Origin of the sequence: Escherichia sp. MOD1-EC6098 (genome assembly GCF_002965865.1) — a bacterium.
GTDB classification, from domain to species: domain Bacteria; phylum Pseudomonadota; class Gammaproteobacteria; order Enterobacterales; family Enterobacteriaceae; genus Escherichia; species Escherichia marmotae.
Genome location: NZ_PTSN01000026.1, coordinates 1 through 56482, shown reverse-complemented (window position 1 = coordinate 56482; position 56482 = coordinate 1). Strand labels below are relative to the sequence as shown.

The window sequence follows — 56482 nt, the reverse complement described above, 5'->3', positions numbered from 1 at the left end:
AGAGTCAAGCATTTTTTCGCTTTTCTCTGTCGAAGTTCTCAGGAGAACCCCGCTGACCCGGCGGCTTATTTGCCGTTGTTCCGTGTCAGTGGTGGCGCATTATAGGGAGTTATTCCGGCCTGACAAGCGAAAAATATAAAAACTTTATCGTTCGCTCAATTTTCAGGCAAAACACCCCGAGCATGGTCTTTTCCGTCTAACTTATAGACAGAAACGAGCCCCGAAGGACTCGTTTTATCATTTACTGGACGGCGACAATGCGGTCTTCATTAACTTCCAGGCGAATGACTTTGCCAGGAACCAATTCACCAGACAGTATTTGCTGCGCCAGCGGGTTTTCGATCTGTTGCTGGATAGCACGTTTCAGAGGACGTGCACCATAAACCGGATCGTAACCATTCTCGCTCAGCAGTTTCAGTGCCTCGTCAGAAATGTGGATTTCATAACCACGTTCTTCCAGACGTTTGTACAGACGTTTCAACTGGATCTGGGCAATCGAAGCGATATGTTGTTCACCCAACGGGTGGAAGACCACAACTTCATCAATACGGTTTATGAATTCCGGACGGAAGTTATGGCTAACCACGCCGAGCACCAGCTCTTTCATGCGCGCATAATCCAGTTCACCGAAACGTTCCTGGATCAGATCGGAGCCGAGGTTAGAGGTCATAATGACCACCGTATTACGGAAATCGACCGTTCTCCCCTGCCCATCAGTCAGACGTCCGTCATCCAGAACCTGCAACAGAATGTTGAATACATCCGGATGCGCTTTTTCCACTTCATCCAGCAGAATGACGGAATAAGGACGACGACGCACCGCTTCAGTCAGGTAGCCACCTTCTTCATAACCCACATATCCCGGAGGTGCACCAACCAGACGAGACACCGAGTGTTTCTCCATAAACTCGGACATATCGATACGAACCATCGCCTCGTCACTGTCGAACATAAAATTCGCCAGCGCCTTACAGAGTTCGGTTTTACCTACACCCGTTGGACCGAGGAACAAGAACGAACCAATCGGGCGATTAGGATCCGCAAGCCCCGCACGGCTACGACGAATGGCGTTAGATACCGCATCAACGGCTTCGTTTTGGCCAATAACACGATGGTGCAGTTCTTGCTCCATACGCAGCAGTTTTTCGCGCTCACTTTCCATCATGCGAGAAACAGGAATGCCCGTCCAACGCGCCAACACTTCAGCAATTTCTGCGTCAGTCACTTTATTACGCAACAGACGCATGGTTTTGCCTTCGAGCTGTGTAGCCGCTTCCAGTTGTTTTTCGAGCTCCGGAATTTTGCCGTATTGCAGTTCGGACATCCGCGCCAGATCACCTACACGGCGCGCCTGTTCAATGGCGATTTTCGCCTGTTCCAGTTCGGCTTTAATGGTCTGGGTGCCAGAGAGTGACGCTTTCTCTGCTTTCCACTCCTCTTCTAACTCAGAGTACTGGCGTTCTTTGTCACTCAGTTCTTCATTGAGCATATCCAGACGTTTTTTACTGGCTTCATCAGACTCTTTCATTAACGCCTGTTGTTCCAGCTTAAGCTGGATAATTCGACGATCGAGTCGGTCAAGCTCTTCCGGTTTTGAGTCAATCTGCATACGGATACTGGATGCCGCTTCATCGATCAGGTCGATGGCTTTATCTGGCAACTGACGGTCAGCAATGTAGCGATGAGACAACGTCGCCGCTGCAACAATTGCCGGGTCAGTAATTTGCACATGGTGGTGCAGCTCGTAACGTTCTTTCAGGCCACGCAGAATAGCAATGGTGTCTTCCACCGTTGGCTCGGCAACAAACACTTTCTGGAAACGACGCTCCAGCGCCGCATCTTTTTCAATGTACTGGCGATATTCATCAAGGGTGGTCGCGCCCACGCAGTGCAGTTCACCACGGGCCAGTGCCGGTTTCAGCATATTCCCGGCGTCCATTGCGCCATCGGCTTTACCTGCGCCCACCATGGTGTGCAGCTCATCGATAAACAGAATGACGTTGCCTTCCTGTTTCGACAGATCGTTCAGCACGCCTTTCAGACGTTCTTCAAACTCACCACGATATTTCGCCCCAGCCACCAGCGCGCCCATATCCAGCGCCAGTACGCGGCGGCCTTTCAGCCCTTCCGGTACTTCGCCATTGATAATACGCTGCGCCAAACCTTCAACGATGGCGGTTTTACCGACACCAGGTTCACCGATCAGTACCGGGTTATTTTTAGTACGGCGTTGCAGTACCTGAATGGTACGACGAATTTCTTCATCACGACCAATTACCGGATCGAGTTTACCTTGTTCGGCACGTTCGGTAAGGTCAATGGTATATTTTTTCAAAGCCTGACGTTGGTCTTCGGCTCCTTGATCATTCACGCTTTCACCTCCACGCATTTGTTCAATCGCTTGAGTAATGTTGGCGGTGGTCGCCCCTGCTGCTTTCAGGATGTCGGCCAGCGTGCCGCGAGACTCAAGTGCCGCCAGAACAAACAGTTCTGACGAGATAAAGTTATCACCACGTTTTTGCGCCAGCTTGTCGCAAAGATTAAGAACGCGCACCAGATCCTGTGAAGGCTGGACATCGCCCCCTGTACCTTCAACCTGCGGTAAACGATTTAATGCCTGATTGATATCTGTGCGCAATTGGCCAGCATTAATGCCAGCGGATGTTAATAAAGGACTAACCGAACCCCCTTCCTGATTCAGCAGGGCGCTCATTAAATGAAGTGGTTCGATGAATTGGTTGTCGTGCCCGAGTGCAAGTGATTGGGCATCGGCAAGAGCAAGCTGGAATTTGTTAGTAAGACGATCCAGACGCATAACTCCTCCCATAACGGATCAAAGTTGCTACTGGAGATTAAATGAGGTCATCCCTCAATTATTCAAGGTTATTGACCAGATTAATGTGAAAAGAAAATCACGCGTACCGGATCGTCTTGATTCTTTAGGTTATATCAGCCAAATGAAACTTGCCATACGACCCGTGCACTTGTCGCGACGATAAGAGAAGAAAGTCTCATTTTCAGTGTATGTACAGCGATTACCACCGAAAATTTGTTCAACACCGACGTTCGCCAGACGCTGCCGGGCAAGCAGATAAATATCCGCCAGATATTTATCACCACGCTGAATGAAAGCCTCGCTCGCTTTGGCATCTACTGCCATAAATGCCTCGCGAACCTCCGGCCCCACTTCAAAGGCGCGCGAACCAATTGCGGGTCCCAGCCAGGCAAGAATGTTTTCTGGCTTATCAGCAAAACAAGAAACTGTCTCCTCCAGCACACCAGCGCAAAGTCCACGCCAGCCAGCATGAGCAGCGGCGACTTCCGTTCCCGCACGGTTGCAAAACAGCACAGGCAGGCAGTCGGCAGTCATCACAGCGCAAACCGTGCCAGGTGTGTTGCTATAAGATGCATCCGCCCGTTTAGAGGCATAAGGTTCGCCAGTAAGCCTTAGAACATCTTTCCCATGTACCTGCTCAAGCCACACCGGTTTTGAAGGCAAATTGCCCGCAGCAAAAAGTCGCCTGCGATTCTCCTCAACGTGTTCCGGGTTATCACCACAATGGGCCCCCAGATTGAGAGAATCGTAAGGCGGTAAGCTAATGCCGCCAATACGGGTAGAGCTACAGGCCGCAACACCTTTTGGCAACGGCCACTGCGGGACAATCAACTTACTCATAACCAGTCCACTTCATCCTTATGCTCTTCGAAATCGGCGCGCATCACCTCAATCAGTTCAACCATATCTTGTGGGATAGGCGCGTGCCATTCCATTTCGATACCGGAAATCGGGTGATAGAGACGTAGCATCGTTGCGTGAAGCGCCTGACGATCAAACTTACGCAGCGTGGAGATAAACGCTTCCGACGCCCCCTTCGGCGGACGCGGGCGACCACCATAAACCGGATCACCCACCAGCGGATGAGTGATATGCGCCATATGCACGCGGATCTGATGCGTACGTCCGGTTTCGAGACGCAACCGCAGACGCGTGTGCACACGGAAGTGTTCCATGATGCGATAGTGAGTGACCGCTGGTTTGCCCATCGGATGCACCGCCATATGGGTGCGTTTGGTGGGATGGCGGCTGATTGGCTCGTCCACCGTGCCACCCGCAGTCATATGACCAATCGCTACGGCTTCGTACTCACGGGTAATTTCACGCCGTTGCAGAGACTCCACCAAACGCGTCTGAGCTGGAACCGTTTTTGCCACAACCATCAAACCCGTCGTGTCTTTATCCAGACGATGGACAATGCCCGCACGCGGAACATCTGCAATTGGCGGATAGTAATGAAGCAACGCATTCAACACCGTGCCATCAGGGTTACCCGCGCCAGGATGTACAACCAGGTCGCGCGGTTTATTAATAACAATGATGTCTTCATCTTCATAGACGATATCCAGTGGGATATCCTGCGGTTCAAAACGCGCTTCTTCTTCAATTTCGGCGTTGATGGCAACCTGCTCGCCACCCAATACTTTTTCTTTCGGCTTATCACAAACTTTGCCGTTAACCAGCACGCGCTGGTCGAGGATCCATTCTTTTATCCGCGAACGTGAATAATCCGGGAACATTTCGGCCAAAGCTTGATCTAAGCGTTGACCGAGTTGGTTTTCGGACACTGTTGCAGTGAGTTGTACTCGTTGTGCCATATATACTGCTTCTTCGTTTATCGTTGGGGTTTTACGGCTTTGCCGTTTAATATAGTGTGCTATTGTAGCTGGTCTTAACCGGGAGCAGGAACAGAGAATCTCCCGTAATACATTTTGAGGAAAGTCAAAACGTCATGACGCGCATGAAATATCTGGTGGCAGCCGCCACATTAAGCCTGTTTTTGGCGGGTTGCTCGGGTTCAAAGGAAGAAGTACCTGATAATCCGCCAAATGAAATTTACGCGACTGCACAACAAAAGCTGCAGGACGGTAACTGGAGACAGGCAATAACGCAACTGGAAGCGTTAGATAATCGCTATCCGTTTGGTCCGTATTCACAGCAGGTGCAGTTGGATCTCATCTACGCCTATTATAAAAACGCCGATCTACCGTTAGCACAGGCTGCCATCGATCGTTTTATTCGCCTGAACCCGACCCATCCGAATATCGATTATGTCATGTATATGCGTGGCCTGACCAATATGGCACTGGATGACAGTGCGCTACAAGGATTCTTTGGCGTTGACCGTAGCGATCGCGATCCTCAACATGCTCGAGCTGCGTTTAGTGACTTTTCCAAATTAGTTCGCGGCTATCCGAACAGTCAGTACACCACCGATGCCACCAAACGTCTGGTGTTCCTGAAAGATCGCCTGGCGAAATATGAATACTCTGTTGCCGAGTACTATACAGAACGCGGCGCATGGGTTGCTGTCGTTAACCGTGTAGAAGGCATGCTGCGCGATTTCCCGGATACTCAGGCTACACGTGATGCTCTGCCACTAATGGAAAATGCTTACCGTCAGATGCAGATGAATGCACAAGCTGAAAAAGTCGCGAAAATCATCGCCGCAAACAGCAGCAATACATAACAGAATTCTGAAACGCAAAACGGCAGCCCTTGAGCTGTAATGCCGATCAGTTAAGGATCAGTTGACCGATCCAGTGGCTGTGTAAGAATCCGGAAACGCTCACTCGTTTCCGGATTTTTTTATGCACATTGGACAGGCCCTTGATCTGGTATCCCGTTACGATTCTCTGCGTAACCCACTGACTTCTCTGGGGGATTACCTCGACCCCGAACTCATCTCTCGTTGCCTTGCCGAATCAGGTACTGTAACGCTACGCAAGCGCCGTCTTCCCCTCGAAATGATGGTCTGGTGTATTGTTGGCATGGCGCTTGAGCGTAAAGAACCTCTTCACCAGATTGTGAATCGCCTGGACATCATGCTACCGGGCAATCGCCCCTTCGTTGCCCCCAGTGCCGTTATTCAGGCCCGCCAGCGCCTGGGAAGTGAGGCTGTCCGCCGCGTGTTCACGAAAACAGCGCAGCTCTGGCATAACGCCACGCCGCATCCGCACTGGTGCGACCTGACCCTGCTGGCCATCGATGGTGTGTTCTGGCGCACACCGGATACACCAGAGAACGATGCAGCCTTCCCCCGCCAGACACATGCCGGGAACCCGGCGCTCTACCCGCAGGTCAAAATGGTCTGCCAGATGGAACTGACCAGCCATCTGCTGACGGCTGCAGCCTTCGGCACGATGAAGAACAGCGAAAATGAGCTTGCTGAGCAACTTATAGAACAAACCGGCGATAACACCCTGACGTTAATGGATAAAGGTTATTACTCACTGGGACTGTTAAATGCCTGGAGCCTGGCGGGAGAACACCGCCACTGGATGATCCCTCTCAGAAAGGGAGCGCAATATGAAGAGCTCAGAAAACTGGGTAAAGGCGATCATCTGGTGAAGCTGAAAACCAGCCCGCAGGCACGAAAAAAGTGGCCGGGACTGGGAAATGAGGTGACAGCCCGCCTGCTGACCGTGACGCGCAAAGGAAAAGTCAGCCATCTGCTGACGTCGATGACGGACGCCATGCGCTTCCCCGGAGGAGAAATGGCGGATCTGTACAGTCATCGCTGGGAAATCGAACTGGGATACAGGGAGATAAAACAGACGATGCAACTGAGCAGGCTGACGCTGAGAAGTAAAAAGCCGGAGCTTGTGGAGCAAGAGCTGTGGGGTGTCTTACTGGCTTATAATCTGGTGAGATATCAGATGATTAAAATGGCGGAACATCTGAAAGGTTACTGGCCGAATCAACTGAGTTTCTCAGAATCATGCGGAATGGTGATGAGAATGCTGATGACATTGCAGGGCGCTTCACCGGGACGTATACCGGAGCTGATGCGCGATCTTGCAAGTATGGGACAACTTGTGAAATTACCGACAAGAAGGGAAAGGGCCTTCCCGAGAGTGGTAAAGGAGAGGCCCTGGAAATACCCCACAGCCCCGAAAAAGAGCCAGTCAGTTGCTTAACTGACTGGCATTACAGCCCTTGAGCTGCCGTTTTTTTATTCTGTAACGCGTGTAACTGAAGCGATTTAGTCGCGATCGATCTCATCAAATATGGCTCGCTTTGAGACATTCCTCAAGTAAAAAAACACTTCTTCCTGCGATTTCTCACAAAAAAACTTCGTTGACAAAAAGTGACAAAATTATGAGATTTCCATCACACATTTTGACATCAGGAACGGTATGCTGAATTCACCAAGACGGGAAGACAAGAGGTAAAATTTATGACAATGAACATTACCAGTAAACAAATGGAAATTACTCCGGCCATCCGCCAACATGTCGAAGACCGTCTCGCCAAACTGGAAAAATGGCAAACACATCTGATTAATCCACATATCATTCTGTCCAAAGAGCCACAAGGGTTCGTTGCTGACGCCACTATCAATACACCTAACGGCGTTCTTGTTGCCAGTGGTAAACATGAAGATATGTACACCGCAATTAACGAATTGATCAACAAGCTGGAACGGCAGCTCAATAAACTGCAGCACAAAGGCGAAGCACGTCGTGCCGCAACATCGGTGAAAGACGCCAACTTTGTCGAAGAAGTTGAAGAAAAGTAGTCCTTTATATTGAGTGTATCGCCAACGCGCCTTCGGGCGCGTTTTTTGTTGACAGCGTGAAAACAGTGCGGGTACTGTACTGAAGTCGCTTAAGGAAACAAATATGAAACACACTCTGTTCTTCTTCGCATTCTTTTTTACCTTCCCCTGAATGGGAGGCGTTTCGTCGTGTGAAACAGAATGCGAAGACGAACAATAAGGCCTCCCAAACCGGGGGGCCTTTTTTATTGATAACAAAAAAGGCAACACTATGACATCGGAAAACCCGTTACTGGCGCTGCGTGAGAAAATCAGCTCGCTGGATGAAAAATTACTGGCGCTACTGGCAGAGCGGCGCGAACTTGCTGTCGAGGTGGGAAAAGCCAAACTGCTCTCTCATCGCCCGGTACGTGATATCGATCGTGAACGCGATTTACTGGAAAAACTGATTACACTCGGTAAAACGCACCATCTGGATGCGCACTACATTACCCGTCTGTTCCAGCTTATCATTGAAGATTCCGTATTGACCCAGCAGGCACTGCTCCAGCAGCATCTCAATAAAATTAATCCGCACTCTGCCCGCATTGCTTTTCTTGGCCCGAAAGGTTCCTACTCACACCTTGCCGCCCGTCAGTATGCTGCCCGTCACTTCGAGCAATTTATTGAAAGTGGTTGTGCCAAATTTGCTGATATTTTTAATCAGGTGGAAACAGGTCAGGCCGACTATGCCGTCGTACCGATTGAAAATACCAGCTCCGGTGCCATTAACGATGTCTACGATCTGCTGCAACATACCAGCTTATCGATTGTTGGCGAGATGACGCTGACCATTGACCACTGCCTGCTGGTTTCTGGTACTACAGATTTATCCACCATCAACACGGTCTACAGCCATCCGCAGCCATTCCAGCAATGCAGTAAATTCCTTAATCGCTATCCGCACTGGAAGATTGAATATACCGAAAGTACGTCCGCGGCGATGGAAAAGGTTGCACAGGCAAAATCACCGCATGTTGCTGCATTGGGGAGCGAGGCAGGCGGCACTTTGTACGGCTTACAGGTGTTGGAGCGCATTGAGGCAAATCAGCGACAAAACTTCACCCGATTTGTCGTGCTGGCGCGTAAAGCCATTAACGTTTCAGACCAGATTCCGGCAAAAACCACGCTGTTAATGGCCACCGGACAACAAGCCGGTGCACTGGTTGAAGCACTGCTGGTGCTGCGCAATCATAATCTGATCATGACCCGTCTGGAATCACGTCCGATTCACGGTAATCCGTGGGAAGAGATGTTTTATCTGGATATTCAGGCCAACCTTGAATCAGCAGAAATGCAAAAAGCATTGAAAGAGTTAGGTGAAATCACCCGTTCGATGAAGGTGTTGGGCTGTTACCCAAGCGAGAATGTGGTGCCTGTCGATCCTGCATGATGAAGCCGTGCCGGATGTGATACGTATCACCCGGCACAAAATTATTACTGCCGGTTGTCATTTGCCTGACGCAATAACACACGGCTTTCACTCTGGAAGCGTTGCGCGTAATCACCGAACCAGTGCTCAACCTTGCGGAAACTGTCAATAAACGCCTGCTTATCGCCCTGCTCCAGCAACTCAATCGCCTCGCCAAAACGTTTATAGTAACGTTTGATCAGCGCCAGATTACGTTCTGACGACATGATGATGTCGGCATAAAGCTGCGGATCCTGGGCAAACAGTCGCCCGACCATCGCCAGTTCAAGGCGATAAATGGGCGAAGAGAGCGCCAGAAGTTGCTCAAGCTGAACATTTTCTTCTGCCAGATGCAGGCCATAAGCAAAAGTAGCAAAGTGGCGCAACGCCTGGATAAACGCCATATTCTGATCGTGCTCCACGGCGCTAATGCGATGTAACCGTGCGCCCCAGACCTGAATTTGCTCCAGAAACCATTGATACGCTTCCGGCTGGCGGCCATCACACCAGACAACGACCTGTTTCGCCAGGCTACCGCTGTCCGGGCCGAACATCGGGTGTAGCCCCAGCACCGGACCATCATGCGCCGCCAGCATGGCCTGCAACGGTCCATTTTTCACCGATGCCAGATCAACCAGAATACAGTCTTGCGGTAAACGCGGCAATTTTCCTATGACCTGCTCAGTAACATGAATCGGCACACTAACAATCACCATTCCGGCATCGGCAACAATCTCAGCCGCACGTTCCCAATCATGTTGTTCAAGGATCCGCACCTGATAACCCGAGAGTGTCAGCATCTTCTCGAACAATCGCCCCATCTGACCGCCACCGCCGACGATAACCACCGGGCGTAACGTAGGACAAAGCGTTTTAAAGCCTTTGTCGTTCTCGCTGGAGTAAGATTCACGCATCACCCGACGCAGGATGTCTTCAATGAGATCCGGCGGCACTCCGAGAGCTTCAGCCTCGGCGCGCCGCGAGGCCAGCATGGATGCCTCACGCTCCGGAACATAAATAGGCAACCCAAAACGGCTCTTCACCTCACCGACTTCGGCAACCAGTTCCAGACGCTTCGCTAATAAATTCAGCAACTCTTTATCGACTTCATCAATTTGATCACGTAATGCGGTCAACTCAGCAACCATAATAAACCTCTTAAGCCACGCGTGCCGTCAACTGTCCGTTGAGATCATGATGAATCTCACGCAGCAAGGCATCTGTCATTTCCCAGCTAATGCAGGCATCGGTAACGGATACACCGTATTTCATTGCGCTGCGCGGTTGCTCGGAAGACTGATTGCCTTCGTGGATATTACTTTCGATCATCAGACCAATAATTGAGCGATTGCCATCTTTGATTTGGGCAACCACGGACTCTGCTACCGCAGGTTGGCGGCGATAATCTTTATTGGAATTACCGTGGCTGCAATCTACCATCAGTGAGGGACGCAGTCCCGCCTGTTCCATCTCTTTTTCACATTGCGCAATATCCGCAGGGCTATAATTCGGTGCTTTGCCGCCTCGCAGGATCACATGTCCGTCCGGATTACCTTGCGTTTGTAGCAACGCAACCTGCCCTGCCTGGTTAATACCGACAAAACGGTGTGGCTGGGCGGCAGCTCGCATGGCGTTAATTGCCGTTGCCAGACTGCCATCGGTGCCGTTTTTAAAACCAACCGGCATAGACAGGCCAGATGCCATTTCACGGTGTGTTTGCGATTCTGTGGTGCGAGCACCAATTGCAGACCAGCTAAACAGATCACCAAGATATTGCGGGCTGTTTGGATCTAACGCCTCCGTCGCCAACGGCAGCCCCATGTTCACCAGTTCAAGCAGCAACTTACGCGCAATTTGCAGCCCGGCTTCTACGTCAAAAGAGCCATCCATATGTGGATCGTTAATTAACCCTTTCCAGCCGACAGTAGTACGGGGTTTTTCAAAATAGACGCGCATCACCAGATAGAGGTTATCGCTGACCTCTTCGGCAAGAGCTTTAAATCGACGAGCATATTCCAGAGCCGTTTCAGGATCATGAATGGAACAAGGACCACACACTACCAGCAGACGAGGATCGCGCCCGGCGATAATATCTGAAATGGTTTTACGCGAATCGGCAATCTTGGCTTCTTGTTGCAGGCTTAATGGAAAAGCGGCCTTCAATTGTTCCGGGGTCATCAGAACCTGTTCATCGGTAATGTGTACGTTATTCAGCGCGTCTTTTTGCATGATGGTGATCCTGTTTATGCTCGTTTGCGATAGTTGATCCTCAGCGAGGATGACGTAACGATAACATAACAAGTAAAGATTTCAATCCAAATTTCGTAAATAATAGTTTACACATGCAGTTTTAATGCTTCTTAGACAATTAATTTCGTAAAAACAAATTTACACCACTATCAAAAACAATCCGCTATGCTTTGAAAAAGGAGAAAAAATGATGAAAAAATTTATCGGTCCCCTGTTGGCCTTAGTGATTAGCGGTTGCCAGATTGATCCTTATACTCACGCGCCAACCTTGACCAGTACCGACTGGTATGACGTTGGTATGGAAGATGCTATATCAGGCGTTGCCATAAAAGACGACGATACATTTAACGATTCACCAACAGATCGGGTGGTATACCTTAAAGGATATGCCGAAGGACAAAAGAAAACCTGCCAGCCTGATTTTACTTACGCCAGAGGGCTATCTGGTAAAAGCTTTCCCGCCAGTTGTGACACGGTGGAAAATGCCAGTCAACTGCATGAAGTATGGCAAAAAGGAGCCGATGAAAATGCCAGCACGATACGATTGAATTAATTTAAACCTCATCAATAAATTAATCATAAGATTTAACTTATTTGAATTTTAATTCTCGTTTTGATGACGAGTGCATAAAATAATGATATTTTAATGAGCATCCTAAAGAAAATTTTCGATGCGTTTCGAGCAACGGTGGTGAGGATCCCTGAATGCGCTTTTCTCACCGACCGATTTTACTACTGCTCTTTCTCCTGGCAGGATCGCCATTACTCGCTCAGGGTGCTTCTGACGTTACAAAAAATATACGTTTGATGGTTTCCGGTATCGTCAGCTACACTCGCTGGCCTGCATTGACTGGCCCACCAAGGCTATGTATTTTTTCATCTTCACGTTTTAGCGCAGCCCTACAAGAGAACAACGCAACTTCTTTGCCTTATCTCCCCATCATCATTAACTCTAAACAAGAGGCACTGATTTCAAGCTGCGATGGCTTTTATTTTGGCAGCGAGTCACCGACATTCCAGATAGAATTAATCGATGAATATCCGTCTAAGGCGTTATTATTAATAGCCGAACAAAATACCGAGTGCATTATTGGCAGCGCATTTTGCCTGATCATCAACAATAATAACGTCAGATTTGCCGTAAACCTGGATGCCTTATCGCGTAGTGGTGTAAAGGTCAACCCGGATGTCTTAATGCTCGCACGGAAGAAAAATGATGGGTAACGATAATTCTCTTAATAAGCGCCCCACGTTTAAAAGAGCATTACGCAATATCAGCATGACCAGCGTATTTATCACTATGACGCTGATCTGGCTGCTGCTTTCCGTGACATCGGTGCTGACCCTGAAACAATACGCGCAAAAAAACCTGGCACTCACCGCAGCGACAATGACTTACAGTCTGGAAGCTGCTGTCGTTTTTGCCGATGGTCCGGCAGCCACAGAAACGTTAGCCGCGCTGGGTCAGCAGGGCCAATTTTCAACCGCAGAAGTGCGAGATAACCAGCAAAACATTCTGGCATCCTGGCATTACACCAGTAAGGCTCCGGGCGAGACATTCAGTAATTTCATTAGCCACTGGCTCTTCCCCGCTCCCGTCATTCAGCCGATTCGCCATAATGGCAAAATCATTGGAGAAGTACAGTTAACCGCTCGCGACAACTCAATCAGTCATTTTATCTGGTTATCGCTGGCTGTTCTGACGGGTTGCATTCTGCTGGCATCAGGCATTGCAATCACCCTTACCCGCCATTTGCATAACGGACTGGTGGAAGCGCTAAAAAACATCACTGACGTCGTTCATGATGTGCGCTCCAACCGCAATTTTTCCCGCCGTGTTTCGGAAGAACGAATCGCAGAATTTCACCGCTTTGCTCTCGACTTCAATAGCTTGCTGGATGAAATGGAAGAGTGGCAGCTCCGTTTGCAGGCAAAAAATGCCCAGCTTCTACGTACCGCGCTACATGACCCATTAACCGGGCTGGCGAACCGCGCTGCATTCCGCAACTGCATCAATACGTTAATGAGTGATTCTGCTGCACGAGAAACCTCAGCTTTACTTTTTCTTGATGGCGATAATTTCAAATATATCAATGACACATGGGGGCACGCGACGGGCGATCAGGTCTTGATCGAGATAGCCATACGGTTAATGGAATTTAGCGGAAAACGACATCAGTCATACCGCATAGGAGGCGACGAGTTCGCCATGGTTCTGTCTGGCGTACTGTCAGAATATGAAGTGCAGCGCATCTGTGCAGATCTCACACAAACCTTTCATCGCCCATTCAATCTCCATAACGGTCATCAGACCAGCATGACCTTAAGTATTGGATACGCCCTGACTCGTGAACACGATTCTGCCGAAAAATTACAAGAGCTGGCCGATCGTAATATGTATCAGGCCAAGCACCAGCGCGCCGAAACGCGGGTGAAATAACAAGGAAATATCTACATGATAAAGCAACTGGTAGCACCTCTGGTTTTCTCTTCTCTGATACTGGCAGGTTGCCAGGCTCCACAAGGCAAGTTTACCCCAGAGCAAGTCGCTGCTATGCAGTCTTATGGTTTTACTGAATCCGCCGGTGACTGGTCACTTGGCTTATCAGACACGATTCTGTTTGCTAAAAATGACTACAAACTACTTCCGGAAAGTCAGCAACAGATCCAAACCATGGCGGCGAAACTGGCTTCTACCGGGCTAACACATGCCCGTATGGATGGTCATACCGATAACTACGGTGAAGATAGCTACAATGAAGCCTTATCACTGAAGAGAGCGAATGTCGTCGCAGATGCCTGGGCTGAAGGTGGGCAAATTCCTCGCAGCAATCTCTCTACTCAAGGCTTAGGGAAAAAATACCCCATCGCCAGCAACCAGACATCTCAGGGTCGGGCCGAGAACCGCCGCGTCGCTGTGGTGATAAGTGCGCCTTAAACTCAATTTCAGTAGATAAAAAAAGGGCCAGCCAATTGGCCAGCCCTTCTTAACAGGATGTCGCTTAAGCGAAATCTTAGTTAAGACGCTCTTTGATACGAGCAGCCTTACCAGTACGCTCACGCAGGTAGTACAGTTTAGCTTTACGAACAGCACCACGACGTTTGACAGAAATGCTGTCAACTACCGGAGAGTGAGTCTGGAAGACACGCTCAACGCCTTCGCCGTTGGAAATTTTACGAACAGTGAATGCAGAGTGCAGACCGCGGTTACGAATAGCGATAACCACGCCCTCGAATGCCTGCAGACGTTTTTTGGAACCTTCAACAACCCATACTTTCACTTCCACGGTATCACCCGGACGGAAGGAAGGTACGTCCTGCTTCATCTGCTCTTGTTCAAGTTGCTTAATAATGTTGCTCATAATTTAATCTCTTATCCTGGGTAAACTGATATCTCGGGGGCTTACGCCATCCCATCATGTTTATGTTGCTGTTGCGCGTGTTCGGTTTTGAACTCCGCCAGCAACCTTGCTTGCTCTTCAGTCAGAGCCAGGTTTTCCAGAAGTTCAGGTCTTCTAAGCCAGGTACGGCCCAGCGACTGTTTCAAACGCCAGCGACGTATCTCGGCATGGTTGCCCGACAGTAACACTGACGGAACTTCCATCCCTTCTAACACCTCAGGCCGCGTATAGTGCGGGCAATCCAGCAATCCTTCAGCAAAGGAATCTTCCGTTGCTGAGGCTTCATGTCCCAGTACCCCCGGAATAAACCGGGAGACAGAGTCAATCAACGTCATTGCTGGTAACTCACCACCACTCAGAACGTAATCCCCGATTGACCATTCTTCGTCAATTTCGGTTTGGATCACGCGCTCATCTATACCTTCGTAGCGACCGCACACCAGAATCAATTTTTGATTCGTTGCCAGTTCGCTGACGCCTGCTTGATCAAGCTTGCGCCCCTGCGGTGACAGATAGATCACCTTAGCGCCTTCACCCGCCGCGCTTTTTGCTGCATGAATGGCATCCCGTAAAGGTTGCACCATCATTAACATCCCCGGTCCGCCGCCGTAAGGACGATCGTCCACGGTACGGTGCCGGTCATGCGTGAAGTCACGAGGACTCCAGCTCTGGATGCTCAGCAGGCCATTTTTAACTGCCCGGCCAGTTACCCCGTAATCGGTAATTGCGCGGAACATTTCAGGAAACAGGCTAATTATGCCAATCCACATAGCGCCGTCTTTTACCGTTTATCCGGTGGTTTAAAAACCAGGATCCCAATCTACTTCGATTGAACGAGTAGTGAGATCGACTTTCTTGATAACCTGCCCATCGAGGAACGGTACGAGACGTTCCTTGATACCAAACGCATCTTTCAGGTTTGCCTTAATGACGAGAACGTCATTAGATCCGGTTTCCATCATGTCGACGACTTTACCGAGATCGTAGCCTTCAGTGGTCACTACCTGGCAGCCCATCAGGTCTTTCCAGTAGTAGTCACCCTCTTCAAGCTGAGGCAACTGCGAAGAATCTACGACAATTTCACAATTCGTCAGCAGGTTCGCCGCATCACGATCGTCAACGCCTTTCAGCTTGATGATCATGTCCTGATTGTGGTGCTTCCAGCTTTCCAACTGGACTTGCTGCCACTGACCCGCCTTCTGGATAAACCAGGGCTGATAGTCAAAAATGCTTTCGGCGTCTTCGGTGGAAGAAAACACTCTGAGCCACCCACGAATACCGTAAGACGAACCCATTTTTCCCAAAACGATGGGATCAACAGGTGCTTGCGCGGTGAGTTGTTTGCTCATCATGACCACCGTGACAGATTAAGCTGCTTTGTTTACTTCTTTGATCAGCGCAGCAACGCGATCAGAAATAGTTGCGCCCTGGCCAACCCAGTGAGCAATGCGATCCAGATCCAGGCGGGCGCCTTCTTCTTTTTCGCTAGCGATTGGGTTGAAGAAACCAACGCGCTCAATGAAGCGACCGTTGCGTGCATTACGGCTGTCAGCGACAACAACCTGGTAGAACGGACGCTTTTTAGCGCCGTGACGTGCTAAACGAATAGTTACCATAACATCCTCTTGTGTGAATAAAACAACCGGACCCCATCGAGGAACGGAGTCCGGTGTCATATTAAAAGCCCGAAAATTTTACTGATTTCTGGAGAAAATGCAATCAACAGTTAATAACTCTGTCGCATAAGGTCATTTAGCGACCAGGAAATCCCGGCGGCATCATCCCTTTCATGCTTCTCATCATCTTCGCCATTCCGCCCTTCTTCATCTTCTTCATCATGCGCTGCATGTCGTCGAACTGCTTCAGAAGACGGTTAACATCCTGTACCTGCATACCGCAACCGGCAGCGATACGACGTTTACGCGAACCTTTGATGATTTCTGGCTTAGCGCGCTCTTTCAGCGTCATCGAGTTGATGATGGCTTCCATACGCACCAGCACTTTATCGTCCATCTGCGACTTCACGTTCTCCGGGATCTGCCCCATACCCGGCAGTTTGCCCATCAGGCTGGCCATGCCGCCCATGTTTTTCATCTGGCGCAACTGTTCAAGGAAATCGTTGAGATCGAAGCCGTCGCCTTTTTTCAGCTTGCTGGCTAATTTCTCAGCCTGCGCGCGGTCAACTTTGCTTTCGATATCTTCGATCAGCGACAGAACATCGCCCATACCGAGAATACGGGAAGCGATGCGGTCCGGATGGAACGGTTCCAGCGCCTCTGTTTTCTCACCAACACCGAGGAATTTGATCGGTTTGCCAGTGATGTGACGAATCGAGAGCGCCGCACCGCCGCGGGCATCGCCGTCTACTTTGGTCAACACTACGCCGGTAAGCGGTAACGCTTCATTGAACGCTTTTGCCGTATTGGCGGCATCCTGACCGGTCATGGCGTCAACCACAAACAAGGTTTCAACCGGGTTAATCGAAGCGTGGACTTGTTTGATCTCGTCCATCATCGCTTCATCAACGTGCAAACGACCGGCAGTATCCACCAGCAACACGTCGTAGAATTTCAGTTTGGCTTCTTTCAGCGCCGCATTAACGATATCGACCGGCTTCTGGCCAACATCTGAAGGGAAGAAATCGACGCCTACCTGTTCGGCCAGCGTCTCAAGCTGTTTGATTGCCGCCGGACGATAAACGTCGGCAGAAACCACCAGCACTTTCTTTTTGTGCTTCTCGCGCAGGAACTTACCGAGTTTACCAACGCTGGTTGTTTTACCGGCACCTTGCAGGCCCGCCATCAGCACCACCGCAGGCGGCTGCGCAGCCAGATTCAGGGTCTGGTTCTCTTCGCCCATCGCCGCAACCAGTTCGTTACGGACGATTTTGACGAACTCCTGCCCCGGCGTCAGGCTCTTGTTAACTTCATGACCAACCGCTTTCTCTTTTACGCGATTGATAAACTCACGCACTACCGGCAGAGCGACGTCCGCCTCCAGCAGCGCCATGCGCACTTCGCGCAGCGTATCTTTAACGTTGTCTTCAGTAAGGCGTCCACGGCCACTGATATTGCGCAGCGTGCGCGACAAACGATCGGTTAAATTATCAAACATTGTCTCTCGCCTGGGGTGGAAACGGTTGGCCGCAATCGCGACACATCATCAGTATCTTGCCGCAGTATAACATGAAGGCGTCTTTGTTGTTATGCAACGGTTGGAGCCGCGTTCACCTGACGCTATACTGCTTTTCTTTCTCATTGCTCAAACTGTCGACATTACTATGCCCGTTTTTGCTCTGCTCGCGCTCGTCGCCTACTCTGTCAGTCTCGCACTGATTATTCCCGGTCTGCTGCAAAAAAACGGCGGCTGGCGGCGAATGGCTATTATTTCTGCGGTCATCGCGCTGGTTTGCCACGCTATTGCTCTTGAAGCCCGCATACTGCCCGGCGGTGATAGCGGACAAAACCTTAGCCTGTTGAATGTCGGTTCGTTGGTCAGCCTGATGATCTGTACGGTGATGACCATTGTGGCCTCACGTAACCGTGGCTGGCTGCTGCTGCCGATTGTTTACGCCTTTGCGCTCATCAACCTGGCGCTGGCGACCTTCATGCCCAATGAATACATCACCCACCTGGAAGCAACACCCGGGATGCTGATGCACATTGGCTTATCGCTCTTTTCCTACGCCACGCTGATTATCGCTGCCCTGTACGCGCTGCAACTGGCATGGATTGATTACCAACTGAAGAACAAGAAGTTGGCGTTTAATCAGGAAATGCCTCCACTGATGAGTATTGAACGTAAAATGTTCCACATCACGCAAATTGGTGTGGTGCTATTGACGCTCACTCTCTGTACAGGCCTGTTCTACATGCACAACTTATTTAGCATGGAAAATATCGACAAGGCCGTGCTCTCTATTGTGGCGTGGTTTGTCTATATTGTGCTGCTGTGGGGGCATTATCATGAAGGATGGCGTGGACGCCGCGTTGTCTGGTTTAACGTCGCCGGCGCAGTCATTCTGACACTGGCCTATTTTGGCAGCCGAATTGTCCAGCAGTTAATCAGCTAAACCAGAAAAGGAGCTTCCCCTGGAACATATCTCTACTACCACGTTGATCATAATTTTGATCATCATGGTGGTCATTTCAGCCTATTTTTCCGGCTCCGAAACCGGAATGATGACACTCAACCGCTATCGCCTGCGACATATGGCGAAGCAGGGTAATCGCTCGGCTAAACGGGTCGAAAAATTACTGCGCAAACCTGACCGCCTGATAAGCCTGGTGTTAATCGGCAATAACCTGGTCAATATTCTCGCTTCCGCACTGGGCACCATTGTCGGAATGCGCTTGTACGGTGATGCAGGCGTGGCGATTGCGACCGGCGTGCTGACCTTCGTGGTGCTGGTTTTTGCCGAAGTATTGCCGAAAACCATTGCCGCGCTGTACCCGGAAAAAGTCGCCTATCCGAGTAGTTTTCTGCTGGCTCCGCTGCAAATTTTGATGATGCCACTGGTCTGGCTACTGAACGCCATCACCCGTATGCTGATGCGTATGATGGGTATCAAAACCGATATCGTAGTCAGCGGCTCTTTAAGCAAAGAGGAGTTGCGCACCATTGTGCACGAATCACGCTCACAAATTTCCCGCCGCAATCAGGATATGCTGCTATCGGTGCTCGATCTGGAAAAAATGACCGTTGATGACATCATGGTGCCGCGCAGTGAAATCATCGGCATCGATATCAACGACGACTGGAAATCGATTCTCCGTCAACTCTCCCACTCTCCTCACGGGCGCATCGTGCTGTACCGCGACTCTCTGGACGACGCCATTAGTATGCTGCGAGTACGTGAAGCCTGGCGGCTGATGTCGGAGAAAAAAGAGTTCACTAAAGAAACCATGCTGCGCGCTGCGGACGAAATTTATTTTGTTCCGGAAGGCACGCCGCTCAGTACACAATTAGTTAAATTTCAACGCAATAAAAAGAAAGTTGGTCTGGTCGTCAACGAATACGGAGATATTCAGGGGCTGGTCACAGTTGAAGATATTCTTGAAGAGATTGTCGGTGATTTCACCACGTCGATGTCACCAACGCTTGCCGAAGAGGTCACACCGCAAAACGACGGTTCGGTGATTATCGATGGCACCGCCAACGTGCGAGAAATTAACAAAGCCTTTAACTGGCATCTACCGGAAGATGATGCCCGCACGGTTAATGGCGTTATTCTGGAGGCGCTGGAAGAGATCCCTGTCGCAGGCACCCGCGTGCGTATTGGCGAGTACGATATCGATATCCTCGACGTTCAGGACAATATGATTAAGCAGGTAAAAGTTTTTCCTGTAAAACCGCTACGTGAAAGCGTGGCGGAGTAACGAAAACGGCCCGGCATTCATATGCAGGGCCGTAACTCATTACGAAGGCAGAAATTAAGCTTTCGCTTTCGCGACAGTAACCATCGCCGCACGAATCGTACGACCGTTCAGCGTATAACCCTTCTGCATGATGCCCAGTACGTTACCCGGCGCAACGTCATCAGATTCCACCATTGCGATGGCCTGATGCACGTTTGGATCCAGCGGTACGTTCGTTTCGGCAATGACATCAACGCCAAATTTACGTACTACATCCAGCATCGACTTCAGCGTCAGCTCAATACCTTCAACCATCGCAGACATATCCGGGTTAGCTTTATCAGCCACTTCCAGCGCACGATCCAGACTATCAATCACCGGCAGCAATTCGTTGATGAATTTCTCCAGCGCAAATTTATGCGCTTTTTCGATATCCAGTTCAGTACGACGACGCAGATTTTCCATTTCCGCTTTTACGCGCAAAATACCGTCCCGTTCACGGGTCTGGGCTTCAGCCAGCTGAGCTTCGAGATTCGCAATTTTTTCATCGCGCGGATCCACCTGCTCAGCAGAAGCTTCTGGCTCAACTGCCTCAATCTCTTCGTGCTGATCCATGATAATTTCTTCCGGGGCTTGCCCCTCAGGCGTTTTCTGTTCTTTACTACTCATGAATTTCTCCGCGTTTTTTTCGCATTCATCTCGCTAACTTGGCTTATTATGGGGATCAGTTTCAGGGTTTCAAGGGAAGCACTCACATTGTCATCAATCTTCACAACAAGGACCTCGGAAAAATGAATAATCATTTCAAGTGTATTGGCATTGTGGGACACCCACGGCACCCTACTGCACTGACAACACATGAAATGCTCTACCGCTGGTTGTGCACAAAAGGTTACGAGGTCATCGTTGAGCAGCAAATCGCTCATGAACTGCAACTGAAGAATGTGAAAACTGGCACACTCGCGGAGATTGGACAACTGGCTGATCTCGCGGTAGTTGTTGGTGGCGACGGTAATATGCTGGGCGCGGCGCGCACGCTCGCCCGCTACGACATTAAAGTCATTGGCATCAACCGTGGCAACCTGGGTTTCCTGACTGACCTTGACCCCGATAACGCCCAACAACAGTTAGCCGATGTGCTGGAAGGCCACTACATCAGCGAAAAACGTTTTTTGCTGGAAGCACAAGTCTGCCAGCAAGATTGCCAGAAGCGCATCAGCACAGCGATTAACGAAGTAGTGCTTCACCCAGGTAAAGTAGCGCATATGATTGAGTTCGAAGTGTATATCGACGAGATCTTTGCGTTTTCTCAGCGCTCCGATGGACTGATTATTTCTACGCCTACAGGTTCTACCGCCTATTCCCTCTCGGCGGGCGGCCCGATTCTGACACCATCACTGGATGCAATTACCCTGGTGCCAATGTTCCCGCATACACTCTCGGCGCGCCCGCTGGTCATTAACAGCAGCAGCACAATTCGCCTGCGCTTTTCGCACCGCCGTAGCGATCTGGAAATTAGCTGCGACAGCCAGATAGCGCTACCGATTCAGGAAGGTGAAGATGTCCTGATTCGTCGTTGTGATTACCATCTGAATCTGATTCATCCAAAAGATTACAGCTATTTCAATACATTAAGCACTAAGCTCGGCTGGTCAAAAAAATTATTTTAATTTTACACCAGCCTCTTTACTGTATATAAAACCAGTTTATACTGTACACAATAACAGTAATGGTTTTTCATACAGGAAAACGACTATGTTGGCACAACTGACCATCAGCAACTTTGCTATTGTTCGTGAGCTTGAGATTGATTTTCACAGCGGTATGACCGTAATAACCGGTGAGACCGGCGCAGGCAAATCTATTGCAATAGATGCGCTCGGCCTTTGTCTCGGTGGTCGCGCTGAAGCCGACATGGTGCGTACCGGCGCTGCTCGCGCAGACCTGTGCGCTCGTTTTTCTCTTAAAGATACGCCAGCGGCTCTGCGCTGGCTGGAAGAAAACCAACTGGAAGATGGCCGCGAATGCCTGCTTCGTCGCGTGATCAGTAGCGATGGCCGCTCCCGTGGTTTCATCAACGGCACGGCCGTTCCTCTGTCACAACTGCGCGAACTGGGTCAGCTGCTCATCCAGATCCACGGTCAGCATGCTCATCAGTTACTTACCAAGGCCGAGCACCAAAAATTCCTGCTTGATGGCTACGCCAATGAAACTTCTCTGCTCCAGGAAATGACCGCTCGTTATCAGTTGTGGCATCAAAGCTGCCGCGACCTGGCGCATCATCAACAGTTAAGTCAGGAACGCGCCGCTCGCGCGGAACTGCTGCAATATCAGTTAAAAGAACTGAACGAATTTAATCCGCAGCCCGGTGAGTTTGAACAAATCGACGAAGAGTACAAGCGTCTGGCTAACAGCGGTCAATTGCTGACTACAAGCCAGAATGCACTAGCATTAATGGCCGACGGCGAAGATGCAAACCTGCAAAGTCAGCTTTATACAGCAAAACAATTGGTTAGCGAACTGATTGGTATGGACAGCAAACTGTCCGGTGTACTTGATATGCTGGAAGAGGCCACAATCCAGATAGCTGAAGCCAGTGACGAATTACGCCACTACTGCGATCGTCTGGATCTCGACCCTAACCGGTTGTTCGAACTTGAACAACGTATCTCAAAACAGATTTCACTGGCACGTAAACACCACGTCAGCCCGGAAGCATTGCCACAATATTATCAATCACTGCTGGAAGAACAACAGCAACTCGACGATCAGGCCGACTCGCAAGAAACTCTCGCGCTGGCCGTAACTAAACACCATCAGCAGGCGCTGGAAACGGCACGCGCGTTACACCAACAACGCCAGCACTATGCAGCAGAACTTGCGCACCTGATCACCGACAGTATGCACGCACTCTCCATGCCGCATGGGCAATTTACGATTGATGTGAAATTTGATGAGCATCACCTGAGCGCTGACGGTGCCGACCGCATTGAGTTTCGGGTTACCACCAACCCTGGTCAGCCAATGCAGCCTATCGCCAAAGTCGCATCCGGTGGTGAATTGTCGCGTATCGCCCTGGCGATTCAGGTTATTACAGCGCGTAAAATGGAAACGCCAGCGCTCATTTTCGATGAAGTGGATGTGGGGATCAGCGGCCCGACTGCAGCAGTCGTCGGCAAACTGCTACGTCAGCTTGGCGAATCAACCCAGGTAATGTGTGTTACCCACCTGCCACAAGTCGCAGGATGCGGTCATCAACACTATTTTGTCAGCAAAGAAACAGATGGCGCGATGACAGAAACACATATGCAATCACTGGATAAAAAGGCGCGGTTACAGGAGTTGGCGCGCTTACTTGGTGGTAGCGAAGTTACCCGCAACACCCTGGCGAACGCGAAAGAACTGCTTGCGGCGTAAACTTTTTTACTGCTTCACGGTCAGAGTAGACAGCAAAACGCCGTAAGACCCGACAGCAAAAGGTTTTAAAGTGACGAAAGGTCTATTATCATCGGCATATTACAGATGAGCCACGTACTGCTCGGGCCCGAAAAGGAATCAAATCACTATGCGCTGTAAAACGCTGACTGCTGCCGCAGCAGTACTATTGATGTTGACCGCAGGCTGTTCCACTCTGGAGCGAGTGGTTTACCGTCCTGACATCAACCAGGGGAACTATCTGACCGCTAACGACGTATCCAAAATACGCGTTGGCATGACGCAACAACAAGTTGCGTACGCATTGGGTACACCGCTGATGTCCGATCCATTTGGTACGAATACCTGGTTCTATGTCTTCCGCCAACAACCAGGTCATGAAGGTGTAACGCAGCAAACGCTGACGCTGACCTTTAACAGCAGCGGTGTGTTGACCAATATTGATAACAAACCCGCACTGAGTGGCAACGAATAAAATTTGCTGTTTATAGCGATCAAAAAGGTGCTCGCTGAGCACCTTTTTTCTGCCTGCTATTTATTCGCTGACTTCTCTGCCCGCTGCCTGCGAAGCTCTTTCGGATCGGCAATCAATGGTCGATAAATCTCTACACGATCGCCATCGCGCACGATATCACTCAGTTTTGCCGGACGACTGTAAATGCCGACTTTATTTTTAGTTAAATCGATATCTGTACGCAATTCCAGCAAACCGCTGGCGCGAATCGCCTCTTCAACCGTCGCTCCCTCCTGCAACATCACACGTTGCAGGTACTGCTTCTCTGGTAACGCGTAAGCTACCTCAACGGCAATTTTACCTGGCACTATAAACCTCTTTTGCTCGCACAGTGAAAGCTTGCACCATATTAGTCGCCAGCTCTTTAAACACGCGACCAAAGGCGAGTTCAATCAGCTTATTAGTAAACTCAAAATCGAGATGAAACTCGATACGGCACGCCTCCTGGCTCAGCGGCGTAAACTTCCAACCGCCGATCAACTTCTTGAACGGCCCATCAACCAGATTCATGAGGATACTTTGGTTACTGGTCAACTGATTCCGGGTAGTAAACGTTTTGCTGATCCCAGCCTTAGAGACATCTACCGCAGCGGTCATCTGCCCAGGAGTGGACTCCAGAATCCGACTTCCGGTACAACCCGGCAAAAACTGAGGATAAGACTGAACGTCATTCACTAACTGATACATTTGCTCCGCGCTGTAGGGTACGAGTGCGGTCCGGCTAATTTGAGGCATAACAAATTCCATCAACAAAAAACCAACAAATAATATCATTTATCCTGCTGTAAAAAAAACGCTATCCCGGCACTGGGTAACATCGGGTTCATGCTAAGATAGAGCCTTGTCCCCCGCAGGATTAATATGGGGTGTTTTCGATTTCAGATTACCGATGATTCACGACGCTTATGACGAAGAAAAAAGCACATAAACCTGGTTCAGCAACCATAGCGCTCAACAAGCGCGCCCGTCACGAATACTTTATTGAAGAAGAGTTTGAAGCGGGACTCGCCCTGCAAGGCTGGGAAGTTAAATCCCTGCGCGCAGGAAAAGCCAATATTAGCGACAGCTATGTTCTTCTGCGCGACGGAGAAGCATTCCTGTTTGGCGCAAATATCACGCCGATGGCTGTGGCTTCCACGCATGTGGTGTGCGATCCTACTCGTACTCGCAAGCTACTTCTCAACCAGCGCGAACTGGACTCATTGTACGGTCGCGTAAATCGTGAAGGCTATACCGTAGTGGCGCTCTCCCTGTACTGGAAAAATGCCTGGTGCAAAGTAAAAATTGGTGTCGCGAAAGGTAAGAAACAACACGATAAACGTTCTGACATCAAAGAACGTGAATGGCAGGTGGATAAAGCACGTATCATGAAAAACGCTCACCGTTAAACCTACATAACATATACTGATCAGCCCCTCACCGCGCCTCCCCTCTCCGGTGGCGCGAATGAACATCTTGTTGATAATCATATTTAGCACAGATGTAGTCATCCCCATGCTTAATCGAATAAAAATCATGCTACGCAGGCGCTAAATCCTTGACGATGTCGCCATTGGGGCTGGTCATGGCGCTCACAAATCTGGTATACTCACCGTTACACATTGGGGCTGATTCTGGATTCGACGGGATTTGCGAAACCCAAGGTGCATGCCGAGGGGCGGTTGGCCTCGTAAAAAGCCGCAAAAAATAGTCGCAAACGACGAAAACTACGCTTTAGCAGCTTAATAACCTGCTTAGAGCCCTCTCTCCCTAGCCTCCGCTCTTAGGACGGGGATCAAGAGAGGTCAAACCCAAAAGAGATCGCGTGGAAGCCCTGCCTGGGGTTGAAGCGTTAAAACTTAATCAGGCTAGTTTGTTAGTGGCGTGTCTGTCCGCAGCTGGCAAGCGAATGTAAAGACTGACTAAGCATGTAGTACCGAGGATGTAGGAATTTCGGACGCGGGTTCAACTCCCGCCAGCTCCACCAATCATGATTAGACGGCGTAAGAACAACACCAACAAAAACAGGAAGTTAGCAGTCTCAGCAGGACACCGACCAGACGGTGAGGAGACAAAAAAGGATACGCAAAGGAGCCGCGGCTCTTTAGTGACATAGAAGTCCGCTTATGCGGGCTTTTTTATTTTTTCATCTGCTTAATTTGGCTGTGCTTCATCTATCCCCTCAACAAGCACCATTCTTTTCGTTCACAGCTTCCATATATCAACCAGCCACGAATGCCTTTCAGCCATAAAAAATGAATGTCTGTTATGAGCTCTGAGTTCAACGGGTCGATGCAACGCTATCCTTAATCAAGGAGGACGTTGCTCTTCTGAAATGCAAAAGGGGCTCTAAATGTGAATGGCACGATTATGCGGGATACTTACATAATGTATGGAGACTACGCATTATTCTCTCCCCTGCCAAACAGGTGAAGAACTAAAACTCACCTGTTTACAACAGGTTATTTCAAATTAACTCAATCGTGTATTAAATCGCAGGACACGTTTGTTTTGAAGTTTGAAATCACACCCAATACTCACCTCCTATAACCATCACTAACTTATTATTTTAAATAATTATTTCTCTAAAAAAGCATCTATAACTCACCTCACCATATGTTAATAAAATATTGTTTTTGATCACAATAAGAAAACAATATGTCTCTTTTGTGCGCATTTTTCAGAAATGTAGATATTTTTAGATTATGGCTACGAAGTGAGCATCGCCATGTCACCCTACATCTCATAAGAGGATTGCTTCTGATGAATGCACTGACCGCCGTACAAACCAATACTGTCGATTCAGGCCAGGACTATAGCGGATTCACCCTCATACCGTCGGCGCAATCCCCGCGTCTGCTGGAACTCACCTTCACCGAACAGACGACCAAACAGTTTCTCGAACAGGTTGCCGAGTGGCCCGTGCAGGCGCTGGAGTACAAATCGTTTCTGCGTTTTCGGGTGGGCAAAATTCTCGACGATCTGTGTGCAAACCAACTACAGCCGCTGCTGTTGAAGACGTTGCTAAACCGCGCTGAAGGTGCGCTGTTGATCAATGCGGTAGGTGTCGATGATGTGAAGCAGGCGGATGAGATGGTGAAGCTGGCGACGGCGGTGGCGCATCTGATTGGTCGCTCAAATTTCGATGCGATGAGCGGTCAGTATTATGCGCGTTTTGTGGTGAAAAATGTCGATAACTCAGACAGCTATCTGCGCCAGCCGCACCGCGTGATGGAGTTGCATAACGACGGCACCTATGTCGAAGAGATCACTGATTACGTGCTGATGATGAAAATCGACGAACAAAACATGCAGGGCGGAAATTCGCTGCTGCTGCATCTCGATGACTGGGAACATCTGGACCACTTTTTCAGCCACCCGCTGGCGCGCCGTCCGATGCGTTTTGCCGCACCGCCAAGTAAAAACGTCAGCAAAGATGTCTTCCATCCGGTGTTCGACATCGATCAGCAGGGGCGCCCGGTGATGCGCTATATCGACCAGTTCGTCCAGCCGAAAGACTTCGAAGAAGGCGTATGGTTGAGCGAGCTTTCCGACGCCATTGAAACCAGCAAAGGCATTCTGTCTGTCCCCGTTCCCGTTGGCAAATTCCTGTTGATTAACAACCTGTTCTGGCTGCACGGTCGCGACCGCTTTACCGCGCATCCGGATCTGCGTCGCGAACTGATGCGCCAGCGTGGCTATTTCGCTTACGCCACTAACCACTACCAGACGCATCAGTAAGCGCAAAGGAATTGAGCGGATGTATGATTTTGTGATTATTGGCGGCGGCATCATCGGCATGTCGACCGCCATGCAACTGATTGATGTCTATCCGGACGCCCGCATTGCGTTGCTGGAAAAAGAGTCCGGCCCGGCCTGTCACCAGACGGGCCACAACAGCGGTGTGATCCATGCCGGGGTCTATTACACGCCCGGCAGCCTGAAGGCGAAATTTTGCCTGGCGGGAAACCACGCCACCAAAGCCTTTTGCGATCAAAACGGCATTCGCTACGACAACTGCGGCAAGATGCTGGTCGCCACGTCCGCTCTCGAAATGGAACGGATGCGCGCGTTGTGGAAACGCACGGCGGCGAACGGGATCGAGCGCGAATGGTTAAACGCCGACGAACTGCGCGAGCGCGAACCGAATATCACCGGGCTTGGCGGTATTTTTGTGCCGTCCAGCGGCATTGTCAGCTATCGCGAAGTGACGGCGGCGATGGCGAAAATCTTCCAGGCCAGAGGCGGTGAGATTATCTATAACGCCGAAGTCAGCGCGCTCAGTGAGCATAAAAACGGCGTGGTGATACGTCCCCGTCAGGGCGACGAATATGAAGCATCGACGCTGATTAGCTGTTCCGGACTAATGGCTGACCGGCTGGTGAAAATGCTCGGCCTCGAACCGGGCTTTATCATCTGCCCGTTCCGTGGCGAGTATTTCCGCCTTGCGCCGGAGCATAACCAGATTGTTAACCATCTGATTTACCCCATCCCCGACCCGGCGATGCCATTTTTGGGCGTTCATCTCACCCGGATGATCGACGGCAGCGTGACCGTCGGGCCAAACGCGGTGCTGGCTTTCAAACGCGAAGGCTATCGCAAGCGCGACTTCTCATTTAGCGACACGCTGGAGATTTTGGGCTCTTCGGGGATTCGCCGGGTGCTACAAAACCACCTACGCTCAGGACTGGGCGAGATGAAAAACTCGCTGTGCAAAAGCGGCTATTTGCGGCTGGTGCAAAAGTATTGTCCCCGGCTTTCGTTAAGCGATCTCCAGCCCTGGCCCGCCGGTGTGCGGGCGCAGGCGGTATCGCCGGACGGCAAGCTGATTGACGATTTTCTGTTTGTCACCACCCCGCGCACGATCCACACCTGCAATGCGCCCTCCCCGGCAGCGACATCAGCAATTCCTATTGGTGCGCATATTGTCAGCAAGGTACAAACGCTGCTGGCAAGCCAGAGTAACCCCGGACGCACGCTGCGAGCGGCACGTAGTGTGGATGCCTTACACGCCGCATTTAATCAATAACCTTTGAAAACAGGATGTAGCGATGAAACTTAACGACAGTAACTTATTCCGCCAGCAGGCGTTGATTAACGGGGAATGGCTGGACGCCAACAATGGCGAGGTCATCGATGTCACCAATCCGGCGAACGGCGACAAGCTGGGTAGCGTGCCGAAAATGGGTGCTGATGAAACCCGTGCCGCTATCGACGCCGCCAACCGCGCCCTGCCCGCCTGGCGTGCGCTCACCGCCAAAGAACGTGCCACCATTCTGCGCAACTGGTTCAATTTGATGATGGAGCATCAGGACGATTTAGCGCGCCTGATGACCCTCGAACAGGGCAAACCGCTGGCTGAAGCGAAAGGCGAAATCAGCTACGCCGCCTCCTTTATTGAGTGGTTTGCCGAAGAAGGCAAACGTATTTATGGCGACACTATTCCCGGTCATCAGGCCGATAAGCGCCTGATTGTGATCAAGCAGCCGATTGGCGTTACTGCGGCCATCACGCCGTGGAACTTCCCGGCGGCGATGATTACCCGCAAAGCCGGTCCGGCACTGGCGGCAGGCTGCACGATGGTGCTGAAGCCCGCCAGTCAGACGCCGTTCTCTGCGCTAGCGCTGGCAGAGCTGGCGATCCGCGCGGGCATTCCGGCTGGCGTGTTTAACGTGGTCACCGGTTCGGCGGGCGCGGTCGGTAACGAACTGACCAGCAACCCGCTGGTGCGCAAGCTGTCGTTTACCGGCTCGACCGAAATTGGCCGCCAGTTAATGGAACAGTGCGCGAAAGATATCAAAAAAGTGTCGCTGGAGCTCGGCGGCAACGCGCCGTTTATCGTCTTTGACGATGCCGATCTCGACAAAGCCGTGGAAGGCGCGCTGGCCTCAAAATTCCGCAACGCCGGGCAAACCTGCGTCTGCGCCAACCGTTTATACGTGCAGGACGGCGTGTATGACCGCTTTGCCGAAAAATTGCAGCAGGCGGTGAGCAAACTGCAAATCGGTGATGGACTGGAAAAAGGCGTCACCATCGGACCGCTGATCGATGAAAAAGCGGTAGCAAAAGTGGAAGAGCATATTGCCGATGCGCTGGAGAAAGGCGCGCGCGTGGTTTGCGGCGGTAAAGCACACGAACGCGGCGGCAACTTCTTCCAGCCGACCATACTGGTGGACGTTCCGGCCAACGCCAAAGTGTCGAAAGAAGAGACGTTCGGCCCCCTCGCCCCGCTATTCCGCTTTAAAGACGAAGCCGATGTGATTGCGCAGGCCAATGACACCGAGTTTGGCCTTGCCGCCTACTTCTACGCTCGTGATTTAAGCCGCGTCTTCCGCGTGGGCGAGGCGCTGGAGTACGGCATCGTCGGCATCAATACCGGCATTATTTCCAATGAAGTGGCCCCGTTCGGCGGCATTAAAGCCTCGGGTCTGGGTCGTGAAGGTTCGAAGTATGGCATCGAAGATTACTTAGAAATCAAATACATGTGCATCGGTCTTTAACTGGAGAACGCGAATGAGCAGCAATAAAGAGTTAATGCAGCGCCGCAGTCAGGCGATCCCCCGTGGCGTCGGGCAAATTCACCCGATTTTCGCTGACCGGGCGGAAAACTGCCGGGTGTGGGACGTTGAAGGCCGTGAGTATCTTGATTTCGCGGGCGGGATTGCAGTGCTCAACACCGGGCACCTGCATCCAAAAGTGGTTGCAGCGGTGGAAGCGCAGTTGAAAAAACTGTCGCATACCTGCTTCCAGGTGCTGGCTTACGAGCCGTATCTGGAGTTGTGCGAGATTATGAATCAGAAGGTGCCGGGCGATTTCGCCAAAAAAACGCTGTTGGTCACCACGGGTTCGGAAGCGGTGGAAAACGCGGTAAAAATCGCCCGCGCCGCCACCAAACGCAGCGGCACCATCGCCTTTAGCGGTGCGTATCACGGGCGCACGCACTACACGCTGGCGCTGACCGGCAAGGTGAATCCGTACTCTGCGGGTATGGGGCTGATGCCGGGCCATGTTTATCGCGCGCTTTACCCTTGCCCACTGCATGGCATCAGTGAAGATGACGCTATCGCCAGTATCCACCGAATCTTCAAAAATGACGCTGCGCCGGAAGATATCGCCGCCATCGTGATTGAGCCGGTTCAGGGCGAAGGCGGTTTCTACGCCGCGACGCCAGCCTTTATGCAACGTTTACGCGCGCTGTGTGACGAGCATGGGATCATGCTGATTGCCGATGAAGTCCAGAGCGGCGCGGGACGTACCGGTACGCTGTTTGCGATGGAGCAAATGGGCGTTGCACCGGATCTCACCACCTTTGCGAAATCGATCGCGGGCGGCTTCCCGCTGGCGGGCGTCACCGGACGTGCCGAAGTGATGGACGCCGTCGCACCAGGTGGTCTGGGCGGCACTTATGCGGGTAACCCGATTGCCTGCGTGGCGGCGCTGGAAGTATTGAAGGTGTTCGAGCAGGAAAATCTGCTGCAAAAAGCCAACGATCTGGGGCAGAAACTGAAAGACGGGTTGTTGGCAATAGCCGAAAAACACCCTGAGATCAGCGATGTGCGCGGGCTGGGGGCGATGATTGCGATCGAGTTGTTTGAAAATGGCGATCACGACAAACCGGATGCGAAACTCACCGCCGAGATCGTAGCGCGTGCCCGCGATAAAGGTCTGATTCTTCTCTCCTGCGGCCCTTATTACAACGTACTGCGCATCCTTGTCCCCCTCACCATTGAAGATGCTCAGATCCGTCAGGGTCTGGAGATCATCAGCCAGTGTTTTGCTGAGGCGAAGCAGTAGCACCGCACCATGCCGGAGGCGACGCTTTGCGTCTTGTCCGGCCTACGGGAATCCAGGTCGGATAAGGCGTTTACGCCGCATCCGACATTCGGCGCACCATGCCGGAGGCGACGCTTCGCGTCTTGTCCGGCCTACGGGAATCCAGGTCGGATAAGGCGTTTACGCCGCATCCGACATTCGGCGCACCATGCCGGAGGCGACGCTTCGCGTCTTGTCCGGCCTACGGGAATCCAGGCCGGATAAGGCGGAGCCGCTCTCCGGCAAAAAGAGTTAATAACAATTAAACGCGTGACCCGACGCGGGAAATGTCGGGGCGCTCTCCCAAGTGACACACTTTCGAGAGGATTCAGGATGGGGCAATCATCGCAACCACATGAGTTAGGCGGCGGGCTGAAATCACGCCACGTCACCATGTTGTCTATTGCCGGTGTTATCGGCGCAAGTCTGTTTGTCGGTTCCAGCGTCGCTATAGCCGAAGCGGGTCCGGCGGTATTGCTGGCCTATCTGTTCGCCGGATTACTGGTGGTTATGATTATGCGAATGCTGGCGGAAATGGCGGTTGCTACGCCCGACACCGGCTCCTTTTCCACCTATGCCGATAAAGCCATTGGCCGCTGGGCGGGCTATACCATCGGCTGGCTGTACTGGTGGTTTTGGGTACTGGTTATCCCGCTAGAAGCCAACATTGCCGCCATGATCCTGCATTCATGGGTTCCCGGTATTCCCATCTGGTTATTTTCCCTCGTTATTACCCTCGCCTTAACCGGAAGTAATTTATTAAGCGTCAAAAACTACGGCGAATTTGAGTTCTGGTTAGCGATATGCAAAGTGATTGCTATCCTGGCGTTTATTTTCCTCGGTGCAGTGGCGATTAGCGGTTTTTATCCTTATGCCGAAGTGAGTGGTATCTCAAGATTATGGGATAGCGGCGGCTTTATGCCGAATGGTTTTGGTGCGGTATTAAGCGCGATGCTTATCACCATGTTCTCGTTTATGGGCGCGGAAATTGTCACCATCGCGGCAGCAGAATCCGACACGCCGGATAAACATATTGTTCGCGCCACCAACTCGGTTATCTGGCGTATCTCTATTTTCTATTTGTGTTCTATTTTTGTCGTCGTGGCTCTCATCCCGTGGAATATGCCAGGACTGAAAACCGTGGGTTCCTACCGTTCCGTGCTGGAGCTGCTGAATATTCCGCACGCAAAATTCATTATGGATTGCGTTATTTTGCTATCAGTGACCAGTTGCCTGAACTCAGCGCTGTATACCGCCTCGCGAATGCTTTACTCACTGAGCCGTCGCGGTGATGCACCTGCAGTAATGGGCAAAATCAACCGCAGTAAAACACCTTACGTGGCTGTATTACTCTCGACCGGTGCGGCGTTTTTAACGGTGGTGGTGAACTATTACGCGCCTGCGAAAGTGTTTAAATTCCTGATCGACAGCTCCGGCGCCATCGCCCTGCTGGTTTATTTAGTCATCGCCGTTTCACAATTGCGGATGCGTAAAATTCTGCTGGCAGAAGGCGGCGAAATTCGCCTGCGCATGTGGCTTTATCCGTGGCTTACCTGGCTGGTGATTAGCTTTATTACCTTTGTATTGGTGGTGATGTTATTCCGTCCGGCACAGCAACTCGAGGTCATTTCCACCGGCTTATTAGCAATAGGGATTATCTGTACCGTGCCAATTATGGCGCGCTGGAAAAAGCTAATAATGTGGCAAAAATTACCCGCGCATAATACGCATTAACGTTGAGCTGGAGTCACACCATGACCATTACGTCTCTGGATGGCTATCGCTGGCTGAAGAACGATATTATTCGCGGTCATTTTCAGCCGGATGAAAAACTGCGAATGAGTTTGCTGACGTCGCGCTATTCACTCGGCGTCGGGCCGTTGCGGGAAGCCCTTTCGCAACTGGTAGCGGAACGACTGGTCACGGTGGTGAATCAAAAAGGATATCGGGTGGCGTCTATGTCAGGGCAGGAACTGCTCGATATTTTCGATGCCCGCGCCAATATGGAAGCGATGCTGGTGAGTCTGGCGATTGCCCGTGGCAGTGATGAATGGGAAGCTGACATTCTCGCGAAAGCACATTTGCTTGGTAAACTGGAAGCCTCTGACGCCAGCGAGCAAATGCTTGATGAGTGGGACCAGCGCCATCAGGCATTTCATACTGCGATTGTGGCTGGCTGCGGTTCCCACTATTTACTACAAATGCGCGAGCGTTTGTTTGATCTGGCGGCACGCTACAGATTCATCTGGCTGCGGCAAACAGTGCTTTCAGTAGAAATGCTGGAAGATAAACGCGATCAGCATCAAATTTTAACCGACGCTGTGCTGGCGCGAGATACTGCGCGCGCCAGTGAGTTAATGCGTCAACATTTGCTGACGCCGATTCCAATTATCCAGCAGGCGATGGCGGGATAACGATCACTCTTCAGGAATACGCAAAACCTGCCCTGGATAAATTTTATCCGGGCTTTTTAGCATCGGTTTATTCGCTTCGAAGATTTTATTGTAGAGATTGGCGTTGCCGTAAACCTGTTTGGAAATGGCACTCAGGGTGTCGCCAGACTTAACGGTATAAAACTGGCTGGCAGTTGCTGGCGTCGCCGTTTTTACCTGATCGTCCACGCTGGCAATACCGGAAATATTCCCCACTGCAACAAGGATTTTTTCCTTCGCTTCCTGACTTAAGCCGTCACCTGTGACTGTCGCTTTACCATCGACAATCTGAATATTCACTTTATCGGCATCGGGAATACCGGTTTTGTTCAGATGCTCTTGCACCTTCTTCGCCTGATCGTCTTTATCATGCTGACCGGTGACGGTATCCCAGAGCTTTTCTCCTGCCTCTTTCACAAAATTGAACAGACCCATAGCTACCTCATTCGTTAATGGAAACACTCAGAAAGTGTAGCAGAGGAACGCGGCGCGTTTACGCCGCGTGGGTGAGCAGAGGATTAATCGCGGGTTTGCACCCAAAAAGCATGAATTAAACCAGGAATATAACCAAGCAACGTCAGCAGGATATTAATGATGAACGCCCAACCAAATCCTTTACCTAACAGCACGCCGAGCGGTGGCAAAATGATGGTGATGACGATTCTCCAGAAACCCATATTTACTCCCTATAAGAAAATTAATCATTGTTTAAAAAGAGATTTCACCTCTTAAGCGTAGTGATTTTAGCGGAGCCTGGCCGTTTCAGCCTACGCTTTTACCCTCATTTACGCTGCTTACGCTGGTATACGTTGCATTTTTAGTTTAGAGTTTACTTAATTTAGCAAATACTTAAATAACTATGACTGAACTAGCCCAACTACAGGCCAGTGCCGAACAGGCCGCGGCCTTGCTGAAAGCGATGAGTCACCCCAAACGGCTGCTGATTCTATGCATGCTTTGTGGTTCACCCGGCACCAGCGCCGGTGAACTGGCTCGCATTACCGGACTTAGCGCCTCTGCAACGTCACAGCATCTCGCTCGTATGCGTGACGAAGGGCTTATCGACAGCCAACGGGATGCGCAGCGCGTTCTTTATTCGATAAAAAATGAGGCGGTAAATGCCATTATCGCCACCCTGAAAAATGTCTATTGTCCGTAAGGAGTGACCATGGCTTTGACAACAATTTCGCCGCATGACGCACAAGAATTAATCGCACACGGTGCAAAGTTAATCGATATTCGCGATGCCGACGAATACCTTCGTGAACATATTCCAGAAGCCTCTCTGGCACCGATATCTGTGCTGGAACAGTCTGGTCTCCCGGCAAAATTACGTAGCGAGCAAATTATATTCCACTGTCAGGCGGGAAAACGAACCAGTAATAATGCGCAAAAATTAGAAGCGATTGCCTCCCCCGCAGATATTTTTTTACTGGAAGGCGGAATTGATGGCTGGAAAAAAGCAGGATTTCCAGTAGCTGAAAATAAATCCCAGCCTTTGCCATTAATGCGTCAGGTGCAGATCGCTGCTGGTGGTTTAATATTAATCGGCGTCGTACTGGGTTATGCCGTTAATAGCAGCTTCTTCTTATTAAGTGGATTTGTCGGTGTTGGATTAATGTTTGCAGGAATCAGCGGTTTTTGTGGGATGGCAAGGCTGTTAGATAAGATGCCGTGGAATCAGCGAGCTTGAGTAACGACGCCGGACGCGCCATCGTGGCGACATCCGGCAACAGTGATTAGATCAGGAAATCGTCGAGAGATTTACCTTCTGCCAGAGCCTGAGCGATCGGCTTCGGTGTACGCCCCTGACCGGTCCAGGTTTTGGTTTCACCATTAAAATCGGTGAATTGGTATTTCGCCGGACGCGGCTGGCGTTTTTTACCTGCACGCGGTGCAGCAGTATTATTACCAAATAACTCTTCCGGATTAATTCCGTCAGCCTTCATCAGCTCCAGCCAGGTGCTAATTTTCTCCTGGCGCTCAGCCAGTTCACGCTGCTGCTGTTCTTCTTCTTCACGTCTTTCTTTAGTGACAACCCTGAATTTTTCGAGCATTTCTTCAAGAACGTCAATGGAGAATTCGCGAGCCATCGCACGAAGGGTGCGGATGTTATTTAAACTTTGTAACATTACAGACATAATAAAGAAAACCTTTTAACGCCAAAACAAAAAAGTATTTCGCCGCGTAGTGTAAGCGATCGTTTATTATATTTCCACAAAATTTAATCTATTTACAATCGCCAGTGATATTATTTCAAGCGTTATTTCCAGATAGATTAATAATTATTTCAGATTATATATTAGCCATTTAGCTTAGTCATTCCAGCCATTAGCAAATAGTCAGGTGCTCTCTGTCTCATCGACACTGATGGCAAATCAACAACCTCCGCATAAATATACAGAAAAAACGAATAAAACAACAATTCAACACCTAAAATTTTATGCTGGCATTAGTCGCTTTAAGTCGCTAAAAATTCCAGATAGAGTAAAAGCGCTACTTACGCCGGATTGCCTACACTTTGCAGCATTACCTCCCTTAGCCTTCCCCGCAGAACATGTCAAAATACCAACATAACAATATGATTTTAAATCATATTATTAGAATAAGCATTTAAAAATCCATAATGTACAAAAAACACGCCATCGCGGAATATTTTATCTACGAAAACAAAATAAATAAAAATTTTTCACTAATTGATTACTTGCATCCAGCGATATACGCTATGCAAAGATGAAACAGGCAGCTCAGAGCACTGCATTCATTTTCATTCATATCCGATTTCGCTTTTATTAAGGAGCATTGGCATGTTCTCACCGCAGTCACGCTTGCGTCATGCAGTTGCAGACACGTTCGCGATGGTTGTTTACTGTTCTGTCGTGAACATGTGTATTGAAGTTTTCCTCTCCGGAATGAGCTTCGAGCAGTCTCTTTACTCCAGGTTAGTGGCAATTCCGGTGAACATCTTAATTGCATGGCCATACGGCATGTACCGGGATCTGTTTATGCGCGCGGCACGCAAAGTTAGCCAGTCTGGATGGATAAAAAATCTGGCAGATATTCTGGCTTATGTGACGTTTCAGTCACCGGTGTATATGGCGATCTTGCTGGTAGTGGGCGCAGACTGGCACCAGATTATGGCTGCGGTCAGTTCAAACATCGTTGTTTCGATGTTGATGGGGGCGGTCTATGGCTACTTCCTCGATTACTGCCGCCGGCTATTTAAAGTCAGCCGTTACCAGCAGGTAAAAGCCTGACTCTTCTTTTCGCGACTGGCAATGCCAGTCGCGTCTTTAATTGGTTTCGCCAAACAAGCCATGCAAATAACGTTCAAGCGCAACACGCGAACTAAAACCATGCGGAATACCGTAATGCTCGTGTCGCTCGCCCGCAAAGTAGAGCGGAAATTGCTGGTAATGATCGCAGGTTTTAATATCAGAAGCGGGTTCTGCCAGCGTCGAACTACGCTCTTTTAATGTTGGATGAATTACCAGTGCGGTACGTCCCATTCGTGCTTCGCGATTAACATAAACATAATGTTCCCCACGGCGGTAACCGTATGCTTTCTGGGTTACCACATCGACGGTAAAACCGACTTTCTCAAGTACGCGAGCTACCTCGTCTGGTCGTAAATACATATTTTATCCTCGTGATTATCTACCGCGGGCCTACCTTACCTGATTGAGCATTCACAACGCTTTCAGAAAAGTCCATAAAGCCGCGATGAGTCTCAGCAAAGAAAATTATGGTCTACACTGAAAATTACATCGAATTCAAAGGGGGATCATATGTTTAACCGACCTAACCGCAACGACGTCGATGATGGCGTGCAGGATATTCAGAATGATGTCAATCAATTAGCTGATAGCCTCGAATCTGTATTGAAGTCCTGGGGTAGCGACGCCAAAGGGGAAGCCGAAGCTGCACGCAGTAAAGCACAGGCGCTACTGAAAGAAACCAGAGCGCGGATGCATGGTCGTACTCGCGTCCAACAAGCCGCACGTGATGCCGTGGGTTGCGCTGATTCTTTTGTTCGTGAAAGACCCTGGTGTAGCGTGGGTACAGCGGCGGCGGTAGGGATTTTTATCGGTGCACTGTTAGGTATGCGCAAATCGTAGTGGAACAATGATAATAAATACACGTCCCTGGCCCCGAAGCCTGACTTCGGGGTTTTTAACTTAAGGCATCGCGTAATTGTTGTGCCACCTGCTGCGCCATGCTTTCGCTAACGATATTGGTAAACGAGAGCAGCAATCCTCCTTTCCCGGTTGACCGAATACGCCAGGTACTTAATGCCTGCACCGCAAGGCCAGCGGCATTAGCTTTACGCGCGTAGGCAATATCATCGCCCATCATGCTGATAACCATCTGGATTCCCCCTTTTTGCGGTACAACCTGAAATCCCTGTTGCGTAAGCGCCTGCTCAATCCACTGCCGACGCTGAGCATAGTGCTGACGCATTTTCTTCAGATGCCTCCAGAAATGCCCATCACGAATGAAATCTGCCAGAGTGTTCTGCCATAGAACAGGCACAGCACATGGCTCCAGCGATGCCTGTTGGCGGAATTGCGCAATCTGCTCCACCGGCACCACCAGCCACGCACAGCGCAGTGCCGGGAAAAGCGATTTGCTAAATGTTCCGGCATAAATCACCCGCTGCGGCGCATCGAGACTTTTCAGCGCCGGTAACGGCTTACCGTGATAGCGGAACTCACTGTCGTAATCATCTTCAATAACCCATGCCTGACTACGCTCTGCCCATTCCAGCACCTGGTGCCTACGCGCCAAAGAGAGCGCAACACCCAGCGGGCTTTGATGTGCCGGAGTGATCAGAGCAAAACGCGCATCAGGATAATTTTGTATTCCGCTTGTGACATCCAGTCCGTTGTCGTCAACAGGCACAGGAAAAACGTTCACACCGTGGCGAGTGACAATCGGACGAATCAGTGGAAAACCGGGATCTTCCATCCACATCCCGTCTCCCGGTTCCGCCAGTGCACGCAAAATTAAGCTCATCGATGCCGCATAACCGTGTGTGATAAATACCTGCTCAGGCTGGCTCTCAATTCCGCGCGAGACACGTAGATAATCAACAATTGCCTCGCGCAACGCCGCCTCGCCGCAGACATCGCCTAACGCCAAATTAAAACGCGTCTGGGTTCGCAGGCGACGGCCCATCACCCGCGCCCACAGCTCACGCGGAAAGAGATCGAGTGCGGGTAATCCCATTTGAAACGGCAACGGCTGCTCGCTTTCACCGGCAAAGACGACGACATCAGAAGATGATTTTTGTGGATGTATCTGTTCGCTGACAAAGGTGCCTGCCTGCCCCCGCCTGACCAGCCAGCCCTGTGCCACCAGCTCAGCATAAGCATTTTCGACTGTGGAGCGAGACACGCCCAGTTCCTGCGACCAGGTTCGGCTGGAAGGTAGCCTTGCGCCAGGTTTCAGTTCCCCTTGCTCAATAGCCGTTTTTAACTGACGGGCGATTTCCTGATAACGCGGCATATGGTCTGCTTTTTTACGTAATTTATGGCTCTCTTTGACAGTCCATTATAGTGCTACATTGCGGGCGTTAATAAGAGGAGAAACTGTATGACTACATTACGTCAACCCTACTACGAACTTAGCCCGGCAGTGTATAACGCACTGGTGCAGGCCAAAACGGCGCTGGAAAATAGTACGCTGGATACCACTCTGATGGAGTTAGTTTATTTACGCGTCTCACAAATCAACGGCTGCGCATTTTGTCTGGAGATGCACAGTAAAGCATTACGCAAATCCGGTGTGCCGCAGAACAAACTGGACGCCCTGGCAGGCTGGCGCGTAAGCCATCATTTTGACGATCGCGAGCGGGCGGCGCTGGCATGGGCGGAATCGGTGACCGATATTGCCCGAACCCATGCAGAAGATGACGTTTATCAGCCTCTGCTTAAGTACTTCAGCGCAGCAGAGATCAGCGACTTAACGTTTGCCATCGGGCTGATGAATTGCTTTAACCGCCTGGCGGTTTCCATGCGGATGTAATTTGCTGTTGCCGGGTGCTCGCCCGGCAACAAAACACAAAATCCCCTACCCCGTTGAGCCACTCAACGGCGGTATCAATAATCTAAAATTCCCATATCTTGTATGGTTGAATCTTTTTTCAACTACATCTAGTATCTCTGTATCAACAGAGAGACAACCCGACGCGTATCATCGCGCCGTATCTTCATTTTAAACGGAAATACGAATCATGCGCATTACTATTTACACTCGTAACGATTGCGTTCAATGCCACGCCACCAAACGAGCAATGGAAAACCGTGGCTTTGACTTTGAGATGATTAATGTCGATCGCGATCCTGAAGCGGCAGAGGCGTTACGTGCCCAGGGCTTTCGCCAGTTGCCGGTAGTGATTGCAGGTGATCTTAGCTGGTCTGGCTTTCGTCCGGACATGATCAACCGCCTGCATCCAGCGCCACACGCAGCCAGCGCATGAGTCAGCTCGTCTACTTCTCCAGTAGCTCCGAAAACACACATCGCTTTATCAAACGTTTAGGGCTGCCCGCCGTGCGCATTCCGCTCAATGAGCGGGAACGGATTCAGGTAGACGAGCCTTACATCCTGATCGTGCCCTCTTACGGCGGTGGCGGTACGGCTGGCGCTGTGCCACGGCAGGTGATTCGCTTTTTAAACGACAAACATAACCGGGCGTTGCTTCGCGGCGTTATTGCTTCGGGTAATCGCAATTTTGGTGAGGCGTATGGCCGCGCCGGAGATGTGATTGCCCGGAAATGCGACGTGCCGTGGCTATACCGCTTTGAACTCATGGGTACGCAAAGCGATATCGAAAACGTTCGTAAAGGAGTAACCGAATTTTGGCAACGACAACCGCAGACCGCCTGACGCAGGAAACGATGGATTACCACGCCCTGAATGCGATGCTTAACCTTTACGATAGCGCGGGTCGCATTCAGTTCGATAAAGATCGCCAGGCAGTAGACGCTTTTATGGCGACACATGTACGCCCGAACAGTGTGACTTTTAGCAGCCAGCAGCAGCGCCTGAACTGGCTGGTCAACGAAGGTTACTATGATGAAAGCGTCCTCAACCGCTACTCTCGCAACTTTGTCATTACGCTGTTTGCCCATGCACACGCCAGTGGTTTTCGTTTCCAGACGTTCCTCGGTGCATGGAAGTTTTACACCAGCTATACGCTGAAGACTTTCGACGGTAAACGTTATCTGGAAGATTTTGCCGATCGGGTCACGATGGTGGCGCTAACGCTGGCGCAAGGTGATGAGACGCTGGCGACGCAGCTAACCGATGAGATGCTATCAGGACGCTTTCAGCCCGCCACGCCAACATTCCTCAACTGTGGTAAACAGCAGCGAGGCGAACTGGTTTCCTGTTTTCTGCTACGTATTGAAGACAATATGGAGTCGATTGGTCGGGCGGTTAATTCCGCACTACAACTGTCGAAACGCGGCGGCGGCGTGGCGTTTTTGCTGTCGAATCTGCGGGAAGCGGGTGCACCGATTAAACGTATTGAAAATCAATCTTCTGGCGTGATTCCGGTGATGAAAATGCTGGAAGACGCATTTTCCTATGCCAACCAGCTCGGCGCTCGTCAGGGGGCTGGGGCTGTATATCTGCACGCACACCATCCCGATATTCTGCGTTTTCTCGACACAAAACGGGAAAATGCCGATGAAAAAATCCGCATTAAAACGTTGTCGCTGGGGGTAGTGATCCCGGATGTCACCTTCCATCTGGCGAAAGAGAATGCGCAGATGGCGCTGTTTTCGCCCTATGACGTTGAGCGAGTTTACGGCAAGCCGTTTGCTGATATCGCCATCAGCGAACACTATGACGAACTGGTTGCCGATGAACGCATCCGCAAAAAATACATCAACGCCCGTGATTTCTTCCAGCGGCTGGCGGAGATCCAGTTTGAGTCCGGCTATCCCTACATCATGTATGAAGATACGGTTAACCGTGCTAACCCTATTGCCGGGCGCATAAATATGAGTAATCTCTGCTCAGAAATTTTGCAGGTTAACAGCGCCTCAGCGTATGACGAGAATCTCGACTATGCTCGCACAGGCCATGATATTTCCTGCAATTTAGGCTCGTTGAATATTGCTCACACTATGGATTCGCCAGACTTTGCCCGCACGGTAGAGACAGCCGTGCGCGGTCTGACGGCGGTGTCAGATATGAGTCATATCCGCAGCGTGCCGTCCATCGAAGCCGGAAATGCCGCCTCGCACGCCATCGGCCTGGGGCAGATGAATCTGCACGGCTATCTGGCGCGTGAGGGTATCGTTTACGGTTCGCCGGAAGCACTGGATTTTACCAATCTCTATTTCTACACCATCACCTGGCACGCCCTGCGCACTTCGATGTTGCTGGCGCGCGAACGTGGTGAAACCTTCGCCGGATTCAAACAGTCACGCTATGCCAGCGGTGAATATTTTAGCCAATATCTGCAAGGTAACTGGCAGCCGAAAACGGCGAAAGTTGGCGAACTGTTTGCCCGTAGCGGTATTACGTTACCTACCCGTGAGATGTGGGCGCAACTGCGCGACGACGTGATGCACTACGGCATTTACAACCAGAATCTTCAGGCGGTGCCGCCAACCGGTTCTATCTCTTATATCAACCATGCTACGTCGAGTATTCATCCGATTGTGGCGAAAGTAGAGATACGCAAAGAGGGCAAAACAGGACGCGTTTACTACCCTGCCCCGTTTATGACTAACGAAAATCTGGCGCTATATCAGGACGCTTACGAAATCGGCGCGGAAAAGATTATCGACACCTACGCCGAAGCGACTCGCCATGTCGATCAGGGGCTGTCGCTGACGCTGTTTTTCCCCGATACCGCCACCACTCGCGATATCAATAAAGCGCAGATTTACGCCTGGCGCAAAGGTATCAAAACGCTCTATTACATCCGCCTGCGTCAGATGGCGCTGGAAGGCACTGAAATTGAAGGCTGCGTCTCCTGCGCACTTTAAGGAATATCTATGAAACTCTCACATATCAGCGCCATCAACTGGAACAAGATTACTGACGATAAAGATCTGGAAGTATGGAATCGCCTGACCAGCAATTTCTGGCTACCGGAAAAAGTGCCACTGTCGAACGATATTCCCGCGTGGCAAACGTTAAGTACCATCGAACAACAACTGACGATGCGCGTATTTACTGGCCTGACGCTGCTCGACACGTTGCAAAACGTTATCGGCGCGCCTTCGTTGATACCCGATGCACTCACGCCCCATGAAGAAGCAGTGTTGTCGAATATCAGCTTTATGGAAGCCGTTCATGCCCGCTCTTACAGCTCTATTTTCTCGACGCTGTGCCAGACAAAAGAGGTTGATGCCGCCTATGCCTGGAGTGAAGAAAATGCGCCGTTGCAACGAAAAGCACAGATTATTCAGCAATATTATCGCGGTGATAGCCCGCTGAAAAAGAAAATCGCCAGTGTCTTTCTTGAATCATTTTTGTTCTATTCCGGCTTCTGGCTGCCAATGTATTTTTCCAGTCGCGGAAAGCTGACCAATACCGCCGATCTGATCCGCCTGATTATCCGCGATGAAGCAGTACACGGTTATTACATTGGCTATAAATATCAGAAAAGCCTGGAAAAAATCTCCCAGGCACAACGTGAAGAATTAAAGAGTTTCGCCTTCGATTTATTGCTGGAACTTTACGACAACGAGTTGCAATACACCGATGAGCTGTACGCCGAAACAACATGGGCTGACGATGTGAAAGCGTTTCTCTGTTACAACGCCAATAAAGCCTTAATGAATCTGGGATACGAACCGTTATTTCCAGCAGAAATGGCAGAAGTAAATCCGGCAATCCTTGCCGCGCTTTCACCGAATGCCGACGAAAATCACGATTTCTTTTCCGGCTCTGGTTCCTCTTATGTGATGGGAAAAGCGGTCGAAACAGAAGACGAAGACTGGAATTTTTGACGAGGTTATTTTTCAAAAATATCACCACCCACAGCAGGGAAATAATTCCAGTTAAACAGCTTTTTATCACGCAAATATTTTGTGGTGATCTACACTGACTCTCTGTTGCATTATTCGCCTGAAACCACAATATTCAGGCGTTTTTTCGCTATCTATAACAAAAAATATCAACTTTTCTCGATTTGCTCTCAGCCCTTATATCACGGGAAACTCCGGCAATTTGCTCGCATCAATATTCATGCCACATTTGCCCTCAGGGGTTGCCTCAGATTCTCAGTATGTTAGGGTAGAAAAAAGTGACTATTTCCATTGGGTAATATATCGACATAAACAAATAACAGGAATCTTTCTATTGCATGGCAATTAAATTAGAAATTAAAAATCTTTATAAAATATTTGGTGAGCATCCACAGCGAGCTTTCAAATATATCGAACAAGGACTTTCAAAAGAACAAATTCTGGAAAAAACTGGGCTATCGCTTGGCGTAAAAGACGCCAGTCTGGCCATTGAAGAAGGCGAGATATTTGTCATCATGGGATTATCCGGTTCGGGTAAATCCACAATGGTACGCCTTCTCAATCGCCTGATTGAACCCACCCGCGGACAAGTACTGATTGACGGTGTAGATATTGCCAAAATATCCGACGCCGAACTCCGTGAGGTGCGCAGAAAAAAGATTGCGATGGTCTTTCAGTCCTTTGCCTTAATGCCACATATGACCGTGCTGGACAATACCGCGTTTGGCATGGAACTAGCCGGAATTAACGCCGAAGAGCGTCAGGAAAAAGCCATTGATGCACTACGTCAGGTAGGTCTGGAAAATTATGCCCACAGCTACCCGGACGAACTCTCTGGTGGGATGCGTCAACGTGTTGGATTAGCCCGTGCATTAGCCATTAATCCGGATATTTTATTAATGGATGAAGCCTTCTCGGCGCTCGATCCATTAATTCGCACCGAGATGCAGGATGAATTGGTAAAATTACAGGCGAAACATCAGCGCACCATTGTCTTTATTTCTCACGATCTCGATGAAGCTATGCGTATTGGCGACCGAATTGCCATTATGCAAAATGGCGAAGTGGTACAGGTCGGCACACCGGATGAAATTCTCAATAATCCGGCGAATGATTATGTCCGCACCTTCTTCCGCGGCGTTGATATTAGTCAGGTATTCAGCGCGAAAGATATTGCCCGCCGCAGCCCGAATGGTTTAATTCGTAAAACCCCCGGCTTCGGTCCGCGTTCGGCACTGAAATTATTACAGGATGAAGATCGCGAATATGGCTACGTCATCGAACGCGGTAATAAATTTGTCGGCGCAGTCTCTATCGATTCGTTAAAAGCAGCATTAACGCAGCAGCAAGGTCTTGATGCGGCGCTGATTGATGCGCCGTTAGCGGTCGATGCGCAAACGCCTCTTAGCGAGTTGCTCTCTCATGTCGGACAGGCACCCTGTGCGGTGCCCGTGGTCGACGAGGACCAACAGTATGTCGGCATCATTTCGAAAGGAATGCTGCTGCGCGCTTTAGATCGTGAGGGGGTAAATAATGGCTGATCAAAATAATCCGTGGGATACCACGCCAGCGGCAGACAGCGCCGCACAATCCGCAGATGCCTGGGGTACACCGGCTGCGGCACCGACTGACGGCGGCGGCGCTGACTGGCTGACCAGTACGCCTGCACCAAATGTCGAGCATTTTAATATTCTCGATCCGTTTCATAAGACGCTGATCCCACTCGACAGTTGGGTAACTGAAGGGATCGACTGGGTCGTTACCCATTTCCGCCCCCTCTTCCAGGGCGTGCGTGTTCCGGTGGATTATATCCTCAACGGTTTCCAGCAACTGCTGCTGGGGATGCCCGCGCCTGTGGCAATTATCGTTTTCGCCCTGATAGCCTGGCAGATTTCCGGTGTCGGAATGGGCGTGGCGACGCTGGTTTCACTGATTGCTATCGGCGCGATCGGCGCATGGTCGCAGGCAATGGTGACTTTGGCGCTGGTGTTAACCGCCCTGCTATTCTGTATTGTCATCGGTTTGCCGCTGGGGATCTGGCTGGCAAGAAGCCCACGGGCAGCAAAAATCATCCGTCCACTGCTTGATGCCATGCAGACGACGCCAGCGTTTGTCTATCTGGTGCCAATCGTCATGCTGTTTGGTATCGGCAACGTGCCGGGCGTGGTGGTGACCATCATCTTTGCTCTGCCGCCTATTATCCGTCTGACCATTTTGGGGATTAACCAGGTTCCGGCGGATCTGATTGAAGCCTCGCGCTCATTCGGTGCCAGCCCGCGCCAGATGCTGTTCAAAGTTCAGTTACCGCTGGCGATGCCGACCATTATGGCGGGCGTCAACCAGACGCTGATGCTGGCCCTTTCTATGGTGGTCATCGCCTCGATGATTGCCGTCGGCGGGCTGGGTCAAATGGTACTGCGCGGTATCGGGCGTCTGGATATGGGGCTTGCCACCGTTGGCGGCGTCGGGATTGTCATCCTCGCCATTATCCTCGATCGCCTGACACAGGCCGTGGGGCGCGACTCACGTAGTCGCGGCAACCGTCGCTGGTACACCACTGGCCCTGTCGGTCTGCTGCCCCGTCCGTTCATTAAATAACTCTGCACCTGCCCGGTGACGCCGGGCATTGCCACCCTGCCAAAAAAAGGAATAACAATGCGACATAGCGTACTTTTTGCGACAGCGTTTGCCACGCTTATCTCTACACAAACTTTTGCTGCCGATCTGCCGGGCAAAGGTATTACCGTTAATCCGGTTCAGAGCACCATTACCGAAGAAACCTTCCAGACGTTGCTGGTCAGCCGTGCGCTGGAAAAATTAGGTTATACCGTCAACAAACCCAGCGAAGTGGATTACAACGTTGGTTATACGTCACTGGCTTCCGGCGATGCGACCTTTACCGCTGTGAACTGGACGCCGCTGCATGACAACATGTATGAGGCTGCCGGTGGCGATAAGAAGTTTTATCGCGAAGGGACATTTGTTAACGGCGCTGCGCAGGGATACCTGATCGATAAGAAAACGGCCGACCAGTACAAAATTACCAACATCGCGCAGCTAAAAGATCCGAAGATTGCCAAACTGTTTGATACCAACGGCGATGGCAAAGCGGATTTAACTGGCTGTAACCCCGGCTGGGGCTGCGAAGGCGCTATCAACCACCAGCTTGCCGCTTATGATCTGACGAATACCGTAACCCATAATCAGGGGAACTACGCGGCGATGATGGCCGACACCATCAGCCGTTACAAAGAGGGCAAGCCGGTGTTTTACTACACCTGGACACCGTACTGGGTGAGTAACGAACTGAAGCCGGGGAAAGATGTAGTATGGTTGCAGGTGCCGTTCTCCGCACTGCCGGGTGATAAAAACGCCGATACCAAACTGCCGAATGGCGCAAATTACGGCTTCCCTGTTAGCACCATGCATATCGTTGCCAACAAAGCCTGGGCCGAGAAAAACCCGGCGGCAGCGAAACTGTTCGCCATTATGCAGTTGCCGGTTGCGGACATTAACGCCCAGAACGCCATTATGCATGACGGCAAAGCCTCAGAAGGCGATATTCAGGGCCACGTTGATGGCTGGATCAAAGCCCACCAGCAGCAGTTTGATGGCTGGGTGAATGAGGCGCTGGCAGCGCAGAAGTAGTTTTTATTCGGGCGGATAGGGTGTTTACGCCGTATCCGCCATTCTGTGCACAATGCCTGATGCGACGCTGGCGCGTCTTATCAGGCCTACAAACCACACTCATTTCGTAGGGCGGAAAGGCGTTTTCGCCGCATCCGCCTTCTGTACACAATGCCTGATGCGACGCTGGCGCGTCTTATCATGCCTACAAACCACACTCATTTCGTAGGGCGGATAAGGCGTTTTCGCCGCATCCGCCGTTCTGTGCTCAATGCCTGATGCGACGCTGACGCGTCTTATCAGGCCTACAAACCACGCTCATTTCGTAGGGCGGATAAGGCGTTTTCGCCGCATCCGCCGTTCTGTGCTCAATGCCTGATGCGACGCTGACGCGTCTTATCATGCCTACAAACCACACAGCACATTTCAACAATCTATCTTTCATCCCATATTCATCAACATCCGCTATTATTGATTTCCAGACTAATCATCACCTGATAAACAACAATAATGACTAAAACCAATCATGAGCTTAGCCCGGCGCTGATCGTGCTGATGTCGATCGCCACCGGTCTGGCAGTCGCCAGCAACTATTACGCCCAGCCATTGCTCGATACCATCGCGCGTAACTTTTCTCTTTCCGCCAGTTCGGCGGGCTTTATTGTCACCGCCGCACAATTAGGCTATGCCGCTGGCCTGCTGTTTCTTGTCCCATTGGGCGATATGTTTGAACGCCGACGCCTGATTGTTTCCATGACCTTACTGGCTGCAGGCGGTATGTTGATCACCGCCAGCAGTCAATCACTCGCCATGATGATCCTTGGAACGGCATTAACCGGTTTATTCTCGGTCGTGGCGCAAATTCTGGTTCCACTGGCAGCAACACTGGCTTCACCAGACAAACGCGGCAAGGTGGTTGGCACCATTATGAGCGGTTTGCTACTGGGGATTTTGCTGGCACGTACCGTTGCAGGATTGCTGGCAAACCTCGGCGGCTGGCGCACCGTCTTCTGGGTCGCATCGGTGTTAATGGCACTGATGGCGCTGGCGTTATGGCGCGGCCTGCCACAAATGAAATCAGAAAACCACCTCAACTACCCACAGTTGTTAGGTTCCGTTTTCAGCATGTTTATCAGCGATAAGATCCTGCGTACCCGCGCGTTACTGGGCTGCCTGACCTTTGCCAACTTCAGCATTCTATGGACATCGATGGCTTTTTTGCTCGCCGCGCCGCCTTTTAATTACAGCGATGGCGTGATTGGTCTGTTTGGCCTTGCGGGAGCTGCCGGGGCGTTGGGCGCTCGCCCGGCGGGCGGTTTTGCCGATAAAGGAAAATCGCACCTCACAACAACGTTTGGTCTGCTGTTGTTGTTACTTTCATGGCTGGCAATCTGGTTTGGTCAAACTTCCGTACTGGCGCTGATTATCGGCATCCTGGTGCTGGATCTCACCGTCCAGGGCGTGCATATCACCAATCAAACCGTGATTTACCGTATTCACCCTGATGCGCGTAATCGCCTGACCGCAGGCTACATGACCAGTTACTTTATTGGCGGTGCTGCCGGTTCACTGATTTCTGCATCCGCCTGGCAACATGCGGGTTGGGCTGGCGTTTGTCTGGCTGGCGCGGTGATCGCCCTGGTTAACCTGGTGGTCTGGTGGCGAGGTTTTCATCGTCAGGAAGCCGCAAATTAAGCAATCAGCAACCGTTTTCGTGGCTTTACACTTATAAGGGTGTTAAGAAGCCCATCAGTCTGATAAGGTTAAGATATTCATTCAGTCTGTTTATAATATTAACAATCGTTAAGCGTACACTCTATGGTAAGCCCTACTCCTCTGCCAGCTTCTGGTCCGGCGACCTTCATGGAAGGATGCAAAGACAGTTTACCGATTGTTATTAGTTATATTCCGGTGGCTTTTGCGTTCGGTCTGAATGCAACCCGCCAGGGCTTCACTCCCCTCGAAAGTGTTTTTTTCTCCTGCATCATTTATGCAGGTGCGAGCCAGTTTGTCATTACCGCGATGCTGGCAGCCGGGAGTAGTTTGTGGATTGCTGCATTGACCGTGATGGCAATGGATGTTCGCCATGTTTTGTATGGCCCGTCACTGCGTAGCCGTATTGTTCAGCGTCTGCAAAAATCGAAAACCGCCCTGTGGGCGTTTGGCCTGACGGACGAGGTTTTTGCCGCTGCAACGGCAAAACTGGTACGTAATAATCGCCGCTGGAGCGAAAACTGGATGATCGGCATTGCCTTCAGTTCATGGTCATCGTGGGTATTTGGTACGGTAATAGGGGCATTTTCGGGCGGCGGTTTGCTGCAAGGTTATCCCGCCGTTGAAGCAGCATTAGGCTTTATGCTGCCGGCTCTCTTTATGAGTTTCCTGCTCGCCTCTTTCCAGCGCAAACAATCTCTTTGCGTTACCGCAGCGTTAGTTGGTGCCCTTGCAGGCGTAACGCTATTTTCTATTCCCGTCGCCATTCTGGCAGGCATTGTCTTTGGCTGCCTCACTGCGTTAATCCAGGCATTCTGGCAAGGAGCCGCTGATGAGCTATGAGGTTTTACTGCTTGGATTACTGGTTGGCGCGGCGAATTACTGCTTCCGCTATTTACCACTGCGCCTGCGGGTGGGTAATACCCGCCCAACCAAGCGTGGCGCGGTGGGTATTTTGCTCGACACCATTGGCATCGCCTCAATTTGCGCTCTGCTGGTTGTCTCTACCGCACCAGAAATGATGCACGACTCACGCCGCTTCGTGCCCACACTGGTTGGTTTTGCAGTATTGGGTGGCAGTTTCTATAAAACACGCAGCATTATCGTCCCCACTCTGATAAGTGCGCTGGCCTACGGGCTGGCCTGGAAAGTGATGGCGATTATATAACCCACAAGAATCATTTTCCTAAAACAATACATTTACTTTATTTGTCACTGTCGTTACTATATCGGCTGAAATTAATGAGGTCATACCCAAATGGATAGTTCGTTTACGCCCATTGAACAAATGCTAAAATTTCGCGCCAGCCGCCACGAAGATTTTCCTTATCAGGAGATCCTTCTGACCCGTCTTTGCATGCATATGCAGAGCAAGTTGCTGGAAAACCGCAATAAAATGCTGAAGGCTCAGGGGATTAACGAGACGTTGTTTATGGCGTTGATTACGCTGGAGTCTCAGGAAAACCACAGCATTCAGCCTTCTGAATTAAGTTGTGCTCTTGGATCATCCCGTACCAATGCGACGCGTATTGCCGATGAACTGGAAAAACGCGGCTGGATCGAACGTCGTGAAAGCGATAACGATCGCCGCTGCCTGCATCTGCAATTAACGGAAAAAGGTCACGAGTTTTTGCGCGAGGTTTTACCGCCGCAGCATAACTGCCTGCATCAACTCTGGTCCGCGCTCAGCACAACAGAAAAAGATCAGCTTGAGCAAATCACCCGCAAATTGCTCTCCCGTCTCGATCAGATGGAACAAGACGGTGCGGTTCTCGAAGCGATGAGCTAACGCGTCATCTCGCTCAAAAATCCAGATTTATAAAAGAAAAACTGACCGGCCAGCATCGCAACGTGCTGGCCTTTTTGGCAAGCAGGTCGGCTCAGCCGATGAGTTAAGAAGATCGTGGAGAATACTATGAGCGCAAATGCGGAGACACAAAGCCCGCAGCAACCGGTAAAGAAGAGCGGCAAACGTAAGCGTCTGCTCCTCCTTCTCACCTTGCTCTTTATTATTATTGCCGTAGCGATAGGGATTTATTGGTTTTTGGTACTGCGTCATTTCGAAGAAACTGATGACGCATACGTGGCAGGGAATCAGATTCAAATTATGTCTCAGGTGTCAGGCAGCGTGACGAAAGTCTGGGCCGATAACACCGATTTTGTAAAAGAAGGCGATGTGCTGGTCACTCTCGACCCGACTGATGCTCGCCAGGCGTTTGAAAAAGCCAAAACAGCACTGGCTTCCAGCGTACGCCAGACCCACCAACTGATGATTAACAGCAAGCAGTTGCAGGCAAATATTGAGGTGCAGAAAATCGCCCTCGCCAAAGCACAAAGCGACTACAACCGCCGCGTGCCGCTGGGTAATGCCAACCTGATTGGCCGCGAAGAGCTGCAACACGCCCGCGATGCTGTTACCAGCGCCCAGGCGCAACTGGATGTCGCCATTCAACAATACAATGCCAATCAGGCGATGATTCTGGGTACTAAACTGGAAGATCAACCGGCCGTGCAACAAGCTGCCACTGAAGTGCGCAATGCCTGGCTGGCGCTGGAACGTACCCGTATTGTCAGCCCGATGACCGGTTATGTCTCCCGCCGTGCCGTTCAACCGGGTGCGCAAATTAGCCCAACAACGCCGCTGATGGCGGTCGTTCCGGCGACTAATATGTGGGTGGATGCCAACTTTAAAGAGACCCAGATTGCCAATATGCGTATCGGCCAGCCGGTCACCATCACCACTGATATTTACGGTGATGACGTGAAATACACCGGTAAAGTGGTCGGTCTGGATATGGGTACGGGTAGCGCGTTTTCGCTGCTTCCGGCGCAAAACGCTACCGGTAACTGGATCAAAGTGGTTCAGCGTCTGCCTGTTCGCATCGAGTTGGATCAAAAGCAACTTGAGCAATATCCGCTACGGATCGGTTTATCCACACTGGTGAGCGTCAATACCACTAACCGTGACGGCCAGGTACTGGCTAACAAAGTACGTTCCACGCCGGTAGCAGTAAGTACCGCTCGTGAAATCAGCCTGGAACCCGTCAATAAACTGATCGACGATATCGTAAAAGCTAACGCTGGCTAATCCAGAGGTGCGTGTGATGCAACAGCAAAAACCGCTGGAAGGTGCGCAACTGGTCATTATGACGATTGCGCTATCGCTGGCGACATTCATGCAGGTGCTGGACTCCACCATTGCTAACGTGGCGATCCCTACTATCGCCGGAAACCTTGGCTCATCGCTCAGCCAGGGAACGTGGGTGATCACCTCCTTCGGGGTGGCGAACGCCATCTCGATCCCGCTTACCGGCTGGCTGGCGAAGCGCGTCGGGGAAGTGAAGCTGTTCCTCTGGTCGACCATCGCCTTCGCCATTGCTTCGTGGGCGTGTGGTGTTTCCAGTAGTCTGAATATGCTGATCTTCTTCCGCGTCATTCAGGGGATTGTCGCCGGGCCATTGATCCCGCTTTCACAAAGTCTATTACTGAATAACTACCCGCCAGCCAAACGTTCCATCGCACTGGCCTTGTGGTCAATGACGGTGATTGTCGCGCCTATTTGCGGCCCGATCCTCGGCGGTTATATCAGCGACAATTATCACTGGGGTTGGATCTTCTTTATCAACGTGCCAATTGGCGTGGCAGTGGTGTTGATGACGCTACAGACCTTGCGCGGACGCGAAACCCGCACCGAGCGGCGACGGATTGATGCCGTGGGGCTGGCGCTGTTAGTGATTGGTATCGGTAGCCTGCAGATTATGCTCGACCGGGGTAAAGAACTGGACTGGTTCTCATCACAGGAAATTATCATTCTCACCGTGGTGGCGGTAGTGGCTATCAGCTTCCTGATTGTCTGGGAGCTGACAGATGACAACCCAATAGTTGATCTGTCGCTGTTTAAGTCACGCAATTTTACCATTGGCTGCTTGTGTATCAGCCTCGCTTATATGCTCTACTTCGGCGCGATTGTTTTGCTGCCGCAATTGTTGCAGGAAGTCTACGGCTACACAGCAACCTGGGCAGGGTTGGCGTCTGCGCCGGTAGGGATTATCCCGGTGATCCTGTCGCCAATTATCGGTCGTTTTGCGCATAAACTGGATATGCGTCGGCTGGTAACCTTCAGCTTTATTATGTATGCCGTCTGTTTCTACTGGCGTGCTTATACCTTTGAACCCGGTATGGATTTTGGCGCGTCGGCCTGGCCACAGTTTATCCAGGGCTTCGCGGTGGCCTGCTTCTTTATGCCGCTGACCACCATTACGCTTTCTGGTTTGCCACCTGAACGACTGGCGGCGGCGTCGAGTCTCTCCAACTTTACGCGAACGCTGGCGGGGTCTATTGGCACGTCGATAACCACTACCATGTGGACCAACCGCGAGTCGCTGCATCATGCGCAGTTGACCGAGTCGGTGAATCCGTATAACCCGAACGCCCAGGCGATGTACCATCAACTGGAGGGTCTGGGAATGACGCAACAGCAAGCTTCCGGCTGGATTGCTCAGCAGATCACCAATCAGGGGTTGATTATTTCCGCTAATGAGATCTTCTGGATGTCGGCCGGGATATTCCTCGTCCTGCTGGGACTGGTGTGGTTTGCCAGGCCGCCATTTGGCGCAGGTGGCGGCGGAGGCGGTGCGCATTAATGTTGTCAAAGGGAGCTGCGGCTCCCTTTTTATTTGCCTATTCTGCAAACGGTTGTTTTATCAATGCCAAATGATGCCATTATTCAGGGTTGCTTAATAAGCAGTTCATCAATCAAAAAAAACAGACAATATATTTATATTTTTCCTAATAACGGCATATTTTATCTCATATTTTTATGCATTTTATCGATGTGCGGAAAGCATATTTATATTATTTTTTTGACAATAATCCTGGTATTTACCAACTCTAAGTAAATGTGCAAACAATAAACACAAAATTAATTTGCCATCATTATTAAATTAAAGAAAAACATCGACAGAATATATCTTGATGATTTTTCTAACTTTTCTTTTTGTCACTTTTTACCACTTAATGTATTTAAAGATTTTTCCTATGGAAAATTATGCAACTTATTTTTTAGCACAACACCTAAACCATCAAAACAAATTAATATTAAATTAATTACAAATTAAACTGGTTTATAAACATTGGTTTCACGCACTACTCTTCATTTGATAGAGCAGTAACCTTTTTCAGTGGTCTTAAAAATTAAGTTTTTACGTCGTTACTGTGGATTTGTTATTTATTTTAAAATAAATCATAAGGATGAGAAGGAACTTTATGAACATCAAAAAGCATCCCTTGTCAACGCTGGCAATAGCTATTTCGACCGTGTTATCAATACCCGTTTCACTGGCATGGGCACCACCAACAAGTATCAACAGCGATGTTACTATCAACAATAATGATGTTGTAACGCTATCCTCATCCGAAAATAATTCATCAACCTGGGATCAATTTCGTTTTCTTAATGTTGGAGAAACAAGTGAAGGTACGTTGAATATAGACGGGCGTGATCTGACCACCTCCAAAATCACAATCGGTAATGCAACTTCAGGGATAATGAAATTAGAAAACAATACTCATCTGACGATTAATAATGCATCGCCTTATGAACACAATATTTATTTAGGTATCAATGGTGGTTCAGGAACCTTAATGGTGCTTAGCGGCAGTACTATCACCGATTTAAATGAATTCAGAATCGGTGAATATGATTACCAGGCACAAGGGCAAGTCATTATTGACGGTGCGGGTTCTTCCGTTTCTGCAACGTATGTGATGGTCGGCGATCAGGGAACAGGTAAACTCGAAATCACGCATGGCGGTCGTCTTACGGCATCAAAGGATGTGCTCATTGGTTTTACTGGAAGTACAGGGGATTTTCACGGGACTGGATACGGTGAAACGCTGGTTGATGGTGAAAATTCTTCATTAACAGTGAATGAATATATCAACCTCGGGGGATTGAACTCATCGCAGAACGAGGCAAAGGGGATACTTACCGTTAGTAATAATGCCACGGTCAGTGCTAATCAATTTATCTGGCTTGGGATAGCAGAAACCAGCACCGGTATTCTAAACATTGGTGGAGCGCAGGGAGAAGCAGAACAGAAAGCGGGGATCATCAAGACGCCGATTATCCATATGGGAAGTAATGCCGGGGATAGTGCTGCACAAATTAATTTTAACCACTCCAGCGAAGATTTTATCCTGGCTGCAGATATAGTTGGCAAAGGCGAAGTTAACCAGGAAGGTTCCGGAGTCACGACGTTGACAGGCGCAAATACCTACTCTGGCCAAACGAATATAAATAAAGGCACTTTGCGCGCCGGTGTCAACGATACCTTCAGCCCAAACTCCGATTATGTTGTCGACAGTGAAGGGAATATCGATTTAGACGGTTTTTCACAAACCTTAAATACACTGGATTTGGCGGGTACAGCAACACTATCTTCCTCAAAAAATGGCGACAAATTCACGCCTGCCACACTCACCATTAATGGCAATTACACTGCTAATAATGGTTTGTTAGTTATGCGTACCGAACTCGGCGATGATAATTCCGCGACTGATAAATTAATTGTAAAAGGCAACACGTCTGGTCATACCCGTGTGAGTGTTAGTAATGCCGGTGGTCAGGGAGCCGATACGCTTGAAGGGATCCGCATTATTGAAATAACTGGCGCATCAGAGGGAACGTTTAGTAAAGAAGGTCGTATTGTTGCCGGTCCCTATGACTACAACGTGGTAAAAAGCGACAATCAGAACTGGTTTTTAACCAGTGAAATTCCCGCAGGACCGTATACCCCACCGGAACTGCCCGTCATCCCGGAACCAGACCCTGAGCCCCCTGTAACACCAGAACCCCCTGTAACACCAGAACCGCCTGTGACACCGGAGCCACCTGTTACGCCATCTGTTCCACAACCAGAACGAAAACATCTGTATCGCCCGGAAATTGGCAGCTATCTGGCCA

General features: G+C 50.4%; 58 protein-coding genes, 1 other RNA gene and 1 other annotated feature. Of the genes, 41 read left to right on the top strand and 18 right to left on the bottom strand.

Features of this window, described 5'->3' with window-relative positions:
* Positions 1 to 241 precede the first annotated feature (241 nt).
* The 3 genes from clpB to rluD form a co-directional block, all read right to left on the bottom strand.
* The gene (clpB, locus tag C0K55_RS21945; RefSeq protein WP_001516905.1) at positions 242 to 2815 is read right to left on the bottom strand and encodes an ATP-dependent chaperone ClpB; all 2574 of its coding nucleotides are present in this window, start codon (positions 2813 to 2815) and stop codon (positions 242 to 244) included.
* A 129-nt stretch (positions 2816 to 2944) separates the two neighbouring features.
* Positions 2945 to 3676, bottom strand: a complete 732-nt coding sequence (gene yfiH / locus C0K55_RS21940; RefSeq protein ID WP_105266935.1) for a purine nucleoside phosphorylase YfiH — start codon at positions 3674 to 3676, stop codon at positions 2945 to 2947.
* Positions 3673 to 4653, bottom strand: a complete 981-nt coding sequence (gene rluD / locus C0K55_RS21935; RefSeq protein WP_000079112.1) for a 23S rRNA pseudouridine(1911/1915/1917) synthase RluD — start codon at positions 4651 to 4653, stop codon at positions 3673 to 3675. The genes yfiH and rluD overlap by 4 nt, the downstream gene beginning before the upstream one ends.
* Before the next feature lie 134 nt (positions 4654 to 4787).
* On the opposite strand from rluD, the gene bamD reads away from it, so the two are divergent.
* From bamD to pheA, 5 genes are all read left to right on the top strand, one after another.
* On the top strand, positions 4788 to 5525 hold the full coding sequence (gene bamD, locus C0K55_RS21930) for an outer membrane protein assembly factor BamD (RefSeq protein ID WP_000197680.1): 738 nt from the start codon (positions 4788 to 4790) through the stop codon (positions 5523 to 5525).
* A 121-nt stretch (positions 5526 to 5646) separates the two neighbouring features.
* Entirely contained in the window at positions 5647 to 6975 is a 1329-nt protein-coding gene (locus C0K55_RS21925; protein WP_105266936.1) for an IS4-like element IS4 family transposase, read from the top strand.
* Between the two features lie 260 nt (positions 6976 to 7235).
* A complete protein-coding gene (gene raiA / locus C0K55_RS21920; RefSeq protein WP_105266937.1) occupies positions 7236 to 7577 on the top strand; it encodes a ribosome-associated translation inhibitor RaiA in 342 nt (113 codons plus the stop codon).
* A gap of 102 nt (positions 7578 to 7679) precedes the next feature.
* Positions 7680 to 7805 (top strand) — a sequence feature (Phe leader region).
* Positions 7681 to 7728, top strand: a complete 48-nt coding sequence (gene pheL / locus C0K55_RS21915; protein ID WP_101958059.1) for a pheA operon leader peptide PheL — start codon at positions 7681 to 7683, stop codon at positions 7726 to 7728. (Overlaps the previous feature by 48 nt.)
* A gap of 22 nt (positions 7806 to 7827) precedes the next feature.
* Positions 7828 to 8988 (top strand): bifunctional chorismate mutase/prephenate dehydratase, encoded by a 1161-nt coding sequence (pheA, locus tag C0K55_RS21910; protein ID WP_105266938.1) that lies wholly within the window; start codon positions 7828 to 7830, stop codon positions 8986 to 8988.
* A gap of 44 nt (positions 8989 to 9032) precedes the next feature.
* Here the strand turns inward: pheA and tyrA are convergent, their stop codons facing one another.
* Both tyrA and aroF read right to left on the bottom strand, forming a co-directional pair.
* Complete coding sequence (gene tyrA, locus C0K55_RS21905; RefSeq protein ID WP_000225243.1) at positions 9033 to 10154, bottom strand: bifunctional chorismate mutase/prephenate dehydrogenase; 1122 nt, start codon at positions 10152 to 10154, stop codon at positions 9033 to 9035.
* Positions 10155 to 10164: 10 nt separating this feature from the next.
* Positions 10165 to 11235, bottom strand: coding sequence for a 3-deoxy-7-phosphoheptulonate synthase AroF (gene aroF / locus C0K55_RS21900; protein WP_001168033.1), 1071 nt, complete (start codon positions 11233 to 11235; stop codon positions 10165 to 10167).
* Positions 11236 to 11443: 208 nt separating this feature from the next.
* Between aroF and C0K55_RS21895 the strand changes: the two genes are divergently transcribed.
* The 4 genes from C0K55_RS21895 to C0K55_RS21880 all read left to right on the top strand — a co-directional run bounded on the left by C0K55_RS21895 (position 11444) and on the right by C0K55_RS21880 (position 14194).
* A complete protein-coding gene (locus tag C0K55_RS21895) occupies positions 11444 to 11809 on the top strand; it encodes a DUF2799 domain-containing protein (protein ID WP_000976009.1) in 366 nt (121 codons plus the stop codon).
* 152 nt (positions 11810 to 11961) lie between these two features.
* Positions 11962 to 12480 (top strand): YfiR family protein, encoded by a 519-nt coding sequence (locus C0K55_RS21890; protein ID WP_105266787.1) that lies wholly within the window; start codon positions 11962 to 11964, stop codon positions 12478 to 12480.
* Positions 12470 to 13696 carry a diguanylate cyclase DgcN gene (gene dgcN, locus C0K55_RS21885; RefSeq protein WP_105266788.1) on the top strand — a complete coding sequence of 409 codons (1227 nt, stop codon included), beginning with the start codon at positions 12470 to 12472 and terminating at the stop codon, positions 13694 to 13696. Before C0K55_RS21890 ends, dgcN begins: the two co-directional genes overlap by 11 nt.
* Positions 13697 to 13711: 15 nt before the next feature.
* The gene (locus C0K55_RS21880) at positions 13712 to 14194 is read left to right on the top strand and encodes an OmpA family protein (protein ID WP_000595358.1); all 483 of its coding nucleotides are present in this window, start codon (positions 13712 to 13714) and stop codon (positions 14192 to 14194) included.
* Between the two features lie 76 nt (positions 14195 to 14270).
* Here the strand turns inward: C0K55_RS21880 and rplS are convergent, their stop codons facing one another.
* From rplS to ffh, 5 genes are all read right to left on the bottom strand, one after another.
* Positions 14271 to 14618, bottom strand: a complete 348-nt coding sequence (gene rplS / locus C0K55_RS21875) for a 50S ribosomal protein L19 (protein ID WP_000065253.1) — start codon at positions 14616 to 14618, stop codon at positions 14271 to 14273.
* Between the two features lie 41 nt (positions 14619 to 14659).
* Entirely contained in the window at positions 14660 to 15427 is a 768-nt protein-coding gene (trmD, locus tag C0K55_RS21870) for a tRNA (guanosine(37)-N1)-methyltransferase TrmD (protein WP_000264785.1), read from the bottom strand.
* 30 nt (positions 15428 to 15457) lie between these two features.
* Positions 15458 to 16006 (bottom strand): ribosome maturation factor RimM, encoded by a 549-nt coding sequence (gene rimM / locus C0K55_RS21865; RefSeq protein WP_000043335.1) that lies wholly within the window; start codon positions 16004 to 16006, stop codon positions 15458 to 15460.
* A gap of 18 nt (positions 16007 to 16024) precedes the next feature.
* Positions 16025 to 16273 carry a 30S ribosomal protein S16 gene (gene rpsP, locus C0K55_RS21860; protein ID WP_001371138.1) on the bottom strand — a complete coding sequence of 83 codons (249 nt, stop codon included), beginning with the start codon at positions 16271 to 16273 and terminating at the stop codon, positions 16025 to 16027.
* A 136-nt stretch (positions 16274 to 16409) separates the two neighbouring features.
* Positions 16410 to 17771 (bottom strand): signal recognition particle protein, encoded by a 1362-nt coding sequence (gene ffh, locus C0K55_RS21855; protein WP_000460036.1) that lies wholly within the window; start codon positions 17769 to 17771, stop codon positions 16410 to 16412.
* 166 nt (positions 17772 to 17937) lie between these two features.
* On the opposite strand from ffh, the gene C0K55_RS21850 reads away from it, so the two are divergent.
* Positions 17938 to 18729: a cytochrome C assembly family protein gene (locus C0K55_RS21850; RefSeq protein WP_010376639.1), complete on the top strand. Its 792-nt coding sequence runs from the start codon at positions 17938 to 17940 to the stop codon at positions 18727 to 18729.
* A 19-nt stretch (positions 18730 to 18748) separates the two neighbouring features.
* Positions 18749 to 20035 (top strand): HlyC/CorC family transporter, encoded by a 1287-nt coding sequence (locus C0K55_RS21845; RefSeq protein ID WP_010723175.1) that lies wholly within the window; start codon positions 18749 to 18751, stop codon positions 20033 to 20035.
* Between the two features lie 54 nt (positions 20036 to 20089).
* Here the strand turns inward: C0K55_RS21845 and grpE are convergent, their stop codons facing one another.
* Positions 20090 to 20683: a nucleotide exchange factor GrpE gene (gene grpE / locus C0K55_RS21840; protein ID WP_001366580.1), complete on the bottom strand. Its 594-nt coding sequence runs from the start codon at positions 20681 to 20683 to the stop codon at positions 20090 to 20092.
* A gap of 122 nt (positions 20684 to 20805) precedes the next feature.
* Between grpE and nadK the strand changes: the two genes are divergently transcribed.
* The 3 genes from nadK to bamE all read left to right on the top strand — a co-directional run bounded on the left by nadK (position 20806) and on the right by bamE (position 23924).
* Positions 20806 to 21684 carry an NAD(+) kinase gene (gene nadK / locus C0K55_RS21830; RefSeq protein WP_001059172.1) on the top strand — a complete coding sequence of 293 codons (879 nt, stop codon included), beginning with the start codon at positions 20806 to 20808 and terminating at the stop codon, positions 21682 to 21684.
* Positions 21685 to 21769: 85 nt separating this feature from the next.
* Entirely contained in the window at positions 21770 to 23431 is a 1662-nt protein-coding gene (recN, locus tag C0K55_RS21825; protein WP_001516912.1) for a DNA repair protein RecN, read from the top strand.
* 148 nt (positions 23432 to 23579) lie between these two features.
* The gene (gene bamE, locus C0K55_RS21820) at positions 23580 to 23924 is read left to right on the top strand and encodes an outer membrane protein assembly factor BamE (protein ID WP_001203438.1); all 345 of its coding nucleotides are present in this window, start codon (positions 23580 to 23582) and stop codon (positions 23922 to 23924) included.
* 56 nt (positions 23925 to 23980) lie between these two features.
* On the opposite strand, the gene C0K55_RS21815 is transcribed toward bamE, so the two are convergent.
* Both C0K55_RS21815 and ratA read right to left on the bottom strand, forming a co-directional pair.
* On the bottom strand, positions 23981 to 24271 hold the full coding sequence (locus C0K55_RS21815) for an RnfH family protein (RefSeq protein ID WP_001117829.1): 291 nt from the start codon (positions 24269 to 24271) through the stop codon (positions 23981 to 23983).
* Complete coding sequence (gene ratA, locus C0K55_RS21810; protein ID WP_010376629.1) at positions 24261 to 24698, bottom strand: type II toxin-antitoxin system toxin RatA; 438 nt, start codon at positions 24696 to 24698, stop codon at positions 24261 to 24263. Before ratA ends, C0K55_RS21815 begins: the two co-directional genes overlap by 11 nt.
* 170 nt (positions 24699 to 24868) lie before the next feature.
* On the opposite strand from ratA, the gene smpB reads away from it, so the two are divergent.
* From smpB to csiR, 8 genes are all read left to right on the top strand, one after another.
* Positions 24869 to 25351, top strand: coding sequence for an SsrA-binding protein SmpB (gene smpB, locus C0K55_RS21805; protein ID WP_000162574.1), 483 nt, complete (start codon positions 24869 to 24871; stop codon positions 25349 to 25351).
* Positions 25352 to 25566: 215 nt separating this feature from the next.
* Positions 25567 to 25929, top strand: a transfer-messenger RNA (tmRNA) gene (gene ssrA, locus C0K55_RS21800).
* 776 nt (positions 25930 to 26705) lie between these two features.
* Entirely contained in the window at positions 26706 to 27683 is a 978-nt protein-coding gene (gene glaH / locus C0K55_RS21790; protein WP_061090544.1) for a glutarate dioxygenase GlaH, read from the top strand.
* A 19-nt stretch (positions 27684 to 27702) separates the two neighbouring features.
* Complete coding sequence (lhgO, locus tag C0K55_RS21785) at positions 27703 to 28971, top strand: L-2-hydroxyglutarate oxidase (RefSeq protein ID WP_061090545.1); 1269 nt, start codon at positions 27703 to 27705, stop codon at positions 28969 to 28971.
* Positions 28972 to 28993: 22 nt separating this feature from the next.
* Positions 28994 to 30442, top strand: a complete 1449-nt coding sequence (gene gabD / locus C0K55_RS21780; RefSeq protein ID WP_001516915.1) for an NADP-dependent succinate-semialdehyde dehydrogenase — start codon at positions 28994 to 28996, stop codon at positions 30440 to 30442.
* A gap of 13 nt (positions 30443 to 30455) precedes the next feature.
* A complete protein-coding gene (gene gabT, locus C0K55_RS21775) occupies positions 30456 to 31736 on the top strand; it encodes a 4-aminobutyrate--2-oxoglutarate transaminase (RefSeq protein ID WP_001516916.1) in 1281 nt (426 codons plus the stop codon).
* 351 nt (positions 31737 to 32087) lie between these two features.
* A complete protein-coding gene (gene gabP / locus C0K55_RS21770; RefSeq protein WP_000531675.1) occupies positions 32088 to 33488 on the top strand; it encodes a GABA permease in 1401 nt (466 codons plus the stop codon).
* A 20-nt stretch (positions 33489 to 33508) separates the two neighbouring features.
* Positions 33509 to 34168 (top strand): DNA-binding transcriptional regulator CsiR, encoded by a 660-nt coding sequence (gene csiR / locus C0K55_RS21765; protein WP_105266789.1) that lies wholly within the window; start codon positions 33509 to 33511, stop codon positions 34166 to 34168.
* A gap of 3 nt (positions 34169 to 34171) precedes the next feature.
* On the opposite strand, the gene kbp is transcribed toward csiR, so the two are convergent.
* The gene (kbp, locus tag C0K55_RS21760) at positions 34172 to 34621 is read right to left on the bottom strand and encodes a potassium binding protein Kbp (protein ID WP_000522431.1); all 450 of its coding nucleotides are present in this window, start codon (positions 34619 to 34621) and stop codon (positions 34172 to 34174) included.
* A gap of 83 nt (positions 34622 to 34704) precedes the next feature.
* Positions 34705 to 34863, bottom strand: a complete 159-nt coding sequence (locus C0K55_RS21755) for a YqaE/Pmp3 family membrane protein (protein WP_000508177.1) — start codon at positions 34861 to 34863, stop codon at positions 34705 to 34707.
* Positions 34864 to 35045: 182 nt separating this feature from the next.
* Here C0K55_RS21755 and C0K55_RS21750 point away from each other — a divergent pair, with 182 nt between their 5' ends.
* Together C0K55_RS21750 and C0K55_RS21745 are read left to right on the top strand one after the other, a co-directional pair.
* Positions 35046 to 35345: an ArsR/SmtB family transcription factor gene (locus C0K55_RS21750; RefSeq protein ID WP_016262450.1), complete on the top strand. Its 300-nt coding sequence runs from the start codon at positions 35046 to 35048 to the stop codon at positions 35343 to 35345.
* Between the two features lie 9 nt (positions 35346 to 35354).
* Positions 35355 to 35879 (top strand): rhodanese family protein, encoded by a 525-nt coding sequence (locus C0K55_RS21745; protein WP_001229434.1) that lies wholly within the window; start codon positions 35355 to 35357, stop codon positions 35877 to 35879.
* Positions 35880 to 35925: 46 nt separating this feature from the next.
* Here C0K55_RS21745 and stpA read toward each other — a convergent pair whose 3' ends face one another.
* Entirely contained in the window at positions 35926 to 36327 is a 402-nt protein-coding gene (gene stpA / locus C0K55_RS21740; RefSeq protein ID WP_000115376.1) for a DNA-binding protein StpA, read from the bottom strand.
* Positions 36328 to 36993: 666 nt separating this feature from the next.
* Here stpA and alaE point away from each other — a divergent pair.
* Positions 36994 to 37443, top strand: a complete 450-nt coding sequence (alaE, locus tag C0K55_RS21735) for an L-alanine exporter AlaE (protein WP_000492662.1) — start codon at positions 36994 to 36996, stop codon at positions 37441 to 37443.
* Between the two features lie 36 nt (positions 37444 to 37479).
* Here the strand turns inward: alaE and C0K55_RS21730 are convergent, their stop codons facing one another.
* Positions 37480 to 37824 (bottom strand): DUF2002 family protein, encoded by a 345-nt coding sequence (locus C0K55_RS21730; protein ID WP_000281311.1) that lies wholly within the window; start codon positions 37822 to 37824, stop codon positions 37480 to 37482.
* Between the two features lie 150 nt (positions 37825 to 37974).
* Here C0K55_RS21730 and C0K55_RS21725 point away from each other — a divergent pair, with 150 nt between their 5' ends.
* Positions 37975 to 38304 carry a DUF883 domain-containing protein gene (locus C0K55_RS21725; RefSeq protein ID WP_000483312.1) on the top strand — a complete coding sequence of 110 codons (330 nt, stop codon included), beginning with the start codon at positions 37975 to 37977 and terminating at the stop codon, positions 38302 to 38304.
* A 55-nt stretch (positions 38305 to 38359) separates the two neighbouring features.
* On the opposite strand, the gene pdxR is transcribed toward C0K55_RS21725, so the two are convergent.
* Positions 38360 to 39694, bottom strand: coding sequence for a MocR-like pyridoxine biosynthesis transcription factor PdxR (gene pdxR / locus C0K55_RS21720; RefSeq protein ID WP_016249104.1), 1335 nt, complete (start codon positions 39692 to 39694; stop codon positions 38360 to 38362).
* Between the two features lie 87 nt (positions 39695 to 39781).
* Between pdxR and C0K55_RS21715 the strand changes: the two genes are divergently transcribed.
* From C0K55_RS21715 to C0K55_RS21630, 15 genes are all read left to right on the top strand, one after another.
* On the top strand, positions 39782 to 40213 hold the full coding sequence (locus tag C0K55_RS21715; RefSeq protein ID WP_000209798.1) for a carboxymuconolactone decarboxylase family protein: 432 nt from the start codon (positions 39782 to 39784) through the stop codon (positions 40211 to 40213).
* A 208-nt stretch (positions 40214 to 40421) separates the two neighbouring features.
* Positions 40422 to 40667, top strand: coding sequence for a glutaredoxin-like protein NrdH (gene nrdH, locus C0K55_RS21705; RefSeq protein ID WP_001223225.1), 246 nt, complete (start codon positions 40422 to 40424; stop codon positions 40665 to 40667).
* Positions 40664 to 41074 (top strand): class Ib ribonucleoside-diphosphate reductase assembly flavoprotein NrdI, encoded by a 411-nt coding sequence (gene nrdI / locus C0K55_RS21700; protein WP_105266858.1) that lies wholly within the window; start codon positions 40664 to 40666, stop codon positions 41072 to 41074. Before nrdH ends, nrdI begins: the two co-directional genes overlap by 4 nt.
* Positions 41047 to 43191 carry a class 1b ribonucleoside-diphosphate reductase subunit alpha gene (gene nrdE, locus C0K55_RS21695; RefSeq protein ID WP_000246498.1) on the top strand — a complete coding sequence of 715 codons (2145 nt, stop codon included), beginning with the start codon at positions 41047 to 41049 and terminating at the stop codon, positions 43189 to 43191. The genes nrdI and nrdE overlap by 28 nt, the downstream gene beginning before the upstream one ends.
* 9 nt (positions 43192 to 43200) lie before the next feature.
* Positions 43201 to 44160 carry a class 1b ribonucleoside-diphosphate reductase subunit beta gene (nrdF, locus tag C0K55_RS21690; protein ID WP_016249105.1) on the top strand — a complete coding sequence of 320 codons (960 nt, stop codon included), beginning with the start codon at positions 43201 to 43203 and terminating at the stop codon, positions 44158 to 44160.
* Between the two features lie 356 nt (positions 44161 to 44516).
* Positions 44517 to 45719, top strand: a complete 1203-nt coding sequence (gene proV / locus C0K55_RS21680; protein ID WP_105266859.1) for a glycine betaine/L-proline ABC transporter ATP-binding protein ProV — start codon at positions 44517 to 44519, stop codon at positions 45717 to 45719.
* Positions 45712 to 46776, top strand: a complete 1065-nt coding sequence (proW, locus tag C0K55_RS21675; protein ID WP_105266860.1) for a glycine betaine/L-proline ABC transporter permease ProW — start codon at positions 45712 to 45714, stop codon at positions 46774 to 46776. Before proV ends, proW begins: the two co-directional genes overlap by 8 nt.
* A gap of 57 nt (positions 46777 to 46833) precedes the next feature.
* Positions 46834 to 47826, top strand: a complete 993-nt coding sequence (proX, locus tag C0K55_RS21670) for a glycine betaine/L-proline ABC transporter substrate-binding protein ProX (RefSeq protein ID WP_001516924.1) — start codon at positions 46834 to 46836, stop codon at positions 47824 to 47826.
* A 489-nt stretch (positions 47827 to 48315) separates the two neighbouring features.
* Positions 48316 to 49500: an MFS transporter gene (locus C0K55_RS21665; RefSeq protein WP_001516925.1), complete on the top strand. Its 1185-nt coding sequence runs from the start codon at positions 48316 to 48318 to the stop codon at positions 49498 to 49500.
* A 123-nt stretch (positions 49501 to 49623) separates the two neighbouring features.
* Positions 49624 to 50361: an L-valine exporter subunit YgaZ gene (gene ygaZ, locus C0K55_RS21660; RefSeq protein ID WP_000254577.1), complete on the top strand. Its 738-nt coding sequence runs from the start codon at positions 49624 to 49626 to the stop codon at positions 50359 to 50361.
* On the top strand, positions 50351 to 50686 hold the full coding sequence (gene ygaH / locus C0K55_RS21655; RefSeq protein WP_105266862.1) for an L-valine transporter subunit YgaH: 336 nt from the start codon (positions 50351 to 50353) through the stop codon (positions 50684 to 50686). Before ygaZ ends, ygaH begins: the two co-directional genes overlap by 11 nt.
* A 90-nt stretch (positions 50687 to 50776) precedes the next feature.
* The gene (emrR, locus tag C0K55_RS21650) at positions 50777 to 51307 is read left to right on the top strand and encodes a multidrug efflux transporter EmrAB transcriptional repressor EmrR (RefSeq protein WP_000378441.1); all 531 of its coding nucleotides are present in this window, start codon (positions 50777 to 50779) and stop codon (positions 51305 to 51307) included.
* A 126-nt stretch (positions 51308 to 51433) separates the two neighbouring features.
* Positions 51434 to 52606, top strand: a complete 1173-nt coding sequence (emrA, locus tag C0K55_RS21640; protein ID WP_001516927.1) for a multidrug efflux MFS transporter periplasmic adaptor subunit EmrA — start codon at positions 51434 to 51436, stop codon at positions 52604 to 52606.
* 16 nt (positions 52607 to 52622) lie between these two features.
* On the top strand, positions 52623 to 54161 hold the full coding sequence (emrB, locus tag C0K55_RS21635) for a multidrug efflux MFS transporter permease subunit EmrB (protein ID WP_001516928.1): 1539 nt from the start codon (positions 52623 to 52625) through the stop codon (positions 54159 to 54161).
* 622 nt (positions 54162 to 54783) lie between these two features.
* The coding region (locus tag C0K55_RS21630) for an autotransporter outer membrane beta-barrel domain-containing protein (RefSeq protein WP_123059635.1) at positions 54784 to 56482 on the top strand (1699 nt) is incomplete at its 3' end.

Excerpts from the sequence above, each read along its gene's own strand:
- clpB (WP_001516905.1), bottom strand. The coding sequence starts at position 2,815 with ATGCGTCTGGATCGTCTTACTAACAAATTCCAGCTTGCTCTTGCCGAT.
- yfiH (WP_105266935.1), bottom strand. The coding sequence starts at position 3,676 with ATGAGTAAGTTGATTGTCCCGCAGTGGCCGTTGCCAAAAGGTGTTGCG.
- rluD (WP_000079112.1), bottom strand. The coding sequence starts at position 4,653 with ATGGCACAACGAGTACAACTCACTGCAACAGTGTCCGAAAACCAACTC.
- bamD (WP_000197680.1), top strand. The coding sequence starts at position 4,788 with ATGACGCGCATGAAATATCTGGTGGCAGCCGCCACATTAAGCCTGTTT.
- C0K55_RS21925 (WP_105266936.1), top strand. The coding sequence starts at position 5,647 with ATGCACATTGGACAGGCCCTTGATCTGGTATCCCGTTACGATTCTCTG.
- raiA (WP_105266937.1), top strand. The coding sequence starts at position 7,236 with ATGACAATGAACATTACCAGTAAACAAATGGAAATTACTCCGGCCATC.
- pheA (WP_105266938.1), top strand. The coding sequence starts at position 7,828 with ATGACATCGGAAAACCCGTTACTGGCGCTGCGTGAGAAAATCAGCTCG.
- tyrA (WP_000225243.1), bottom strand. The coding sequence starts at position 10,154 with ATGGTTGCTGAGTTGACCGCATTACGTGATCAAATTGATGAAGTCGAT.
- aroF (WP_001168033.1), bottom strand. The coding sequence starts at position 11,235 with ATGCAAAAAGACGCGCTGAATAACGTACACATTACCGATGAACAGGTT.
- C0K55_RS21895 (WP_000976009.1), top strand. The coding sequence starts at position 11,444 with ATGATGAAAAAATTTATCGGTCCCCTGTTGGCCTTAGTGATTAGCGGT.
- C0K55_RS21890 (WP_105266787.1), top strand. The coding sequence starts at position 11,962 with ATGCGCTTTTCTCACCGACCGATTTTACTACTGCTCTTTCTCCTGGCA.
- dgcN (WP_105266788.1), top strand. The coding sequence starts at position 12,470 with ATGATGGGTAACGATAATTCTCTTAATAAGCGCCCCACGTTTAAAAGA.
- C0K55_RS21880 (WP_000595358.1), top strand. The coding sequence starts at position 13,712 with ATGATAAAGCAACTGGTAGCACCTCTGGTTTTCTCTTCTCTGATACTG.
- rplS (WP_000065253.1), bottom strand. The coding sequence starts at position 14,618 with ATGAGCAACATTATTAAGCAACTTGAACAAGAGCAGATGAAGCAGGAC.
- trmD (WP_000264785.1), bottom strand. The coding sequence starts at position 15,427 with ATGTGGATTGGCATAATTAGCCTGTTTCCTGAAATGTTCCGCGCAATT.
- rimM (WP_000043335.1), bottom strand. The coding sequence starts at position 16,006 with ATGAGCAAACAACTCACCGCGCAAGCACCTGTTGATCCCATCGTTTTG.
- rpsP (WP_001371138.1), bottom strand. The coding sequence starts at position 16,273 with ATGGTAACTATTCGTTTAGCACGTCACGGCGCTAAAAAGCGTCCGTTC.
- ffh (WP_000460036.1), bottom strand. The coding sequence starts at position 17,771 with ATGTTTGATAATTTAACCGATCGTTTGTCGCGCACGCTGCGCAATATC.
- C0K55_RS21850 (WP_010376639.1), top strand. The coding sequence starts at position 17,938 with ATGCCCGTTTTTGCTCTGCTCGCGCTCGTCGCCTACTCTGTCAGTCTC.
- grpE (WP_001366580.1), bottom strand. The coding sequence starts at position 20,683 with ATGAGTAGTAAAGAACAGAAAACGCCTGAGGGGCAAGCCCCGGAAGAA.
- nadK (WP_001059172.1), top strand. The coding sequence starts at position 20,806 with ATGAATAATCATTTCAAGTGTATTGGCATTGTGGGACACCCACGGCAC.
- recN (WP_001516912.1), top strand. The coding sequence starts at position 21,770 with ATGTTGGCACAACTGACCATCAGCAACTTTGCTATTGTTCGTGAGCTT.
- bamE (WP_001203438.1), top strand. The coding sequence starts at position 23,580 with ATGCGCTGTAAAACGCTGACTGCTGCCGCAGCAGTACTATTGATGTTG.
- ratA (WP_010376629.1), bottom strand. The coding sequence starts at position 24,698 with ATGCCTCAAATTAGCCGGACCGCACTCGTACCCTACAGCGCGGAGCAA.
- smpB (WP_000162574.1), top strand. The coding sequence starts at position 24,869 with ATGACGAAGAAAAAAGCACATAAACCTGGTTCAGCAACCATAGCGCTC.
- glaH (WP_061090544.1), top strand. The coding sequence starts at position 26,706 with ATGAATGCACTGACCGCCGTACAAACCAATACTGTCGATTCAGGCCAG.
- lhgO (WP_061090545.1), top strand. The coding sequence starts at position 27,703 with ATGTATGATTTTGTGATTATTGGCGGCGGCATCATCGGCATGTCGACC.
- gabD (WP_001516915.1), top strand. The coding sequence starts at position 28,994 with ATGAAACTTAACGACAGTAACTTATTCCGCCAGCAGGCGTTGATTAAC.
- gabT (WP_001516916.1), top strand. The coding sequence starts at position 30,456 with ATGAGCAGCAATAAAGAGTTAATGCAGCGCCGCAGTCAGGCGATCCCC.
- gabP (WP_000531675.1), top strand. The coding sequence starts at position 32,088 with ATGGGGCAATCATCGCAACCACATGAGTTAGGCGGCGGGCTGAAATCA.
- csiR (WP_105266789.1), top strand. The coding sequence starts at position 33,509 with ATGACCATTACGTCTCTGGATGGCTATCGCTGGCTGAAGAACGATATT.
- kbp (WP_000522431.1), bottom strand. The coding sequence starts at position 34,621 with ATGGGTCTGTTCAATTTTGTGAAAGAGGCAGGAGAAAAGCTCTGGGAT.
- C0K55_RS21755 (WP_000508177.1), bottom strand. The coding sequence starts at position 34,863 with ATGGGTTTCTGGAGAATCGTCATCACCATCATTTTGCCACCGCTCGGC.
- C0K55_RS21750 (WP_016262450.1), top strand. The coding sequence starts at position 35,046 with ATGACTGAACTAGCCCAACTACAGGCCAGTGCCGAACAGGCCGCGGCC.
- C0K55_RS21745 (WP_001229434.1), top strand. The coding sequence starts at position 35,355 with ATGGCTTTGACAACAATTTCGCCGCATGACGCACAAGAATTAATCGCA.
- stpA (WP_000115376.1), bottom strand. The coding sequence starts at position 36,327 with ATGTCTGTAATGTTACAAAGTTTAAATAACATCCGCACCCTTCGTGCG.
- alaE (WP_000492662.1), top strand. The coding sequence starts at position 36,994 with ATGTTCTCACCGCAGTCACGCTTGCGTCATGCAGTTGCAGACACGTTC.
- C0K55_RS21730 (WP_000281311.1), bottom strand. The coding sequence starts at position 37,824 with ATGTATTTACGACCAGACGAGGTAGCTCGCGTACTTGAGAAAGTCGGT.
- C0K55_RS21725 (WP_000483312.1), top strand. The coding sequence starts at position 37,975 with ATGTTTAACCGACCTAACCGCAACGACGTCGATGATGGCGTGCAGGAT.
- pdxR (WP_016249104.1), bottom strand. The coding sequence starts at position 39,694 with ATGCCGCGTTATCAGGAAATCGCCCGTCAGTTAAAAACGGCTATTGAG.
- C0K55_RS21715 (WP_000209798.1), top strand. The coding sequence starts at position 39,782 with ATGACTACATTACGTCAACCCTACTACGAACTTAGCCCGGCAGTGTAT.
- nrdH (WP_001223225.1), top strand. The coding sequence starts at position 40,422 with ATGCGCATTACTATTTACACTCGTAACGATTGCGTTCAATGCCACGCC.
- nrdI (WP_105266858.1), top strand. The coding sequence starts at position 40,664 with ATGAGTCAGCTCGTCTACTTCTCCAGTAGCTCCGAAAACACACATCGC.
- nrdF (WP_016249105.1), top strand. The coding sequence starts at position 43,201 with ATGAAACTCTCACATATCAGCGCCATCAACTGGAACAAGATTACTGAC.
- proV (WP_105266859.1), top strand. The coding sequence starts at position 44,517 with ATGGCAATTAAATTAGAAATTAAAAATCTTTATAAAATATTTGGTGAG.
- proW (WP_105266860.1), top strand. The coding sequence starts at position 45,712 with ATGGCTGATCAAAATAATCCGTGGGATACCACGCCAGCGGCAGACAGC.
- proX (WP_001516924.1), top strand. The coding sequence starts at position 46,834 with ATGCGACATAGCGTACTTTTTGCGACAGCGTTTGCCACGCTTATCTCT.
- C0K55_RS21665 (WP_001516925.1), top strand. The coding sequence starts at position 48,316 with ATGACTAAAACCAATCATGAGCTTAGCCCGGCGCTGATCGTGCTGATG.
- ygaZ (WP_000254577.1), top strand. The coding sequence starts at position 49,624 with ATGGTAAGCCCTACTCCTCTGCCAGCTTCTGGTCCGGCGACCTTCATG.
- ygaH (WP_105266862.1), top strand. The coding sequence starts at position 50,351 with ATGAGCTATGAGGTTTTACTGCTTGGATTACTGGTTGGCGCGGCGAAT.
- emrR (WP_000378441.1), top strand. The coding sequence starts at position 50,777 with ATGGATAGTTCGTTTACGCCCATTGAACAAATGCTAAAATTTCGCGCC.
- emrA (WP_001516927.1), top strand. The coding sequence starts at position 51,434 with ATGAGCGCAAATGCGGAGACACAAAGCCCGCAGCAACCGGTAAAGAAG.
- emrB (WP_001516928.1), top strand. The coding sequence starts at position 52,623 with ATGCAACAGCAAAAACCGCTGGAAGGTGCGCAACTGGTCATTATGACG.